This is a genomic window from Leisingera sp. SA215 (assembly GCF_055902035.1).
The window spans coordinates 1-54,319 of the sequence record NZ_JBVVXU010000018.1; the positions used below are offsets into that span (position 1 = coordinate 1).

Genomic DNA, 54,319 nt, shown 5'->3' on the forward strand with positions numbered 1-54,319 from the left:
ATCTCACCTGAGTGGCTCCCGGCGATTTTCCTGCGGAAAACCGCCTGCCGCCACCAGACGGCAAAGCCGTCTTACTCGGTGATTTTCGACACGACGCCGGCGCCGACGGTGCGGCCGCCTTCGCGGATCGCGAAACGCAGGCCGTTTTCCATCGCGATCGGGGCGATCAGTTCAACGTCGAACTTCAGGTTGTCGCCCGGCATCACCATCTCGGTGCCTTCCGGCAGGGTCACGGTGCCGGTCACGTCGGTGGTGCGGAAGTAGAACTGCGGACGGTAGTTCGCAAAGAACGGCGTGTGACGGCCGCCTTCTTCCTTGGTCAGGATATAGGCTTCGGCTTCGAACTTGGTGTGCGGGTTCACCGACTTCGGTGCGCACAGAACCTGGCCGCGCTCAACACCGTCGCGGTCGATGCCGCGCAGCAGGGCGCCGATGTTGTCGCCGGCTTCACCGCGGTCCAGCAGCTTGCGGAACATTTCCACACCGGTGCAGGTGGTGGTCTGGGTGTCGCGGATGCCGACGATTTCGATCGAATCGCCAACGTTGATCACGCCGCGCTCGACACGGCCGGTCACAACGGTGCCGCGGCCGGAGATCGAGAACACGTCTTCAACCGGCATCAGGAACGGCTGGTCAACAGCACGCGCCGGGGTCGGGATGTATTCGTCGACAGCCGCCATCAGCGCCTTGATCTTCTCTTCGCCGATTTCAGGCTTGGTGCCTTCCATTGCGGCCAGAGCCGAACCGGCGATGATCGGGATATCGTCGCCCGGGTAGTCATAGGACGACAGCAGCTCGCGGATTTCCATTTCCACCAGCTCCAGCAGCTCTTCATCGTCGACCTGGTCGACTTTGTTCATGAAGACAACCATGTGCGGGATGCCGACCTGGCGGCCCAGCAGGATGTGCTCGCGGGTCTGCGGCATCGGGCCGTCAGCAGCGTTCACAACCAGGATCGCGCCGTCCATCTGCGCCGCGCCGGTGATCATGTTCTTCACATAGTCAGCGTGGCCGGGGCAGTCGACGTGGGCATAGTGGCGGGTGTCGGTCTCATACTCGACGTGGGCGGTCGAGATGGTGATGCCGCGGGCTTTTTCTTCCGGTGCGCCGTCGATCTGGTCGTAGGCTTTGAAGTCACCGAAGTATTTGGTGATTGCTGCGGTCAGCGTGGTTTTGCCGTGGTCAACGTGGCCGATGGTGCCGATGTTGACGTGCGGTTTTGTACGCTCAAACTTTTCCTTAGCCATTCCTTAGGCGCCCTTTTGAAACAGGGGTCATGCATTGACCCGGTTACCTCTGCGCGGGCGGATTATTTGGTTTGAGCGGAAAAATCAACCCGTTCCTGCTTGACGGAGACGGAATTCGCACGGCTAGCCGGCTGCCGCCGGCGCGGCAGCATCCGCAGCGGCGCCGCTGCCGGGGGCCGCCGCCGGGCGCGGTGCGAACCATCCCTCTTCCTTGTGCTGCTCCGCCATCCATTCCTCGACTTTGTCGGCAATATTGACCGCCAGCCCCTGGATCTGCTGTTCCTTGGTGCGCGCATGGCCGGACCCCAGCAGCGCGCTTTCGCCCGTGGTGCTTTCAAAGATCTCCATCTGGTGCTTCTTGGCCAGGAATTTCTTTTCCGCCACGTCATAGACAAAGACGTTCACCACCACGGCGCTTTTGGGCGAGAACAGCACCGGCACGCCGGGCGGCGCCAGCATGAACCCTTCCAGCGTTACGGCCACATCATATTCCTGCGCGCCCTGATACCGGCGCAGGCGGGTTTCCAAGGCGTTCTTGATCGCCGCATCCCATTCGCTGTGATCCGCATTACGGGACAGCGGCCATTGCAGCGCTTTCTCAGTATAGACATGCGTTACCCGCGCCTGAAACGCGCCGAGGTCCTCGGGCGCTTCGTCGAGCCGGGTTTCACCGCAGGCGGCGAGCAAGCCAAGTGCTGCCAGAATGGAAAGAATGCGGATCATGGACACCCCCAAAGGAAATTCGGTCCCGCCCAGATAGCCGGGTAAAGCGCAGCGGGTAAAGGTCTGGAAACAGCCCCCCCCGCGCAGGTGGCGCGGGGGGCACAGAGTGAAGCGGAACAATGCCGCCCTATTTGAACTTGTAGTCGCGCGGGAAGCCGTGCGGCGGGCGCTTGCCGATCCCGGCCCGCTTGCCCAGCCATTGGCTGAGGTCGGCCTCGTGCCGGGTCTTGCCGCCGCCCATTTCCCACTTAAGGCCGTCATCCCAGTTGAATGTGGTGATGTCGCTGAGACCGCCGTCCAGTTCCAGCGCCCCCTGCTTGCCGCGAGCCATGTTGTATTTCTGCAAGCGCACGCCTTTGCCGCGGGTGAGTTCCGGCATCTCCTCGACCGCGAACACCAGGAACTTGCCATTTTCCGAGACAATGGCGACGTGGTCGCCTTCGACCGGGATACAGATCTTGGCGTGGTCGTCATCCTTGACGTTCAGCACCTGCTTGCCGCTGCGGGTCTGGGCGACGATTTCCTTTTCGGCGCAGATGAAACCGTTGCCCGCATCCGAGGCGACCAGCAATCGGCCCTCGGGGTTGTGGATCAGAAGGTCGACGATCTCAGCTTCGTTGGGCAGATCGACCATCAGACGCAGCGGTTCGCCCATGCCGCGCCCGCCCGGCAGATTCGAGGCTGACAGCGTGTAGAAACGGCCGTTGGAGCCGAACACCAGCAAACGGTCGGTGGTTTCCGCATGGAAAACAAAACGCGGGCCGTCGCCGTCCTTGAACTTCAGTTCGCGGCTGAGGTCGATATGGCCGGTCATGGCCCGGATCCAGCCCATCTGGCTGCACACAACAGTGATCGGTTCGCGGTCGATCATCGCTTCCAGCGGGACATCCTCGACCTCGCCCGCTTCGGCAAAGCGGGTGCGGCGGGCGCCGCCGGCGTAGTCCTTGCCGAACTGCTTCTTGGTCTCTTTCAGCTGCTCGGAAATGCGGGACCACTGCAGCCCCTCCGAGCCCAGCAGTTCGACCAGCCCGGCGCGTTCCGCACGCAGGGCGTCGCGTTCGCGGACCAGTTCGATCTCTTCCAGTTTGCGCAAAGACCGCAGGCGCATGTTGAGGATCGCCTCGGCCTGCACTTCGGTCAGTTCGCCGGCGCCCTGGGCCGGAGTGATGTAATCGGCTTCGGTAAAGGCGCGCGGGTGGTCCGCGCTCCAGTCCTCCCGGATCAGGGCGGCCTTGGGGTCCTCGTCATAGCGGATGATGTCGATCACCCGGTCGAGGTTCAGGAAGGCGATGATGAAACCTTCCAGCACCTCCAGCCGGTGGTCGATCTTTTCCATCCGGTGCTGCGAGCGGCGCTGCAGCACGTCGCGGCGGTGGTCGAGAAAGGCGCGCAGCACCTCTTTCATCGAGCAGACCTTGGGGGTCACCCCGTCGATCAGCACGTTCATGTTGAGGCTGAAGCGGATTTCCAAGTCCGAGTTGCGGAACATCATGTTCATCAGAACCTCGGGGTCCACGTTCTTGGACTTGGGTTCGAGGATGATGCGGATGTCGTCCGCCGATTCGTCGCGCACATCCGCAAGAATCGGCACCTTCTTGGTCTGAATCAGCTCGGCAATCTTCTCAATCAGCTTGGATTTCTGGACCTGATAGGGAATCTCGGTGACCACGATCTGCCACTGGCCGCGGCCCAGGTCCTCGACCTCATGGGTGCAGCGCAGGCGGAAGGAGCCGCGCCCGGTGCTGTAGGCCTTGGCGATGTTTTCCTTGGGCTCGACGATGACGCCGCCGGTCGGGAAGTCCGGCCCTGGCACGTAGTTCAGCAACGTGTCGTCGCGGGCATCCGGGATTTTGATCAGATGGAGACAGGCGTCGATCAGTTCAGCGATGTTGTGCGGCGGGATATTGGTCGCCATGCCGACCGCGATACCCGCGGCACCGTTGGCCAGAATGTTCGGGAAGGTCGCGGGCAGCACCGCCGGTTCGGTCAGGCGGCCGTCATAATTGTCGCGGAAATCAACCGCGTTCTCATTGAGGCCGTCCAGCATTGCCTCGGCAACAAAGGTCATCCGCGCCTCGGTGTAGCGCGAGGCCGCCGGATTGTCGCCGTCGATGTTGCCGAAGTTGCCCTGGCCGTCCACCAGCGGGTAGCGGACGTTGAAATCCTGCGCCAGGCGCGCCATCGCGTCATAGATCGCGGCGTCGCCGTGCGGGTGGAAGTCCCCCATGGTGTCGCCGGAGATCTTGGCCGACTTTAGAAAACCGCCAGAGGAGCTGAGCCGCAGGCGGTTCATCGCATAGAGAATCCGCCTATGCACCGGCTTCAGCCCGTCGCGCGCATCCGGCAGCGCCCGGTGCATAATAGTGCTGAGCGCATAGGTCAGATAGCGCTCGCCAATGGCGCGGCGCAGCGGTTCCAGGATTTCGCCTTGTTCGGGGGCGGACGGCATGTCGGGGTCTTCTACCAGATCGGTCATGGATTGGTGATACTGCCGACGCCGGAATTGGTAAAGCGGGCGCAGGCGAAATTCGCACTGTCCTGCGCCGCTCCAGCTGCGGCAGATGCGGTTTGGGGGAGAAGCCGGCCGACTCTCCCCTGTTTCCGCGGCCTTAACCTGCCCTAGATAAAAAGGAACCAGGCAGCAGCGCCGCGCGTTTTTTCTTGAACAAATGCAATTCTGTGCAGCTGCCCGCGTGGTGGTACTAGGGGGACCGGTTATGTCGCGATTTATTATTGTCTCTTTCGCTTTTCTGGGCTGGGGCTTTTATGAACTCAGCGGGGGGGCTGACTTCGAGCCGCGCAAGGAGCGGCCGGACACCCTGGAAATTGCCAAAGCGGCCTTTGCCGCACCGGGTGAGACCGGGCAGGACAGCCGCAGCAGCCGTGGCGGCGAGAATGCCAAATCGCTGATTCGCAACGTGACTTTTCGCCCGACCGGCAGGGAGCAGGAGGCAGCAGAGCCTGTGCGGCCGGCCGCAGACCCGCAATTGCAGTCGCGCGTGGCGCTGCGGCAGATCACACAAGCCGGTCTTGCGATCAGTGACAGCAGCACCGGGTTTCCGGCGGTTGCGGGGCACGCCGGTCCGGACGGCCCGCTGCAGCTGGCATCGCTGGAAGGCGGAATTTCCGGGATTCAGGCCGCCTCTGCAGGATCTGAGATGCTGGCTGAACCCAGGCCAGAACCGGATAAAGACATCCGCCAGATCAGAGCGTCGCGGGTCAACATGCGCCAGGGGCCGGGCACCAATTATCCGGTGATTGCGCGCCTCCTGGGCGGGGACGAGGTCATCGTGTTTGAGGACAGCGGCACCGGCTGGCTGCACCTGCGAGCACCCGGCAAGGGCAAGGCCGGCTGGATTGCCGCTTCCCTGGTGAGCAAGAAACGCCCATAACTGCGGCGGAGCATTCCCGGGGCAAGAGGCGGCTGCATGAAAAAATCCATCCTGATTACAGGCTGCTCCTCGGGGATCGGCCTGGATGCAGCCCGCGGCATGCGCGAGCGCGGCTGGCGGGTGTTTGCCTCCTGCCGGCAGCAGCGCGACTGCGACCGGATGCGTGCAGAAGGGTTCGAGAGCCCGCGGATCGATTACACCGATCCGGAGAGCATCACCGCAGGCCTTGGCGAAGTGCTGGACGCCACCGGCGGCACCCTTGACGCCTTGTTCAACAACGGGGCCCACGGGCTGCCGGGCGCGGTGGAGGACTTGCCGACCGACGCATTGCGCACCATCTTCGAAGCGAATTTCTTCGGCTGGCACGAGCTGACCCGGCAGGTGATACCGGTGATGCGCCAGCAGGGGCACGGGCGGATCGTGCAGAATTCCTCAATCCTTGGGTTTGTCAGCTTTCCCTGGCGGGGCGCCTATGTAGCGACCAAATACGCGTTGGAGGGGCTGACCGACACCTTGCGGGTGGAATTGAAGGGGACCGGCATCCACATGGTGCTGATCGAGCCCGGTCCGGTCACCTCGAAAATCCGCGAAAAGTCGATCCCGCATTTCGAGCGTTTTATCGACTGGAAGGCCTCGCCATTGCGCGATCTCTACGAATCCCGCCTGCTGAAGCGGCTTTATGAAAGCAAGGGACCGGACCGGTTCGAGCTGCCTGCGTCTGCGGTTACGGCCAAGCTGGCGCACGCCTGCGAATCCCGCCGTCCGCGCGAACGCTATTTCGTCACCACCCCGACCCATATCGCGGGGTTCCTGCGCCGGATCCTCAGCACAAGGGCAATTGACCGCATCCTGGTGAAGCTCGGATAGCGGATTCACGGTCGCCAACGGACCGGACGCAGGGTAGAGGAAGGCACAGAATTGATGCGCCTATGAGGGACAATATGAGCGATCCGCTGTACTATCTGGGACTGGCGGCTGTTGCCGCCGTGGTTGTGGCACTGGTCGTCGGCATCGGCGGCTTTGGCAAAGGCGGCGAGTTCAACCGCAAGAACGCAAACAAGATGATGCGCCTGCGCATCCTGTTTCAATTCATTGCGGTAGTGGTTCTGCTGGCCTACGTCTATCTGCGCAGCAAGGGAGGATAACCTGCAATGGTCGTTCTGAACAAAATCTACACCCGCACCGGCGACAAGGGTGAAACCGCACTGGGCAACGGCGATCGCGTGGCCAAGCATTCGGCGCGGGTCAATGCCTATGGCACCTCGGATGAACTGAATTCTTTTGTCGGCGTGGCACGGCTGGAGGCCGAGGGCGACATGGATGCCGCATTGGCCCGCATTCAAAACGATCTGTTCGATCTGGGCGCCGATCTGTGCCGGCCGGAAATGGAAAAAGACGCCGAGGCTGAATACCCGCCGCTGCGGGTGGCCGTGGCGCAGGTTGAGCGGCTGGAAGCAGAGATCGACGGCATGAACAAGGACCTGGGTGCACTGCGCAGCTTCATCCTGCCGGGCGGTTCGAAACTGGCGGCGCATCTGCACGTCTGCCGCACCGTTGCCCGCCGCGCCGAACGGCTGGCCACCGACCTTAGCACTTCTGAGGAGGTGAACCCGGCTGCGGTCAAATACCTGAACCGGCTGTCGGACTGGTTTTTTGTCGCAGCCCGCGCGGCGAACAACGGCGGCAAGGACGATGTCTTATGGGTTCCGGGCGCCAACCGCTGATTCCCCTGCCTGCGGCCTGATTCGCGATTTCGTGCCGGTTTTCGGCCGATCCCGCGGGCAACGCGTCATTTGCCTGCCCGCGGCGGCGTTAATCCGGCAGGCAATTTTCCCTCCGGAAACATTCTTGCAAAAATGATGTTCCAAATCCGCAAACGCGACGTCGGCGTGCGCTAACGTGACGATTTTGCCCTGTTGCAGGCGCACACCAGCCGGTATCAACGCAGCGAGAGCATGGAGGGGAGTCGCCCAAAGGCGGCTTGCCGTTTGTTAAGGAGAGAACGCAAAATGAAGGTACTTGTGCCTGTCAAGCGCGTGATTGACTACAACGTGAAGGTCCGCGTCAAAGCGGACGGCAGCGGTGTCGATCTCGCCAACGTGAAGATGTCGATGAACCCCTTCGACGAAATCGCCGTCGAAGAAGCCATCCGTCTGAAAGAAGCCGGCAAGGCTGACGAGGTGATTGCGGTTTCGATCGGCGTGAAGCAGGCCCAGGAAACCCTGCGCACCGCGCTGGCGATGGGCGCCGACCGCGCCATCCTGGTTGTTGCTGCCGACGACGTGCATACCGATATCGAGCCGCTGGCGGTTGCCAAGATCCTGGCCAAAGTGGTCGAGGAAGAACAGCCGGGCGTCGTGCTTTGCGGCAAGCAGGCGATCGACAACGACATGAACGCAACCGGCCAGATGCTGTCGGCGCTCTTGGGCTGGTCCCAGGGCACCTTTGCCTCTGAACTGGACATCGAAGGCGACAGCGCCAAGGTGACCCGTGAGGTCGACGGCGGCCTGCAGACCATTTCCGTGAAGATGCCCGCCATCATCACCGTGGACCTGCGCCTGAACGAGCCGCGCTATGCGTCGCTGCCGAACATCATGAAGGCGAAGAAAAAGCCGCTGGCCGAGAAAACCGCCGCCGACTACGGCGTCGACGTCACGCCGCGCCTGGAAATCGTCAAGACCGAAGAGCCGCCGGCACGCGCCGCAGGCATCATGGTCGGTTCCGTCGACGAGCTGGTTGAGAAACTCAAAGAAGCGGGGGCTGTGTAATGGCTGTTCTTCTCCTTGCTGAAGTGACCGACGGCGCGCTGGCGCTGGACGCAACCGCAAAAGCCGTGGCCGCTGCCTCCAAGCTGGGCGACGTGACCGTTCTGGCCGCTGGCGCCTCCGCTGCTGCGGCTGGCGAAGAAGCTGCCAAGATCGCAGGCGTTGCCAAGGTACTGGTTGCCGAGGACGCATCGCTGGGCCACCGCCTGGCGGAGCCGACCGCGGCGCTGATCGCCGGCCTGGCCTCCGACTTTGAGCACATCGTTGCACCGGCCACCACCGACGCCAAGAACGTTCTGCCGCGCGTTGCCGCGCTGCTCGACGTGATGGTGATCTCGGACGTGTCCGGCATTGTCGACGGCAGCACCTTCGAGCGCCCGATCTACGCCGGCAACGCGATCCAGACCGTGAAGTCGAACGACGCCAAGAAAGTCGTCTCGATCCGCACCGCGTCCTTTGATGCAGCCGGCGACGGCGGGTCCGCTTCGGTCGAAACCATCTCGGCCGCGGCAAACCCGGGCCTGTCCGAATGGGTCGAAGACAAGGTTGCCGCAAGCGACCGTCCCGAGCTGACCTCGGCCGGCATCGTTGTTTCCGGCGGCCGCGGCGTTGGCTCCGAGGAAGACTTCAAACTGATCGAAGGCCTGGCCGACAAGCTGGGTGCCGCAGTTGGCGCCTCCCGCGCTGCCGTCGACTCGGGCTACGCCCCGAACGACTGGCAGGTCGGTCAGACCGGCAAGGTTGTTGCCCCGGACCTGTATATCGCTGTCGGCATCTCCGGCGCGATCCAGCATCTGGCCGGCATGAAGGACTCCAAGGTCATCGTGGCGATCAACAAGGACGAAGAAGCACCGATCTTCCAGGTTGCCGACTTCGGCCTGGTTGCCGACCTGTTCGACGCCGTCCCGGCGCTGACCGCGAAACTGGGCTAAGCCCTGTCCGGCAACCGACCAATCAGAAAAGGCCCGCCATCCGGCGGGCCTTTTTGCGTCCCATACCAGCGGTGCGCTTATTTCCGGATCAGCGGCGTAAGACGGTCTGCCAGAGCACCGGCAATCCGCAGGTGTTCCTTCGGGCCGATCATATGGCGGGCGGCAGGCAATTCCATTTGACCAAAGATCATGCCGCCGATGTCCTGTGCAACCGCCGCCGAAGAGGCTCTGAGCTCCAGCACTCCTTGCACCTTGGGGCGCAAGGCATCGGCCATGAACCGGTCGACCAGGACCGGTTCCTCAGGAAAGCCGGCTTCGGCATCCAGCTCATAGCGGAGCCATAGCAGCAGAACACGGCCTTCAAGTGCCTCGACCAAAACACTCATCCGCTCAATCCAGCTGCGCTGCAGCTGTTCCTGCACCTGCGCAAACCGCTGGCCGGAGATGTCCCGCAGGGTGCACAGCAGATGCTTGTTGAAATGAAAATCCGTGAAATCCACTTCCGGGTAAAGCGTCTTGAGGGCCGCGTGGGCCTGCAGAAACCGGTCATTGCGGCGCGGGTGCACCCGGTAATAGGGGTTCGAGATGTTCTGCGCGCCCAGCATCTGCACCACAGATACATCCGCCTGCCTGGCAATCCCGATCAGGGAGTCATCCTGCGCGAAACTGTCCAGCCCGGCATTCACACTGCCCAGGTTGATGCAGTCCAGTCCAAGCTGAGTTTGGAGGGAGTCGACAAAGGGAAATTCAACGAATCGCCCGTAAACTTCGGTTCCACCAAGAAACGCGACATAGGGCTTGTCCAGGGACCGTTGCGGGCCCCGGACCAGCAGCCTGGAACGCCCATATCTGCATGGTTCCCCCGAAAGCGCCCCCGCGCTTTTGAGTTCATAGCTCATTTCACCACCATTTTTCACCCGAGACTCACCTTGCCTTGCAAGGATTTCAAATTCCCTAAAGTGAGAATTTGCCTTAAATCCATCCCGGCTGCCCTTGTGCCTGCCCTTCGCCCGCCAGTAAGGTTGCGGCAGATATTTCAGGAGCCTGTGGCATGGAAATTCAGAAGGTTGGAGTGATTGGCGCCGGGCAAATGGGCAATGGCATAGCCCATGTTCTGGCGCTTGCCGGGTATGAGGTCGTGCTGAACGACGTCAGCCAGCAGGCGCTGGACGGGGCTCAGAGCCTCATTCACAAAAACTTGGCCCGCCAGGCTAGCAAGGGAAAGATCCCCGAGGCCGAGGCGGAAGCTGCGCTGGCGCGTATCACCCTGTCTCTGAAGCTTGCCGATGTTGGCGCAACCGATCTGGTGATCGAAGCCGCCACCGAGCGGGAAACCGTGAAACAGGCCATTTTCGAGGATCTGCTGCCGCATCTGCAGCCGCACACGATCCTGACGTCCAACACGTCGTCGATCTCGATCACCCGGCTGGCCAGCCGCACCGACCGGCCGGAACGCTTCATGGGGTTCCATTTCATGAACCCGGTGCCGGTGATGCAACTGGTTGAATTGATCCGCGGGATTGCCACGGATGAGCCCACCTTCAACGCTTGCCAGGAAGTCGTCGCACGCCTGGGCAAGACGTCTGCCAGTGCGGAAGACTTCCCGGCCTTCATCGTCAACCGGATCTTGATGCCGATGATCAACGAGGCGGTCTATACGCTTTATGAAGGGGTTGGATCGGTCAAATCGATCGACGAATCGATGAAACTGGGGGCGAACCACCCGATGGGGCCGCTGGAGCTGGCGGATTTTATCGGCCTGGATACCTGCCTGGCAATCATGAACGTGCTGCATGACGGGCTGGCGGATACCAAATACCGCCCCTGCCCGCTGCTGACGAAATACGTCGAGGCCGGCTGGCTGGGCCGCAAGACTGAGCGCGGGTTTTATGACTACCGCGGCGAAACCCCGGTCCCGACACGCTGACCTGAACCGGCAGGAGGGGGCCAGCCCCCTTCTTGCCCGCACAGCCAGTTCTCCTCCGGGATTTTATTCGCACGGAGCAGAAGCGGGGCGGTCAGTCCTGTTTGCCCAGGTTAAGCGTGTGCTCGCGCAGCCAGGCCATAAAGCCCCGCGGATCGCTTTGCAGTTGTTCCATCTGCGCGTCCGTCAGCGGCTTGCCCACAACCGGCGCCTGCGGCTTGTTGCAGGAGCGGACAATCTCACGCAGTAGCAGCCCCTGACGCAGGATCGGGGAGATCCGGCAGGCAATCTGGTACCAGCGTGAATTGTGGCCTGGGAAGTATATCGGCACCACCCGGGCCCCGGAGCGGCGGATCAGCTGCGCAGTGAAGACATTCCATTCGCGCTCGACCGCCGGGCCGAACCAGCTGTCGGAGGACATAACCACGCCGGACGGGAACAGCGCCACCGCGCCGCCCTGCTTGAGAAAGGTCATCGTCTTGGCCCGCATGTCGACCATCTTGCGTTGGGCTTCGGGGTCATGCGGGAAGGGCACCGGAATCATGAAGGAGGTTGCCGCCTCGTCCAGGCCGGTCAGAACCGAGCGGGTCAGAATACGGTAGTCCAAGCGGCGGCGGCCAATCAGATCCGCAAAAATCATACCGTCGACCATCCCATGCGGGTGGTTGGCGACAATCACCACAGGCCCGTCTTCGGGGATATTATTGATCTGCTCTTCCGGCGTTTGCAGATCGATGCCCATTATGTTGAGCGCCCCCCGCCAGAACTTCTGGCCGCGGTATTCCGCGTTCTGCTTCTCGAATTTGCTGACCATGCGCAGGATGGTCAGTTTCCCGGTGCACCATTCGATGGTCTTGATTGCCAGCGACGTCCAGCGGTCGTCAAAGGAATTGGCATAGGTCAGCGTGCGGCGGTCATAGACCTCGCCCGTTTGATCAGCGGCTTCCGGCGCGGCGCCGGTATTCCTGTCGTGTGCGGTATCCGCCAATGTGCCTTTTCCCGTTCCGTCGCCTGCGCCGAGCTAGTAGCCCTCGCCGAACTTGCCGGCCACAAGGGCCTCCAGCGCATGCGCCAGCGCATCAGCATCGGGCCCCGAAGTCTCGACGTCAATAGTCGTTCCTTTCGAGGCTGCCAACATCAAAAGGCCCATAATACTGTCGCCCGAGGCGGACAGCCCGTCCCTCAGCACCTCTGCCGTTGCGTCAAACGCTTCGACCACCTCGACCAGTTTGGCGGAGGCGCGGGCGTGCAGCCCCTTTTCATTGATAATTTTCAGCGTCTTCAAAGCCATTTATTATGCCTGCTCCCCGTCAGGGTTTACGTTTTGCGCGTTTATGTACTTGCGCCCGGCCTCCATTGCCTGCCGGACCGCATCAGCCACTGGCAGGTGGCGGGATTTTGCCAGTTTGATCAGCATTGGCAAATTGGCACCGTACAGAATACGGCGATCCGCCGGGGCGCAAGCCTTGAGACTGAGGTTGGACGGAGAGCCGCCGAACAGGTCTGTGACCACGACAACGCCGCCGCCGCTGTCCACCTCATTGGCAGCCTTGCAAATCTCATCCTGCTTGTGGTCCCGGTCATCCTCCGGGCCGATGGCAATGGCCATCAGGCACGGCTGAGGACCCACAACGTGTTCCACAGCGGCAAGATACTCCCTTGCCAGCCCGCCATGCGCTACAATCACAATCCCGATCAACCCGGCCTCTCACTTCTTTTGCTGGCCTTGCAGCTCGCGGTGTCTAATTGACACTTGCAGACCATCTTCCGCAAGAGCTTTGGCCAGGGTTTCCGCCATCGTCACCGACCTGTGCTGTCCGCCGGTGCAACCGAAGGCTATCGAAAAATGCGATTTTCCCTCCGCCCGGTAGGCAGGCAGCAGCAGGCGGGTGAGGTCCAGCACCCGGGAGAAAAATGGGGTGAACCGGCTGTCTGACTTAACATAGTCCTGTACCGCCTTGTCCGTCCCGTTGTGCCGGCGCAATTCGGGCCGCCAATAGGGGTTGGCCAGAAAACGGCAGTCGAACACCATGTCGATGCCATGCGGCATTCCACGTTTGTAAGAGAAACTTTGCACCGAAAGTGCGAGCGCCCGGCCTTCGGGCGCGAACCAGCGTTCAATCTCCGCCTTCAGCTGGTGGACATTCATGTCCGAGGTCTCCAGCAGGATATCCGCCCGGTCCCGGATCGGCGCCATCAGATCAAGCTCGCGGCGCACGCCCTCACCCGGCGATTCCGCAGGCGCCAGCGGGTGGCGGCGGCGGGTCTCCGAATAGCGGCGCAGCAGCACATCAGGCTTCGAATCGAGGTACAGCACGGTCAGCTCCACCTCGCGGCGGCCTGACAGCATGTCGATCACATCCAGCAGCGCCCGTGGCGAAAAATCCCGGTTGCGGCTGTCCAGCCCCAGTGCCATCGGGCGCGGTGCCGCAGCAGCATCGATCAGGCCGGGCAACAGCCGGAGCGGCAGGTTGTCGATCGCTTCAAAACCGAGGTCTTCAAGCACGTTGATCGCCGTTGTCCGCCCCGCCCCGGAGGGTCCAGTGACCAGCACTGCCGGGACCGCCTTTTGTTCCGCTTCACGCATCGGGGTCCAAAGCCCCGCATCTGAGATACTGCATCAGGGCCGGAGCGAAATGCGCACCCTCCACCCGCTTGAGCCGAGGCACCTCCTGCCCCAGCAGAAGCGTGTTGTGCCGCATCGGAAGGCGTTCTGTTTCGGCCTCATCCAGGTCCACCAATGCCGCCACCGGTACAGGGCTGCGGATCTGCGCGCGCAGCAGGCCCATGTACCGCGCCTCGATCAGTCCGCGGATCGGCTCTGGGACGCTGGCGACCACCTGCCCGTCCAAAAGCTGCAGCAACACCCGGTCATCGGCAACCAGCTGGGCGCCAAAGGCCATCAGCTGCAGTGCCAGCGCGGATTTTCCCTGCCCGGAGGTGCCAGTGATCAAAAGCCCCCGCCCCTCCATCGCGACGCAGGAGGCATGCAGGATAAGGCTTTCTGTATCAGACATGGCTACACCGGCAGACCAACCACAAACCGCGCCCCCAGCGGTTCCGATGTCACATCCGCCTCAGTCGGGCGAATGTTTTCGGCCCAAACCACGCCGCCGTGCGCCTCGACAATCTGTTTCGAGATTGCCAGACCGAGTCCTGAATTGTTACCGAAATGCTCCACCGGGCGCTGCGAGTAGAAACGTTTAAAGATCTTCGACAACGCCTGCTCCGGGATGCCAGGGCCAGTATCCTCGACCACGATCAGCACCCGGTTGGCACGGCGTCGCGCCCAAACGCGGATGGCGTCGCCCTCCTCGCAGAAGGAGATCGCATTGGTGATCAGGTTGACAAAAACCTGCGCCAATCGTGCTTCAAGGCCTTGCAGCTGAATGGGCTGGGCGGGCAAGTCCGTGATATAATCGATCCCCTTGGCACGTGCATCTTCCCCCAAGTATTGGTTGAGGTTGCCCAGCATGGCCAGCAGATCAAAGTCCTCTTCCTCTTCCTTGACCAGCTCGGCATCCAGCCGCGAGGCGTTGGAAATATCGCTGACCAGCCGGTCCAGGCGGCGGACATCGTGTTCGATCACATCCATCAGCTTTTCGCGCTGGTCATCACGGTGGACCATGCGCAGCGTGCCGACGGCCGATTGCAGGCTGGCCAGGGGGTTCTTGATTTCATGCGCCACATCGGCAGCGAATTGCTCATTGCTGTCGATCCGGGAGTACAACGCTTTGACCATTCCGCGCAGAGCCCGGCTCAGCCGTCCGATTTCGTCCGGCCGGGCAGACAGATCGGGAATCCGGATCCGGCCAGGATTGGACTGGCGGCTGCCGCGCTCTCGGCCAAGCTCGGCTGCCTCGGCGAGATCGGCCAGCGGGTTGGCGATGGTCGAGGCCAGCACCAAGCTTAGCCCGACCGAGACCAGCAGGGCGACGACAAACATCTGCAGCACCCGCTCCTGCTCGCCTCGCACCAGAGCATCCACTTCGCCAGTGGGGGAGGTCAGCGCGATGACGCCGGCTGCCTTGTCATTGTGCATGATCGGCGTTGCCGCGGAGATCACCCAGCTGCCGGTGGTGTCAACCACAGTTTCAATGCCGGTGCCGCCGTTCATGGCCCGGTCGACCAAACCGCCCAGCCGTTCCTCTAAGGCCGGCCCTAACGCGGCGGAATTGGCAGCAGCCGCACCGCCGCCATCAGCGATGCCCCACAAGGCCGAAAGCGCATCGCTGATCAGCGTGCGGCTTTGGCCGCTGTCGTTCAACACGTTCAGGGCATCGCTGCGGTCGACACCCTTGATGCTGGAAATCAGATTGCCGGTGGTGTCGAACACAAAGGCCTCGACGCCGCTGCGCAGGCTGAGCCGCGCCAGGGTGTCCTCCACCTGGATGCCATCACCTGCGGCAAAGCTGACCGCGCCTGCGGCCGGCATTTCGGCCTCAAATACATCCGCTGCCAGCATCGCCTCCGACACCAATGTGCCCGCCCGCTGTTGCACCAGGCTTTGACGCGAGGAATTCAGATACAGGATTCCGGTGACCAGGATGATCAAGGCGATCAGGTTGAAGGTGATGATCTTCCGGGTCAGCGGCGACCCCTTGAGCGAAAAAAGCCCCCGGCGCGCGCGCTTAACCTGCATTTCCCGCGTGACGGATTGCTCAGGGGTGACCCAGTCTTCCCCTAGAACAACATCGCCGTCCTGCTGGCGTTGCGTAATGCTGGTATCGCGCATGCGCGCCCACTCCTTCGGCCCGGAGGCAAACTGCCCCGCTGAAACGTGCCGTTTATTCTTCGTTATAACGGTAACCGATTCCATAAAGGGTTTCGATGGCCGCAAAATCCGAATCTGCGCTGCGCATTTTCTTGCGCAAGCGCTTGATGTGGCTGTCGATTGTGCGGTCGTCGACATAGACTTGATCATCATAGGCCACATCCATCAGCTGGTCGCGGCTTTTTACAAAACCCGGCCGCTGGGCCAGCGCTTGCAGCAGCAGGAATTCGGTGACCGTCAGGGACACGTCCCTGCCCTTCCAGGCGACCGCGTGGCGCAGCGGGTCCATGCGGAGGTTGCCGCGCTCCATGACCTTGGCTTCCGGACTGGCCGTACCTGCCTCATCATTGCCAAGCGCCTCCTGACGGCGCAAAAGCGCCCGGATCCGTTCAACCAGCAGCCGCTGGGAAAACGGCTTTTTCACATAATCATCCGCGCCCATGCGCAGTCCCAAGACCTCGTCGATCTCATCGTCCTTGGAGGTGAGGAAGATCACCGGCATCTGAGATTTCTGGCGCAGCCGCTGCAACAGGTCCATGCCATCCATGCGCGGCATTTTGATATCCAGCACCGCCATGTCCGGCAGCTTCTTATTGAATGCGTCCAGCGCCGCCTGGCCGTCGTTATAGGTTTCCACCTCAAAGCCTTCGGCCTCAAGCGTCATGGAAACGGATGTCAGGATGTTCCTGTCATCATCTACCAATGCAATCTTTGACATCGGAATTGCCCCTAATCTGCTCTGTTATGTTTTGTTTTTTACCACTTTCATCGCCGTTATGGTGCCCCGAATCAATCCCATTTGAAGAATCGGGGCGATCTTTGGTCCCGATTAGGGCAAAAATACCTTAGCGTCTGCTGAACAAGCGGCCACCGGCACCGGCCTAAACTGATGGTTGCGCTAAACATTGCCTTGGTGGCGCTAACTGGGGAGGACCGGCCTGTTCACTGCCCAAAACGACGTGTTAAGACCCAGCCACCGGCAGCGATGCCGTTTTCTATTGCCCCACTGGCGCAGCCGCGCAGCCTGCGTGCCGCCCGCGCCGCCACAGGAGAAAAAACGCATGACATCTGGACGGGTTAACCCGCAATTCCGCCTCGAGGATCAGGGCATCGAGGGTCTGGGGAATGTCTACTACAACTTCATGGAGCCAGCGCTGATCGAAGCTGCTCTGAAACGCGGCGAGGGCACGCTCGGCAATGGCGGCGCATTCCTGGTGACCACCGGCAAATTTACCGGCCGCTCCCCCAAAGACAAGCACGTCGTCAAATCCGACAGCGTCCGCGACTCCATCTGGTGGGACAACAACGCAGCGATGAGCACGGAAGGCTTTGACGCGCTTTATGCCGACATGCTGGAGCATATGAAGGGCAAGGACTACTACGTCCAGGACTTGGTGGGCGGCGCTGACCCGGCCCATGCGATCAATGTCCGCATGGTGACCGAGCTGGCCTGGCACAACCTGTTCATCCGCACCATGCTGCGCCGTCCCGACCGCGAGGACCTGGATGATTTCATCGCTGATTTCACCGTCATCAACTGCCCTGGCTTCCAGGCCGATCCCAAGAAGCATGATTGCCGCTCTGAAACCGTCATCGCGATGAATTTCGACCGCAAGATGATCCTGATCGGCGGCACCGAATACGCAGGCGAGAACAAGAAATCCGTGTTCACTCTGCTGAACTACCTGCTGCCGGAAAAGGGCATCATGCCGATGCACTGTTCCGCCAACCACGCCAAGGGCAACCCGGTCGACACCGCCGTGTTCTTCGGCCTCAGCGGCACCGGCAAGACCACCCTGTCCGCCGACCCCGACCGCGTCCTGATCGGCGATGACGAGCATGGCTGGGCGTCCAACGGCACCTTCAATTTTGAGGGCGGCTGCTACGCCAAGACCATCAATCTGAACGCTGAAGCCGAGCCGGAGATCTATGCCACCACGTCGAAGTTCGGCACCGTGATCGAGAACATGGTTTTTGATCCGGAAACCAAGGCGCTGGATTTCAATGACGACAGCCTGACTGCGAACATGCGCTGCGCCTACCCGCTGCATTACATTTCCAATGCCTCAAAAAGCGCCCGTGGCGGCCACCCGAAGAACATCATCATGCTGACCTGTGATGCCTTCGGCGTGCTGCCTCCGATCTCACGGCTGACCCCGGCGCAGGCGATGTACCACTTCCTGTCGGGCTTCACCTCCAAGGTGGCCGGCACCGAGCGCGGCGTGACCGAGCCGGAGCCGACTTTCTCCACCTGCTTCGGCGCACCCTTCATGCCCCGCCGCCCCGAAGTCTACGGCAACCTGCTGCGTGAAAAGATCGCCCAGCACGGCGCGACCTGCTGGCTGGTCAACACCGGCTGGACCGGCGGCGCCTATGGCGTTGGCAGCCGGATGCCGATCAAGGCGACCCGCGCGCTGCTGACCGCCGCACTGGACGGCTCGCTGGCCGAGGCTGAGTTCCGCAAGGACAGCAACTTTGGCTTTGACGTACCGGTCACGGTGCCCGGCGTGCCGGAAGTGCTGCTGGACCCGCGCCGCACCTGGGACGACCAGGAAGCCTATGACCGCCAGGCGGCCAAGCTGGTTCAGATGTTCTCCGACAACTTCGGCCAGTACCTGCCCTATATCGACGAGGATGTGAAAGCAGCCGCCATCGGCTGATCCCCTTTTCAACATCCCTCCGACTCCTGAAAACCCCGGCCCCGCGCCGGGGTTTTTCATTCCAGGAAATAATTTTTCTAGTAAACGCTTCCTTAACCCCTCCAGCGCAATTCTTCCGCAAAGGCAGCTTTACGGCAGCTGTGCAAAATTTTTCGCCAATTCCGGGGAGAGGTCAGAATGGACAAAGAGGCTTTAACGGTTTTCAACAGCATTTTCAGTTCCGGCAGCGCCTTTGTGTACCGCTGTGCCAATGACGAGAATTTCACGATGAAATTCATGGCCGGGCAAATCGAAAAGCTTTGCGGCTGCCCCAAATCGGACATCCTAGGAAATGCAAAGGTATCCTACGTCAGCTTGACGCACCCCGAGGACATCGACCGCGTCTTTGCCAATGTGGACGCCGCCATCGAAGCGCGGGAGAACTGGGACGTCGCCTACCGGCTGAGCCGGCCGGACGGCACAGCCGCCTGGGTGCGCGAGCGCGGCAATGCGGTCTATGATGACAGTGGCGAAATGGTATACCTTGAGGGGCTGGTGGTGGATGCCTCGGCCGAAGTCAACCTGCGCAAGGAACTCGAGAACACCTTGCGGAAGACCGAAGCGGACAATGCCGAAATCCTCAAGCTGGCAGAGAATATCCTGCGGTCGGTTCAGAAACTTTCGATCCTGGCCATCAATGCGGGTATCGAGGCCGCCCGGGCCGGAAAGGCCGGACAGGGCTTTGCGTTTCTGGCGCGTGAAATCAAGGCGCTGGCCGACGAGAACAACGCTTGGGCAAACCGGATCACGGATCAGATGGCGGGCCGGGACAGCTCAGCCCGCGACAAGATCATGCGCGCACGGGCACCGGATCAGACCTGAAGCGAGCCTGTGACCATGTCCCGGACCTTGACCGCATAGCGGTCAGTCGTGCCGGAGACAAAGTCTGCAAGCGAGTGCATGGCCGTATACGGGTCTTCCACCCCGCGCAAATCCAGATCCACGGCGCGGATCAGCTGCTTCCAGTGGGGGTGTTTCTTGGCCAGCCGTTCCTGATCCCACGCACAGGCAGCGAGATCGGCATAAAGACCCTGAAAGTGATCGAGAAGGCGATGCAGCACCTGGCGGCCGGCAACTTCCAGCTGTGTCTTGCGGCGCGCTGCAAAGATCCGCTCCACCGACAAACGCTGCAGTTCGGAGAAGGAGTCTGCCTTGGCAGAGGCGCCGATCAGATCGCCGTCGAACTCGCCGCTCATAATAGCGTCATAATTATCCATGAACGCCTGCACTGCCGCGCTGGTGGCAGCCCCGATTGATAAGGCACGCAGCAGGGCGACCCGGTCATTCAGCGGCATGGCCGCGTCTTCCTCACGGTTGCGTTTGCCGGTGATGTCCTCCAGTACCGCTGCCACGTCGGAGCGGTCCAGATCGCCGACCGCGCCTGCATCTTCGATGTCCATGATCCGGTAACAGATATCGTCCGCCGCCTCGACCAGAAATGCAAGCGGATGCCGGCGGTACCAGCCTGCACCTTCGCGCAGCATGCCAGTGGCTTCGCATATTTCGTCGAGCAGTCCGGTGTCAGAGGCAAAGACGCCGAATTTCTTGAGGCCTGTATAGGGCGCCGGACCGTCACCGCAGACGGCATCACGCACCAGCCGGGTGCAGGGGTATTTCAGGAAGGCGCCCAGTGTTGCATAGCTAAGCCGCATACCGCCCTCGCGCCGCGCCATTTCCAGCCGCCCGGCGATCCGCAGCCCTTGGGCGTTGCCTTCGAAATGGGCAAACTCAGCCTGCTGGTCCGCCGGGATCCGGGCAGCCAACCCGTTTCCGGACTGAAATTGCGCTGCAAACCAGCCGCCGATGCTGTCCTCGCCTGAGTGCCCGAAGGGCGGGTTGCCGATATCATGCAGCAGGCAGGCAGCCTGCACGTGGCCTGCAATGCGCAAAACCTGATCTGGAGAGATGCGGCCTTCCTGCAGCAGAGCATGGCCGGCACTGGTGCCGAGCGACCGGCCGACGCTGCAGGTCTCCATGCTGTGAATCATCCGGTGATGCACATGGTCGTGGCTGTACAGCGGATGCACCTGGGTCTTCTGCGCCAGACGGCGGAAGGGTTCGGAGAACAGGATGCGGTCATAGTCCTGCAAATAGGCCTCGCGGCCCGGAGCCTCGGGATAGTCTGGACGGCACAGCCGCCCCGGATTCAGCAGCCTGTTCCACTCCATCGCCATTTGCCTGCTCCTTTGCCTGTTTGAAGGCGGTTAAACGGGAGGCCGGGCGGAAATGCAATCGCTTCAGCGCGGCCTGATCCCGGCGGGTTCCAGCTTATGCTCGGGCTCCACGTGAATCACCGGCTGCGCGTCGGGGATGGAGGCCGTCAGCGCGGCCTCGACCCGGTCGCAGATGTCGTGAGCAGCCCGGACAGACATGGCGCCGTCGACCACCATGTGGAACTCGACAAACAGGGCGCGGCCGGCGCGGCGGGTCTTCAGCCCATGCACCTGCATCGCCCCATTGGCGGTAGTATGAATGATCTCCTCGATCCGGGCGCGCTCGCCTTCGGGGGCAGCTGTGTCCATCAAGCCGTTCACCGATGCCGCAATCACCAGCCAGCCTTCGCGCAGGATATTGATCGCAACCAGGATTGCCAGCAGCGGGTCAAGCACTGCCCAGCCGGTGGCCAGCGCCAGCACCAAGCCGGCCAATACCCCGGCCGAGGTCCAGACATCGCTCATCAGATGCCGCCCGCCCGCAGACAGCGCCGGTGAATGCAACCGGCGTCCGGCCTGCAGCAGCATCCGCGCCCAAGCTAGGTTCACCCCCATTGCCACCGCATTGACCACCATTCCCGCTGCGCCCCATTCGGCTGCGGCCGGGCGGCTCAATGCATTCACGGCTTCATGCACAATCACCAAAGCGGCGATGACAATCATGGTGCCTTCAGCCACAGCAGAGAAATATTCAGCCTTGTGATGGCCATAGGGATGGCCCGCATCCGGCGGCCGCTGGGCGTAGCGCACGGCAAACCAGGCCATTACGGCGCCGCCGATATTCACCAGCGACTCCATTGCATCCGACAGCAGCGCGACCGACCCGGTCATCATCCAGGCTGCCGCCTTCAACCCCATGACCGCCAGCGCGATCAAGATCGAGCCTGTTGCAAGCTGCTCCGCGCTCAGCCTTTGGTGCATGGTCCGTTCCTCCAGCCCCTGATCACATCAGCAAGCCGCGGCGCAGCAGATTCACCCCTGCAATCAGCAGAACCACCAGCGTTGCACGGCGGAACAGCACTTGGTCGATCCGGTCATGCAGCTGCCCGCCCACCCACATGCCTGCCACGGCCGGCACAATCAGTGCCAGCGAGAACGGTGCAGTATCCGCCCGCATCACACCTGAGCCGATATGCGCCGCCAGCAACGCCACGGCTCCAAGGCCGTAGATCACTCCCTGAACGCGGATTTGCTCTGTCTTTTCAGTGCCGAGCGCAGTCAGGTAGGCAACCGTCGGCGGCCCCCAAATCCCGGAAACCCCGCCAATAAGCCCGGCGACCCCGCCCACGGCAGCTTCGCTGCGGCGGGTTGGCTTGCGGATAGAGAATGTCTTTCCCATCAGCTGGAGCAAGGCAAATCCCGTGACCGGCACCCCGATTGCCAGCAGCAGTGCTTGCTGCGGCAACAGGCGCACGGACTGAGCGCTCAGCAGCATGCACAACAGCCCCGTCAGCAGAAACACCCGGAATTTCCGGATCGAGCCTATCGCGGCCCGCGGTCCTTGACGCAGCGCCTGCATCCCGTTGGCCACCAGTGTCGGAAGAATCAGCCCAGCCAACGCCAGGTCAGGCTGCAGAAACACGCTGAGACCGGAGATGAAGATCATAGGCATGGCAAAACCGATCAGGCCTTTGACCGTGCCCGCCAGCAATGCAATGCCAAAGGCCGCTGCCAGCTCTGCCGGGGAAATGAGAAAAAAGAATGCTGTCATATACCCGATCTACCACATCCGCAGCGTGCTGCACTGGCAAAATGTACGCGCAAGATTTGATCCAAATGCCGCAGCAAGGAGTATTTTTGTTGCGCTGCACCTGCAAAATGATTTACCACCGAGCGACCGGAAAAGGATCTGATTCATGGCCCACGACGGACAGGACTTGCATATGAAACCGACACTCATCCCCGACCTGCTGGCGCTGACCGCCGCATCCCTGGAACCTCTGAACCAGCTGCTTGAGGCCGCCCGCGCCTCGGTCAGAGACATGGTGAGCGAAGATGGCCGTGTCTCCGGCCGCCTGGTCGAGGAGAACCAGGTGGCTGCACACGGGCTGTCATGGCTTGCAACCTATGTCTACAGCCTGCGGCAGATGCAGAAATGGGCCGAGAAGCTGCTAGGTGAAGGCAAGTTCGGCGAAATGGAACAACTGATCCATCAAATCGGCTTTGGCGAATACCTGTCGCAGGTCTATGGCGGCATCCAGATGAACCAAGGCGAGATTATCCGCCTGCAGGATCTGGGCCTTTCCCAGGACGCCCAGAGCGGGCTGATGGTGCCCGCAGTGATGGTGCTCTGCGAGCAGGGCAACAGCCAGGCCGCACGCACCCGTCTGGTAGAGCTGATGGAGGCGCAGGCAGGAGCCACCATGTTCGGCACTTCCGGGCTGGAAGAAGAACTGGAAATGATCCGCGACCAGTTCCGCCGCTATGCGGTTGAAAAGGTCGAACCGCACGCCCATGACTGGCATCTAAAGGATGAGCTGATTCCGCTGTCGGTGATCGAAGAGCTGGCGGAGATGGGCGTATTCGGCCTGACTATCCCCGAGGAATACGGCGGTTTCGGCCTGTCCAAAGCCTCAATGGTGGTGGTATCCGAAGAACTGTCGCGCGGCTATATCGGTGTTGGCTCGCTGGGCACCCGTTCGGAAATCGCGGCCGAGTTGATCCTCTGCGGCGGTACTGACGAACAGAAGGCAAACTGGCTGCCGAAGCTGGCCAGCGCCGAGATCCTGCCCACTGCTGTCTTCACCGAGCCGAATACCGGTTCCGACCTCGGATCTTTGCGCACCCGCGCGGTGAAGGACGAGAACGGCGACTACAAAGTGACTGGCAACAAGACCTGGATCACCCACGCTGCCCGAACCCATGTGATGACCCTGCTGGCGCGCACCGATCCGGATACAACCGACCACCGCGGGTTGTCGATGTTCCTGGCGGAAAAGACACCCGGCACCGATGAGGCCCCGTTCCCGACCGAAGGCATGACCGGCGGTGAGATCGAAGTGCTCGGTTACCGCGGCATGAAGGAATACGAACTGGGCTTCGACAACTTCCACGTAAAGGGTGAAAACCTCTTGGGCGGCGAGGAGAACAGGGGCTTCAAGCAGCTGATGGAGACCTTTGAATCCGCCCGGATCCAGACGGCGGCCCGTGCCATTGGCGTGGCCCAGTCGGCGCTGGATATCGCCATGCAATACGCGCAGGACCGCAAGCAGTTCGGAAAATCTCTGATTAACTTCCCGCGGGTCTCGGGAAAGCTGGCGATGATGGCGGTGGAGATCATGATCGCCCGCCAGCTGACCTATTTCTCGGCCTGGGAAAAGGACCACGGCCACCGCTGCGACCTGGAGGCCGGAATGGCCAAGCTGCTGGGTGCGCGCGTTGCTTGGGCTGCTGCGGACAACGGACTGCAGATCCACGGCGGCAATGGCTTTGCGCTGGAATACAAGATCTCACGCGTTCTTTGTGACGCCCGGATCCTCAATATTTTTGAAGGGGCTGCGGAAATTCAGGCTCAGGTCATCGCCCGCCGCCTGCTGGGTTAACCTGCTTCAGTCCCCAGCTGCGAACGTACCCCTTCTGGCCCGGCGCTTGCGCCGGGCTTTCCCATTTCCCTAAAATGCCCCTCGGAATGCGGCCTGTTTGCAATGAACGCCCGGAACTGGACTATTTCCAATCCGGGTTGTTCGCACCTTCACGATTCTTGGTTAATAAGAGGACATGACACGTTTGCGCCTCTTCCTGTTCCCGCTGCTCCTGCTGATTTCCGCCTGTGCTTCTGCCGTTCCGTCGGAGCACGCCCCCCGCATCCTGGCAATCGGGGATTCGCTGCTGGCCTGGCACAGCCTGGCCGGGAAATCCATCTCCGACACCGTGGCGCGGGAACTGCAGGAACCGGTGGTCGACCGCTCCGTTTCTGCCGCGCGCATCATCTACAAGCTGCCGGTTTCCGGTGCGGCCGGCATGCAGATCCGCAAACAGTACCAGCCCGGCAATTGGGACTGGGTGATTGTGAACGGCGGCGGCAATGACCTATGGCTCGGCTGCGGCTGTTTTGCCTGCAACCGCAAACTGGACAAACTGGTCTCTAAGGACGGGCGCGCGGGCGCGATTCCCGGAATGCTGTCGGAATTGCGTGCGACCGGCGCCAAGGTGATCTATCTTGGCTATCTGCGCAGCCCCGGAACCGGCTCGCTGATTGAACACTGCCGCGACGAGGGAAACGAGCTGGAAGCCCGCATCGAACGGTTGGCGGAGCTGGACGAGGGCATTCACTTCCTGTCGCTCAGGGACATGGTGCCCTTTGGCGACCGGTCTTATCATGCGCTGGACATGATCCACCCATCGGTCAAGGCCAGCAACGAAATCGGCCGAAGAGTGGCCCAAATCATTCAGGCAAATTAAATGGCGGCTCCCGCCCCTTCAGACGCATTCAAGGAATGCACCTTCTGCATTGGGCCGGGCACCGTACTGCGCACGGCGCAACAGCGTTTTCCTGCTCGGTCCGGCCCGCGCCGCGCATTGCGCGGCGCTATGCCCAACGGGCGCAAGGCATTCACAATGCCGCCGCGGCGGGCGGGAGACGTCACTTTCCATTTCCGGGCGCAGCCTGTCCTGACCTTGCAGCCGAAACCGCATTCCGGCAAGCCCTGCGGGATATGACGCTGGCCGAGGTTTCCGGTGACGTGCTGATCCCCAGCAACGACCAGGGACACGAGATGCTGTTCACGGCCGGCGGCTGAGCAGATGCATCAGCCTTCCGCGCGCCTCGGGCAGCGGCCGGTTGCCCAGCGACGGCGCAAGATGGGACTCCAGAAAATAGCCGGTGGTGCGCAGCGCCTGCAGGATTTCCGCATCTCCGGCATCGCCTTCCCCCAGCATCACCGGGGGCAAGGGCAGCAGCCGGTCTGCCCACTCCCCGGCGCCTTCACGTGAAACAGCCCGGCCCGATTTGGGGGAGACAAATTCCAGCCTGTTCCGCGCCCCGGTGACCGCACAGGCTGTCAGATCAAGCCCAAAGCCCATTTCCTCCAGCAGCCCCAACTCCCAGCGAAGAAAGGCAAGCGGCCAAAGCTCTTCATTGCCCAACAGATCCAGCAACTGTTCACTGCGGGTATAGAGCTCAGGATGCGGTTCGCGTTCAGGCAGGCAGAAGGACAGCAGCGCTGTCACCGTATTCAGCCCTGCCAGCGCCAGCCGCCCTGACATCGCAGCTGCGGCCCGGCTGCGCAAAAGTTCTGCATGATAGCTGCCTAGGTGGTCCTCCAGCCGCGCCCGCCAAGCCACATCCAGCTGGGCTCCGGGCTGCAGTACCGGAGCAAGCTTGCGGCTGGCACCGCCGCGCACCATGCCCGCGTGGCGGCCATGCGCTTTGGTGAAGACATCGATGATAGCTGAATTTTCGCCATGCCGGCGCATCGAAAGCAATATGCCATGATCACGCCATTCCAACAGCGGGCCTCCCAGTCATCCAGACCGCCGCAGCAGAGCGCATTGCAGCGGAACCTGCAAGCGGCGGAATCACTCCAGCCCTGGTTCGTTCAGCAGATGGCGGCCGGCACGGTCTTCGACCTCGATCACCCAAAGGTCCGGGTCGAACCCGCGCTGGCGCTGGATGGAAGTGTCGACCTCAGTTTCTGCGCCTGCAGCCAGTTCATCCCATTTGCGCACACCGTTCATCAGATCATAAGTCCGGTGAAAGGCACGCGCCTGACCATCCAGCGTGTTGAGTTTGACCAGCACTGCACCAGCTGTGTCATCCCCATGCGAGGTAACAAAGGCAGGAATGTCCATCAGCCGCAGCCGGGCCAAATAGGCCTGCACCCAGAATTCGGCAGCAAGGCGGGTCATGCTGCGCGTCTTCCGGCGATGCCGCCGGTTGCAACCACGGGAGCCTCCGGCGGGAGTATTTTTACAAAGGTGAAACGCATAAACAGCTTCAGTTGCCGTCTTTGAAGTCGAGGCCCATTTCGGAATAACGCTCGGATTCTTCCAGCCAGTTGGGACGGACCTTCACTTGCAGGAACAGATGCACTTTGCGGTCCAGGAATTCTTCCAGCTCGGCGCGGGCCGCCTGAGAGACCGCTTTGATCGTCTCGCCCCGCTTGCCCAGGACAATGCCCTTATGCCCGTCGCGCACCACATAGATCAGTTGATCCACCCGGGCAGATCCATCTTTGCGTTCTTCCCAATTCTCGGTTTCAACCGTCAGCTGGTAGGGCAGTTCCTGGTGCAGGCGCAACGTCAGTTTTTCACGGGTCATTTCCGCTGCGATCATCCGCATCGGCAAGTCGGCTATCTGATCCTCGGGGTAAAGCCAGGGGCTTTCCGGCAGCTTGCCGGCCAGCCACTGACGCAGGTCGTCGACGCCATGGCCGCGTTCCGCAGAGATCATGAAAGTTTCGGCAAAACCGTAGCGGCTGTTCAAGTCCTCGGCGAGGCCCAGCAGTGTTTCTGCCGGCACTTTGTCGATTTTGTTAATGGCAAGTGCCACTGTCCGGCCGCTGCCGATTTCCACAAGCCCCTCTAGAATGGTTTCCACGCCTTCGGTGATGCCCCGGTGCGCCTCGACCATCAGCACCACCACGTCGGCATCTGCCGCCCCGCCCCAGGCTGCCGCGACCATTGCCCGATCCAGGCGGCGGCGTGGGCGGAACAAGCCGGGGGTGTCGACAAAAACAATCTGCGCTTCGCCCTCCATTGCCACGCCGCGGATCCGTGTGCGCGTGGTCTGAACCTTATGGGTCACGATCGAGACCTTCGCCCCGACCATACGATTCAGAAGGGTCGATTTGCCCGCGTTGGGCTCTCCGATCAGGGCAACGAATCCGGCGCGTGTGGTCATCAATACAGGTCCTGTTTGCAGAGCAGACCCCCTACAGGATTTTACCCACAGGGGCCAGAGGCGTTTTCAAGCGGGCTTTGCCTACCTTCACATAACCTTGCCGAATGTCAAAGACCTGCGGCAGATCCCATGTGACAAGCGCGGCGCCAAGCCAGTCCGCGTGCCAGGCAGTTCACGGCAATTGCGCTTTGGAAAGGTTTCCAGCGAAACACGGTGATCTTCGGCTGGGATCGGCCGCAACCGCAGAAGTGATGGGTGCCGCCTCTTTGGGCACTGCATCCGCTGCCGCGCAACAGCTCACCATTCAGACTGCCCGCTTAGCCTTGCGCGGGAACCCCGCCGAAGGGCTGGCGAGTTTGCCGCCAGACGCCCCGCCACCGGCTCTTTACGGCATGCAAGGCAAGCCGATGCACCAACGGATCGCAGCGGCGCCATGGTGCGGGATGGCAGGCCTGGAAGAGCTGACGGCATATCGGCGGTTTGGCTTTCTCCTGCGGGCATTGGCACCGCAAAATCCACCTTCTGACCTGGGCCGGGGACGCCGCCAGGGGCACCGGGCTGATGGCCCTGGCGGAACGCAGTGAGTGCCATGTTCAGCGGCTTAGGAATGGGGCGCCAAACCTGCATTTGGTCCACCTTCCCGGACTGGGCTTTACCCCGATCCGTTCAAACCTGCGCAGGTTTCCGCCGCTGGTGGCCGATTTCCATGCTGCCGTTGAACAACAAGTAGCCGAGATCGCGATGGTGGCTGGCAATCCGCGCGGTCTGACGGTCCACTGCCATGTGACCGAACATTAGACAACAGGTCACGCGGGCTGTATCCGCGTGACCTGAGAGCTTATCCGAGCCGCGTCAGCAGCGCCTTTGCAGCGGCCTGTTCGGCCTGCCGCTTGGAACCGGCAGTGGCCTGTGCTTGGGTCCCGTCCTGAAGCCGCGCTGCGATGGTGAAGACCGGTGCGTGATCCGGGCCGCTGCGGGACAGTTCGACATAGGCCGGCGGGTTCTGACCGCGCGCCTGCGCCCATTCCTGCAGCGAAGTCTTGGCGTCGCGTGCGTCGCTTTCGACCTGATGAACACGGGAGCCCCACAGCCGCAGGATCATCTCAGCCGCGGCCTCAAAGCCTGCGTCCTTGTAAACCGCGGCAATCACCGCTTCCATCGCATCCCCCAGCAGCGCCTGCTTGCGCCGGCCGCCAGACATCATTTCCGACCGGCCCAGTTTCAGAACCGCACCCAAGTCGATTTCCGCAGCAACATCAGCGCAGGCCTCCTTGCGCACCAGCGCATTAAAGCGCGGCGCCAGCTGGCCCTCGGTGGCGGTCATGTCATGCTCCAGCAAAGCGGTGGCCATCACCAGCCCCAGAACCCGGTCACCCAGAAACTCCAGCCGCTGGTTGTCCTTGCGGTTCGGCGACGACACAGATGCATGTGTCACAGCGCGTTGCAACAATTCGGGCCGGGCAAACTGATGCCCGATCCGGTCTTCAAACGCGCGCAATTCCTTGGACAGTTTCACTTGATCCCCTTGAAGAAACGGTCGCTCCGCCAGGTCCAGAAATAGAGCATTGAGCGCCCGGCGGAAGAGAACATGATACGGTCGGCACGCCCGATCAAGTTTTCAAACGGGACGAAACCCACGCCGCCGGCAGACTGCGGCAAACGGCTGTCTGAGGAATTATCCCTGTTGTCGCCCATAAAAAAGTAGTGACCTTCCGGCACTTGATAAACGCCGGTGTGATCCATGCCCTGATTGGTGATGTTGAGAACAATATGTTCATTGCCGCCGGGCAGGGTTTCCAGTTTGCGCGACTTATTGCAGACAGCACCCTGGCCCACCGGCGCGTTTTCACAACGCGGGAAGGACCCCTGCGGACCCTGACGCTCCATCACTTCCTCGAATTGACCGGCATCTTGCAGCTTTACCGGTTCGCCATTAATGAAAAGAACGCCATTCTTCATCTGGATCTTGTCACCCGGCAGACCGATCAGCCGCTTGATGAAGTCGTTGCTGTTCACTGGATGGCGGAACACCACCACATCGCCGCGCTCCGGCTGGCTGCCCATCAGGCGGGTATTGTCGCCGTCCAGAAAGCCGCAGATGTTTTTAGCATCTATGTTCAAACCAACAGCGGGGATGCGCACGCTGGGGCAGGAAGCATAGGAATAGCCATAGGCCATCTTGTTCACGAACAGGAAGTCCCCGATCAGCAGGGTCTCCTTCATCGATCCTGACGGTATCCAAAAGGGCTGAAAAAAGAGGGTGCGGAAAACACCGGCGATCAGCAGCGCATAGACGATGGTTTTCACCGTCTCAATGATCGAACTGCCGGTCTTTGCTTTGGCCGTCATCAGGCTCTCCGGTTTGGAAACAGGGTCCGGCGCTACATGCGGGCCTGAAGGGGCCAAGTCAAGTTCCGGCGGGCAATTCCGCCAGGTTCGCTATCATGGGACGCGCCTCAATCACCACAAAGGCCTGCGCCCAGGGGTGGTCATCCGTCAAAGTCACATGGATCACCGCTTCATGGGCCGGCGGGGTCATTTCGCGAAGGCGTTCGGCGGCCCAGCCTGTCACATGCATCACCGGCTGACCCGTACGCAGGTTGGTAACCGCCATGTCCTTCCAGGCGATCCCCATGCGCAGCCCGGTGCCCAGTGCCTTGGAACAGGCTTCCTTGGCGGCCCAGCGCTTGGCATAGGTGCCCGCCACGTCGCGGCGGCGTTCGGCCTTGCGCTGTTCAGTTTCGGTGAAAACCCGGTTGCGGAACCTGTCGCCGAAGCGGTCCAGCGTGCGCTGGATACGCTCGATATTGGCCAGATCGGTTCCCACGCCCAGGATCATTCTTCCAGCCGTTTCAACCCCAGTTTGATGCCATGCGCCAGAAACAGACGGTTGACCATCAGAATGACCGCCAGCAGCAATACAAAAAGGCCTGCGAGATACAGGGCAGGAATGGTCACTCGCGCTTCAGCGATCACCGGGTTGTTCCAGTAGAGCGGCAGTTGAACGATGGTCAGCAGCGCAACGACCCCGGTCATCGCCGCTGCATTGACCCAGGCCGACTTTCCGTCCAGCGGTACCCGGATTGTCCGCGCGATGCGCATTCCTTCAAGAACTGCGGCAAACATCGGCGGCAGAACCGTTGCCAGCCCGGCCGGCATGCCGACCCCGAACTGCGCCAGCATCAGCCCCACAAGCATCATGCCGATTGAGGCAGCCATCCAGAGTAGGCCGTAGCGGATCAAATTAGCGTGCATGGCCTTATTTTTCCCGTGCTTGATCCATCATCCGCCGCATTTCCTGCACTGCCGGGGTCAGACCCCGGAAGACTGCCTCGCCAATCAGGAAATGGCCGATATTCAGCTCTTTGACCTCCGGGAAGGCCGCAACCGGTTTTACGGTATCATAGGTGAGGCCATGGCCGGCATGCACTTCAAGCCCTAACGAATGAGCATAGGCCGACATCTCGCGCAATGCATCCAATTCGCGGTCACGGTCCTTAAACCTGGCCTCGGCGTGATAGTCGCAATAGGCGCCGGTGTGCAGTTCGATCACCTCGGCGCCGATCCGGTGCGCGGCTTCGATCTGCTTTCTATCGGCGGCAATGAAGATCGACACCCGGCAGCCTGCGTCGCGCAGGGGTGCGATGTAATGGGCCAGGCGGTTTTCCTCACGGGCGACCTCCAGCCCGCCTTCGGTGGTGCGTTCCTCGCGTTTCTCCGGCACGATGCAAACCGCGTGCGGCTTGTGGCGCAGGGCAATTTTTTGCATTTCCTCCGTCGCCGCCATCTCAAAATTCAGTGGCACCGTAAGCGCCTCCATCAGCCCGTCGATATCGGCATCTGTGATATGGCGGCGGTCTTCGCGCAGATGCGCGGTGATACCGTCGGCGCCTGCCTCCTCGGCCAGTTTTGCCGCGCGGATCGGGTCCGGATAGGCGCCACCGCGGGCGTTGCGCACTGTGGCGACATGGTCGATATTCACGCCCAAGCGCAATTTGTTCTGTGTCATGGCAGCTGTCTCATCCGTCTGAAGTCAAAGCTTTTACGCAAAGACTAGACAGCCTGCGGGCAAGAGCAACCCTGCTGGCGATAATGGTACAATCCGGCGCCACGGCTCAGGAGCCGGTGTCGACTTCGGCGCGCTGCTTGATGGCCTCGAACTTGGCCTTGATCTTGGCCCGGCGGCGCTGCTGGTAGACCCGGATCACCGGCAGGCTGAGCATATAGCAGACGGACGCGGAAATGATCCCCGGAATGATGCCGCCGATCATGTAGGGGTAGAAAACCTCGTTATAGAACAGGTGCAGCCCCTGCCAGTCGGCGGGCTGGTCCAGGAACAGCGCAAACAGGTTGTCCTTCAGGTCGCCCCCCGCGTCCAGAAACTTGCCCATCAGGGATTTGTCGACTTCCCCGTCGAACTCGGTTCCAAGAATCCAGTGCCCGGTCTGCAGCGAGGCCACCCCGATCGGCACATAGGTCAGCGGATTGCCAAAGAAGGTGGCGCTGAGCGAGGCAAGAATATTGCCATTCATCAGCCGGGAAATGATCGCCGCGACAAGGAAGTGCAGCCCGTAAAAGGGCGTGAAGGTGGTGAACACCCCGGCCCAGATGCCGCGGGCGATGCGTTCAGGCGAATCGGGCAACCGCCGCACCCGGTGCTTCACATACAGGAACGCCCTTCCCCAGCCGCCACGCGGCCAGAGAAAATCCGCCAGCGCCCGGAGGGGCGGACGTCTGTCCCGGCGCCTGAATACCAAAGCTGTGCGTCCTTCCCAGTTCCCGGCTCAAAATTTCATCGGCTTATCACGGAAAATGGCGCTCTTCCGGTTTGTCACGGAACCGCGCCACCGCGGCAACATCGCTTTCGGCTTCAAGCGTCAGCATCAGCGAGTGCAGCTGCTCCACATCCCGCAGTTCCACATTGATCATAAGCCGGTAAAAGTCTGGTTTCCTGTCGACAAATTCTAGGTCCGAGATATTGGCCTTTTTCTCACCAATCAATGTGCAAATGCGTCCCAGCACACCGGCGTCATTGCCGATGGTCAGCTCCAATGTTGTGCCATAAGCCGCCGGATGGGTTCCGCTGTGCCACTGCACATCCATCCAACGCTCCGGCTGGTCCTCAAACTCGCCCAGCTTGTCGCAATCCGCGGAATGCACCACCACCCCGCGGCCGCGGTAGGTGATGCCGATGATGCGTTCGCCCGGCAGCGGCTGGCAGCAAGGCGCACGCTCAAAGCTCTGCCCCGGCTCCAGGCCGACCACGGCCCGGCGCGGAGAGATTTCGTCGCCATCGCCAGTAGTGGTCAATTCCGGATAAACCGATTGCACCACGTCATGCGCGGTGATCTCTGCCGCCCCTAACCGTGCCAGCAGCTCATTCACCCCGCCCGCTCGCAGGGCACGTGCAGCAGTTTCGAGCGCCTTGTCGGTGGCCTTTTTGCCGACATGCTCAAAAGCCGAGCGTGCCAGTTCATGACCCAGCTTCACAAACCGCGCCCGGTCCGCCTCGCGCAGAGCGCGGCGGATCGCGGTGCGGGCCTTGCCGGTGGTGGCAATCTCCAGCCAGCTTAACTGCGGGGTCTGGCCCTCGGCGGTGATCACATCCACAGACTGGCCGTTGCGCAGCCGGGTCCACAGCGGCACCCGGATCCCGTCCACCTTGGCGCCGACGCAGGCATGGCCGATGCGGGTATGGATGGCATAGGCAAAGTCGATCGGCGTCGCGCCCTTGGGCAGTTTGATCACATCGCCCTTGGGCGTGAAGCAGAACACCTGGTCGGAATACATCTCGAGCTTCACTGCCTCGAGGAATTCGTCGTGATCATCCTCGGCGTCGAATTGCTCGGTCAGCGAGGCAATCCATTTGGCCGGGTCAACCGCAAAGGGGTTTTCCGAGCGCACGCCGTCGCGATAGGACCAGTGGGCCGCCACCCCGGTTTCGGCCACGTCATGCATCTGCCGGGTGCGGATCTGCACCTCCACCCGCTTGCCGTCCCGGCCTGAAACCGTGGTATGGATCGAGCGGTAACCGTTGGATTTCGGCTGGCTGATGTAATCCTTGAACCGGCCCGGAACCGCCCGCCAGCGCTGGTGAATCGCCCCAAGCGCGCGGTAGGCGTCCTCTTCGGAGGTGGTGATAACGCGGAAGCCGTAGATGTCCGAGAGCCGCGAAAAGCCCTGATCCTTGGCCTGCATCTTGCGCCAGATCGAATAGGGTTTCTTGGCGCGGCCAAAGACCTCCGCCTCGATCCCGGCCTTTTCCAGCTCCAGCCGCATGTCGCCGGTGATCCGGTGAATTACATCGCCTGTTTCGCGCTGCAGGGTCACGAAACGGCGGATGATCGACTGGCGGCCTTCGGCATTAAGCACGCGGAACGCCAGATCCTCCAGCTCCTCGCGCATCCACTGCATCCCCATGCGGCCCGCCAGAGGCGCATAGATATCCATTGTCTCGCGCGCCTTCTGGGCCTGCTTTTCCGGGCGCATCGCCTTGATTGTGCGCATGTTGTGCAGCCGGTCGGCAAGCTTGACCAGGATCACCCGCAGATCTTTGGACATCGCCATGAACAGCTTGCGGAAGTTTTCCGCCTGCTTGGTCTCGCGGCTGCTGAGCTGCAAGTTGGTCAATTTGGTAACGCCGTCGACCAGCATCGCCACCTCATTGCCAAAGCGGCGGGTGACTTCCTCGTAGGAGGCCTTGGTGTCTTCGATGGTGTCATGCAACAGCGCGGTGATGATCGTCGCATCATCCAGGCGCTGTTCGGTTAGAATGGCTGCGACGGCAACCGGATGCGTGAAATAGGGTTCGCCGGAATGGCGGAATTGCCCTTCATGCATCTGCTCGCCGAATGCATAGGCCTCGGCAATTCTATCCGCATTTGTCTTCGGGTTGTAGTTGCGGACCAGAGCAAGCAGATCTCCAGCGGAAATATCGGGGGAGTTCATGTCCGGTCCGCAGCCTCAAATTCGTCAGCGCACGCCTCAGCCCTGGCCCTGGGCCTCCATCAGCGCGCGCAGCAGTTTCTCTTCAGACATATCGTCATCGGCGGGCTTGTCGTTGTCCGCGCCCATCAGCAAAGCCATCGAATCTTCTTCCGGCTCATCGACCTCAATCTGGGTCTGATTGCCTTCGATCAGGCGCTCGCGCAGATCGTCTGCGCTTTGTGTCTCATCAGCGATTTCACGCAAGGAAACGACCGGGTTTTTGTCGTTATCACGGTCCACGGTGATTGGAGCACCTGCCGAAATTTCGCGGGCGCGATGCGCTGCCAGCATCACCAGCTCAAAGCGGTTGGGCACCTTGTCTACGCAATCTTCAACCGTCACGCGGGCCATCAGCGACTCTCCAATTCATTCCGGGTCCAGAAGGCAGACATTTACGCCCAAACCTTTCCCTTGACAAGAGCGGAAAACGCCGCATTGCGCGGCTTACAGCGGCGTGACCTCCGCCACATCTGCCGGCGGCAATTCCGCCAGCAGCCCAGCAGCGGTTTTCTGCAGAACCGGGTGGCGCCAGCGCGGGGCAATATCGCAAAGCGGCACCAGCACAAAGGCGCGGTCCTGAAGGCGCGGATGCGGCAGGATCAGCTGCCCGGGGGCCTCCTTCATCTGGGTCTCCAGCGGCAGCCTCTGCCAGCGGGCAAATCCGTCCGCATCCGGCAGTACTGCACCGCCGTGGTCAATCAAATCCAGATCAAGCGTACGCATCCCCCAGCGTTGTTCCCGCACCCGGGCAAACTGTTCTTCAATCTCATGCAAACGCGCCAGAAGCGCGGGCGCGGACAAAGATGTCTCAACCGCAACTGCAGCATTCACATAATCCGGTCCGGCGCCTGCTGGAAAACAAGGCGTCTGAAAGAACCGTGAGACGCGGCGCAGGACAACATCATCGGATTGCAAAGCGGCAACAGCCTTTGACAAAGTGGCTTGCGGCGCATCAGCGTCCACAGGCAGGTTACCGCCGAGCGCGATGAGGGACGTTTTCAGATTTCCGGCCATTTTTGACCCTATTTCAGAATGGCAGTATACTTGCGGCAGATGACAAATAACTTACATTAAGTCCACCCGTCTCGCTGATTTCTGGCACTCACTCACGGATCACCCGGCCGGGACGGTTATACCGGAAGGAACATTTTATGTTTTACAAAGACGAACGGCTTGCGCTGTTCATAGACGGGTCGAACCTGTACGCCGCAGCTAAGGCGCTTGGGTTCGACATCGACTATAAGCTTTTGCGGCAAGAATTCATGCGCCGCGGCAAGCTTCTGCGGGCCTTTTATTACACTGCCCTGCTGGAGAATGACGAGTATTCACCGATCCGCCCGCTGGTCGACTGGCTGCATTACAACGGCTTCACCATGGTCACCAAACCGGCCAAAGAATACACCGACAGCATGGGCCGCCGCAAAGTCAAAGGCAACATGGATATTGAGCTTACCGTCGATGCCATGGAATTGGCCCCGCGGGTAGACCATATCGTGCTGTTTTCCGGTGATGGCGACTTCCGTCCGCTGATCGCCAGCCTGCAGCGCCAGGGTGTACGCGTCTCGGTGGTTTCGACCATCCGCAGCCAGCCGCCGATGATCTCTGACGATCTGCGCCGCCAGGCCGACAATTTCATCGAGCTGGAAGAATTGCGCGACGTCATCGGGCGCCCGCCGCGCGAGCAAAGCGAACCGCGTTCGGCTACAGTTGCACACGGCTGAGCAAACCCACCGGAACAAGGTGCCCGATGGGGCGGCGCCTTATTCCGGACAGCGCTTTTTTCCGCATGATTATTGATCCGGTTGCGGCGGGAAGCCAGTTTGCCCTGTGTGAATTGGCGGGAGTGACGCCATCAGCAGGCCGGCAGTGTTCTGGATGGAAAGATCATCCAGCTGCATTTAAGCTATGCGCCTGAACATGACCGCCTGAACGGCTGCGGCAACTTCCGCCTCACAGAGACACCAATTGTCTTTTTCACACATTTGCTACTGCCAGTGCGGCTTTTCCGGCCTCTATGCTGGCGCCGCCGCGGCAAGTTTCCGACGCATGGGCAGGGACTCCGCCGGCACTGGACCTTGCCGCGTGAACCGCTTACCTCTGGCCGCAAGGAGACGCCAATGACCAAGCCAGCCCTGACCCTCTACCTTGCTGCGCCGCGCGGTTTTTGCGCCGGTGTGGACCGCGCCATCAAGATTGTCGAAATGGCGATCGCGAAATGGGGGGCGCCGGTCTATGTGCGCCACGAAATCGTGCACAACAAATTCGTGGTCGACTCGTTGCGCGACAAAGGCGCGGTGTTTGTCGAGGAGCTGGATGAATGCCCAAACGACCGCCCGGTAATCTTTTCCGCCCACGGGGTCCCAAAATCAGTTCCGGCTGAGGCCAGCCGCCGCGAGATGGTCTATGTCGATGCCACCTGCCCGCTGGTCTCCAAGGTGCATATCGAAGCCCAGCGCCACGCTGAAGCCGGCCTGCAAATGATCATGATCGGCCACAAGGGCCACCCGGAAACCATCGGCACCATGGGGCAGCTGCCCGACGGCGAGGTGCTGCTGGTGGAAACCGTCGAGGACGTCGCCACGGTAGACGTGCGCGACCCTGATCAACTGGCCTATGTCACCCAGACCACCCTGTCGGTCGACGACACCAAGGGCATCGTGACAGCGCTGCACCAGCGGTTCCCGAACATCACCGGCCCGCACAAAGAAGACATCTGTTACGCCACCACCAACCGCCAGGAAGCAGTGAAATCGGTGGCGCCCAAAGCCGACGCGCTTCTGGTGGTCGGCGCGCCGAACTCCTCGAATTCCCGCCGCCTTGTCGAGGTTGGCGCCAAGAACGGCTGCGACTACGCCCAGCTGGTGCAGCGCGCAGACAACATCGACTGGCGCGCGCTGGAAGGCATCGGATCGGTTGCCATCACTGCTGGCGCCTCCGCCCCGGAACTGTTGGTCAACGAAGTGATCGACGCCTTTCGCGCCCGCTATGAGGTGACCGTCGAAGTGGTGGAAACCGCTGTGGAAACCGTGGAGTTCAAAGTACCCCGGGTATTGCGGCAGCCCGCATAATCCTTCTGCCGGAGCAATCCAGGCGACAGAAAACGCACCCGGCGCGGGCGAACCGTGTTATGCCTGCTCCCGGGCATACTTCTGGAGCCGCATTCATGATTTCGCTGCACATTTTGATTACCGCATTTGTTGTCGTTCTCGCACCCGGCACCGGTGTCATCTATACGCTGGCGCTAGGTCTCGGCCAAGGCCGCACTCACCTGCTGAACAGCGAGCGGGTGCTGAAGTGGATGAGCCACGGTTTTGCCGCCGTCTTTGCAGGCCTTGCCGCCCGGCTGGCCGCAAGAACGCACCTGAGCGCGGCTAAGGAGACATCCGGATGAGCGATGACAGAACAATCAGCGTCTATGACGAACGCGCCGCGGAATACGCCGAACTGGTTGCCGGCAGCTCCGCAAACGGGGAACAGGCGGATTTCCTGGCCTTCACTACCCGCCTGCCCGAAAACGGCACGGTGCTGGATCTCGGATGCGGCCCCGGCCACTGGGCGGCACATTTTCGGGACGCGGGTTACCGCGTGGCTGCCCTTGATGCCTCGCAGGAAATGGCAGACGCCGCCCGCACCGCGCATGGAATAGAGGTCACCGTCGCCGGGTTTGAAGCCTTGGATGCCGAGGCGGTGTTTGACGGCATCTGGGCATATTTCAGCCTGCTGCATGTTCCGCGGGCCGAGCTTGCCATCCATCTGTCCGCTATCCACCGGGCACTGACCCAAGGCGGAACAGTGTGCCTGGCGATGAAACTGGGCGAGAACGAAGGCCGCGATGAACTGGGCCGGTTCTATGCCTATTACAGCGAGGCCGAATTGCGCAGCCAGCTCGAAGGTGCCGGTTTCACCCTCCTTGGCAGCCGCCGCGGCGCTGGCAAAGGACTGGCTGGCACACAGGAGGAGTTCGTAGTACTGACCGCGCATGCCTGAATTATTTGCTTATACCGACGGCGCCTGTTCTGGAAATCCCGGCCCCGGCGGCTGGGGCGTCCTGCTGCGCGCCATGGACGGTGACACTATCGTCAAAGAAAAAGAACTCCAGGGCGGCGAGGCCGAGACCACCAACAACCGGATGGAGTTGCTGGCGGCGATCAATGCGCTTGAAAGCTTGGCGCGGCCGTCCACGATTACCGTGGTCACCGACTCCGCCTATGTGAAGAACGGCGTCACTGGCTGGATCTTCGGCTGGAAAAAGAACGGTTGGAAAACCTCCAGCAAGAAACCGGTGAAGAATGTCGAATTGTGGCAGCGCCTCGACGAGGCCCAGCGCCGCCACAAGGTGACTTGGGAATGGGTCAAAGGCCACGCAGGCCACCCCGAGAACGAACACGCGGATGAACTGGCGCGTGCAGGCATGGCGCCCTTCAAGAAAAAGAGACGCGCCGGATGAACAGGGCCGCTGGATGACGTTTCTGGCGCTGCTGGATTACGCGTCGGTGCTGGTCTTTGCCCTGACCGGTGCACTGGTCGCCAGCCGGGCGCAGCTGGATATCGTCGGCTTTGCTTTTGTTGCCTGCTTGACCGCGCTTGGCGGCGGCACTTTGCGCGACCTGCTCTTGGACCGCAATCCGGTGTTCTGGATCGGCAATCCGAATTACATCCTGCTTGCGGCCTTCGGTGCGGTGGCAGTATTCCTCTGTGCGCATCTGCTGGAGAGCCGGTTGCGCTGGGTCGTATGGCTGGACAGCTTTGCATTGGCTGTGGCTGTCCCCGCTGGGACAGGCGCTGCAATTGCGCTGGACAGCCCGCCGGTGATCACCGTGCTGATGGGCATGGCCACCGGAACCATGGGCGGGCTTATGCGCGACGTGGTCTGCAACGAGGTGCCCTTGGTGCTGAAACAGGGTGAGCTCTACATCTCCTGCGCCATGGCGGGTGCAATCACCGCTGTTTTGATGATTTGGATGGGACTGGAGGTGCGGTTTGCCCTGCTGGCCTGCGCCGGTGTGTGCTGGACCCTGCGGGCAGGGTCCATCCTGTTCGGCTGGCACCTGCCAGTCTACAAAGGCCGCCCGCCGCGCAGTTAAGGCAACTTTACGACGCACACAGCCTCGCGGCAGATTTCCACAGACGCACTGGCAAGCGGCCCATCCGGCACACCAGGCTGGGCGGCCGGAACAATCCGCACCTCTCGCAGCCTATCTGCGAAAGCCATAGGTACGAGTTTGCCGTAATGACATGTCTGCGGGTTTGACGGCTGAAAGGACAACGGCGTGCAGGCGGCGCCTTTGCCGGCTCAGGCCCCGGCCATTTCATAAGAATGTGCGGTCGGTGCAACCGCTGGACCCAGCTCCGCTTGGCTTGCTTGCCGAGGCACAATGGCCCTGACCGGTTCGAGGACCTGTCACCCCCAGCGAAGGTGCCGCAATCAGGCCATTTTGCGGGTCTCGCCCAAGGATTTCAGAAGTTCCTGGCCGTCTTTGCTGATCCTGGCCTTACGGCCCCGTCGACGGTGCCAGACCTGCGCCATTTCATGGTATTCCCGCAGATTGGCATCCTGTAGAAGCTCTTCCTTGATTCGCAGCGCGGCTGAGAAATTGTCCGCCAGCCGCCGGTCTTCTTCTTCATTCCTGTCAAACTTGTGCCAGTAGCTTGGTTCGATGGAGGAGGTGAAATGGTTCGCCCGGCCGCGCGCTTTCTTGTTGAGGAACCCGTCGCGAGAGCGCAGTGCATAGTGGTTAAGCTGCGCGGCGGAATAGCCGTAGTTGCCGCGCACGTACAGTGCGCCTTCCACCTCATCCTCCGGCAGGCGTGTGCCATCGGCAAGCTGCCAGTTCACCCCGCCCCCCGTTTCCGCAAGATAAGGGCGGTGCACCCCCATGCGGGTGAATTTGCCATTCTTGCGGAACGCAGTCTTGAAGAACCGGTGTTCATCCGGACGCCCCACCGCAGGTTCAGCCAGCACAAATGCCTGAGGCACCGGGGGATGGTCCACAGTCGCGACCCCGGAATTGCCGAAGATGCGCCAAACAAAGGATACCGCATCGGCATCCGCCCGCTCTGCCAACAGCCCCGGCAGTGTGCCGTCGCCGGAGTTGATCTGCAGATACTCATCTACGTCGATCACCAGAACCCAGTCGGCATTGTTCACCTTGGGCTCGTACTCCGCCCACATCAGCGCGCTTTTGTGCGGGCCGCGGCGCACCACCCGGCTGAACCGGTGTTCGATAACATCCATCCGGTGCAGGCAGCGCAGGATATGGTCCGTAGGGTCGGAACATTCGTTGGTGAAGATGACAAAATCACTGACACCAATCGATTTATAGTGGCTGATCCAGTCGAGAATATAGGCGCCTTCATCCTTCATAGTGGTCACAACCACCACATTCGGCGCTCCGGGGTGGCCGCTGTCCTGTATCATCTGCAAATGCTCTCTGTCTCGATTTCCCGCTGCGTTGCACAGCGGTTGAGATATCGTATTCATTCAGCCCGCGGTAAATCAGAAATCGCGCGTTCTCCCCCCGGCTGTGGCCTGCGTGCCTCAGCCGGGACTACTTGCGCAGGAAGCGCTGCCAAAGCCAGATCAGCACCAATGCCCCCAAAACCGCACCGGCAAAGCCGGCCATGAACCCCATGACCGCCAGCAAAGCACGCAGCACCAGCCCGCCGATCAAGGCACCAGCCATGCCAATCACAACAGTGGTGATGATATCAGTTTCAAGCCGCATCAACCGGGTCGCCAGAAAACCTGCGGCCGCGCCAATGATGATGAGGGCAATTATCGGCATCCCGGCCTCCCTATCTGCGCCAATGGGTCGGCACGATCACCAAAGCCCCTATGGAGGAGGCAATCGCATTCCAGCCCGGCGCGCTGAACCCGATGCCGAACATCAGCCGCACAAAATAAAACAGGAACGCCCCGCCAGTGCAAATGATGATTGAAGGCACGTAACCGTTGCTGGTGAAGCCGCTGCGTTCAGACGCGCAGCCGACCATACCGGCAATCACCACGGTGCCCAAAAGGGTCAGAATCATGCCGGGCCCCCGGTTACAGGCAGCAGCCCTTCGAAACAGGGTAGCCGCGCAAGAAAACTTCAGGATCCTGCGCACTTTTGCCTGCCCGTTGCAAGCGCAACAGCTGGACCGCGCCGGACCCGCAAGCAATCGTCAGATTGTCATCCAAAACTTCGCCGGGCGCCCCTTGGCCCTTTGCCCGTCGCGAGGCCAGCAATTTGACCCGCTGCCCCTTGATGCCGCACCAGGCGCCGGGGAACGGCGACAATCCGCGGATTTGACGGTCCACCTCAGCCGCCGGACGGGTCCAGTCTATCTGCGCCTCGCTCTTGTCGATCTTTTCGGCATAGGTAACGCCAGCCTCCGGCTGCTCCTCGGGTGTCAGTTCCGGCAGGCGGCTTAGCGCGCCCACAATCAGCGCAGCCCCCATCTGTGAAAGCCGGTCATGCAGCCGGGCAGTGGTTTCTTCCGCTCCGATTTCAGTAGCCTCCCGCAGCAGAACCGGGCCGGTGTCGAGCCCTGCCTCCATTTGCATGATGCAAACGCCGGTTTCTGCATCACCAGCCATGATCGCGCGGTGGATCGGCGCCGCACCGCGCCAGCGCGGCAGCAGGCTCGCATGGATGTTGAGACAGCCGTGTTTCGGCGAATCCAGGATCACCTGCGGCAGGATCAACCCGTAGGCCACAACCACAGCGACGTCCGCCTGCAGCGCAGCAATTGCGTCCTGCACCTCCCCGCCTCTAAGCGAGACCGGGTGACGCACGTTCAGCCCCAGAGCCGCGGCGCGGGCATGAACGGGCGCGGGGCGGTCTTTCTTGCCGCGGCCCGCCGGCCGCGGCGGCTGGCAGTAAACGGCAGCAATTTCGTGCCCTGCATCGACCAGCGCATCCAGCACCGGCACCGAAAATTCAGGCGTTCCCATAAAGACAATGCGCATCAGTCAATCCGTCCGTACCCCGGTTGCCATGCCGCGCCTGCCGTGGGGGCCGTTCCGGACGCGCATCGGGCCGCATTTGGCCCGGTAGTAGAAATCAGTGTCAGCCGTTAAGCTTTTTCGCCTTACGGATCAGCATATCGCGTTTCACCTTGCTTAGATGGTCGAAATACATCTTGCCGTTCAGATGGTCGATCTGGTGCTGCACCGAGGTCGCCTCGATCCCGACGAAATCCTTGCGGTCGACCATGCCCTGCTCGTTGGTGAAACGAACGGTCACGGCGCGCGGGCGTTTGATCCTGGCCGAAACACCCGGCAGGTTAGGACTCGCCTCGTCATGTTCGCGCAACTCGATCGAGGAATGCAGGATCTCCGGGTTAGCCAGCTTCACCGCGCGGCCGCGCTCGGCAGAGCCGTCCACCACAGCCAGCCGCAGCATCACACCGATCTGATTGGCAGCAAGGCCAACACCGGGCATCGCGTCCATGGTGTCGATCATGTCGCCCCAGATTTCCCGGATTTCGTCAGTTATTTCGCTTACTTCTTCGGCCTTGGTGCGCAGGCGTTTGTCAGGCCAAGGCAGGCAGGTGCGGACGGTCATGTCGGATATTTCCTCAGGCGCGGGCGCGTTCGCGCTTCAGCTTCTGCATCTTGCGCGTGATCATCTGGCGCTTCAGCGGCTTCAGGTAATCAATGAACAGCTTGCCGTTCAGATGGTCGATCTCATGCTGCACGCAGGTCGCCCACAGCCCGTCAAACGTCTCAGCTCTCGCGTTGCCGTCGCGATCCATCCATTCGACTTCAACCACCTTGGGCCGGGTGACTTCGGCGTATTGATCCGGGATCGACAGGCAGCCTTCCTCATAAACGTTGGTGTCGTCGGAGGCGGACAGGATTTGCGGATTAAACATCACCAGCGGACGCGCATCACCGTCTTCTTCCTTGACGCAGTCCAGCACGATCAACCGTTGCAGAATTCCGATCTGCGGCGCCGCCAGCCCGATGCCGGGGGCCGCGTACATAGTTTCCAGCATATCATCCGCCAGGACGCGCAAATCGTCGCTCAGGTCCGGCACAGGCACGCAGAGCTTCTTCAGGCGGGGGTCGGGATGGATCAGTATCTGTCGTTTCATAAAGTCCATTTATGCGATCAGCGGTTCCATCGCAACGCCCCCCTTGCTTATGCCGCTGCAGCGATTAGCTTCGCCTACAATGATACGGGAGTTCACCATATGAATTTTGACAAGATCACCGACCGCCGCGGCACCCATAGCTCAAAATGGGACAAGATGGAGGCATTGTACGGTCTCTCCCCGCAGGACGGTCTGGCGATGTGGACAGCCGATTCCGACTACGAAACCGCCCCTAGCGTGATTGAAGCAGTCAAAGCCGCCGCCGAGCACGGCGTGTTCGGCTATTCCTGGCAGCACCCGGAGTATCTGCAGGCAGTTCAATGGTGGATGAAGACCCGCCACAGCTGGGACATTGAGACCGATTGGGTGCTGACCTCGCAGGGGCTGGGCAATGCCATTGCCCTCTGCCTGGATGTCTGGAGCCAGCCCGGCGACGGCGCAGTTATCTTCTCGCCCGTTTATCATGAATTTGCACACAAGGTGAACAAGACGGGGCGCAAGGTTACCGAATGCCAGCTGGCGCGCGACGGCGACACCTACAATCTGGATCTGGATGATGCGCAATCGCGCCTGAACGGAACCGAAAAACTGCTGTTGTGGTGCTCGCCGCAGAACCCGTCAGGCCGGGTCTGGACAGTGGAAGAACTGCGTGCGGTAGCCGATTTTGCCAAGCGCAATGGGCTGATCCTAATCTCCGACGAAATTCACCACGATCTGGTCTATCCCGGCAGCACCTTTGTCCCAATGGACGTGGCGGCCCCCGACGCACGCGCCTGGACTGTCACGCTGACCGCCCCCTCCAAAACCTTCAACATTGCCGGCCAGCGGACCGGCAACATGATCATTCCGGATCCGGATCTGCGCACCGCGATGCGGCACAGACAGAACACGCTGGACTATGACCCCAGTGCACTTGGCGTTGCCATGATCACCGCCGCCTATTCCCCGGAAGGCGCTGAATGGGCCGATGCGCAGATCGCCCATTTGGAGGGCAACAGAAAACTGTTTGATGAGACCGTGAACGCATTACCCGGTCTTAAATCCCTGCCGTTGCAATCAACCTATCTGGCCTGGGTGGATTTTTCCGGCACTGGCATGAGCCGCGCGGAGTTTATCAGACGGTTGCGTGAAGACGCCAAAATCGCCACCTCGCCCGGTGATGGCTTCGGCGCCGGCGGTGAGTTCATGGAGCGTTTCAACCTCGCCACCCAGCGCTCGCGCGTTGAGGACGCGTGCCGCCGCCTGACTGCGGCGTTCTCGGACCTGCAGTAATCATGAAGCGCCTGCTGCGCCTCGTGGCGCTGGTTGTTTGGACCGGCGCCGCCTGGATTGCGTGGCAGACCTTTGCGCCGCTCCCCGCGCCGCCGCCATCCGCAGCAACGGACCAAATCGACCGCATCCTGATCGAAAAATCCGCCCGCCGCCTGACCGCCAGCCGCGACGGGGAGACGGTGCTGGAATTCCCTATCGCGCTAGGGTTCGCGCCGGCCGGCGACAAATTTCAGCAAGGCGACGGCAAAACGCCTGAGGGCATTTTTCTGATCGACCGGCGCAACCCGAACAGCGCCTATCATCTATCGCTGGGGATCAACTATCCGCTCCCCGAGGACATGGCGCAGGCCAAGGCCGCAGGTGTCAGTCCCGGCGGCGACATCTTTATCCATGGGCAACCGAATTCCATTGGCGGCCTTGCCACCCTGTTAAGCGATTGGACGGCGGGCTGCATCGCAATCAGCAATGACCAGATGAAAACGCTTTGGCGGCTTGCCAGGATCGGGACGGAAGTGGAAATCCGCCCCTGACACCCCGTGCATCCGGTGTCAGATCTTGCCTTGCGACTGATCGAACGGGATCAGTCCGGCAGGTCCACCTGGTGATTCATAAAAATCCAGCGGCGCCTTGTCCGCAGCCGGCGTCGAGCGCTTGAACTCATAGCGCATCTCTCCGCCCTCTTCCTCACTGGCGACGATCAGGCATTGCGACAGGTGCCGCGCGCCATCGTAAAGATCCACCAGACCGCGCAGCATCGGTGCGGTTTCTGCTTCAACCGAAAAGCCCGTCTTCCACATCCGCAAAACCGGAACCAGTTCATTGTCCGCCATCACCCGCAGACGGTTCCTCTTGCGCATCCCCTGAAGGCGGGCAGTGTCCAGCGCTTCCTGCACGGCTTTGGGCACATATGTGTTCATCATTCAGGCCTTCCAAATGCATAGGTTCTCTTGGAACCTTCTATTCAACGGTGCGTCACAAACAGATAAAATCAAGTGAACATTTTCGAAAATTTGACGGTCGCGCAATTTTGTTGCTCTTGTGCAGTAGCGCAGATGGCTTGCGCGCTGCGTTGCGTAGGCGCGAAGCCGGAGGAGGCTTATGTTTGGTCCGGCACAGCAGCAGGAGCAGACACGATGGGCCTTTTGATTGACGGGAAATGGCACGACCAATGGTATGATACCGATTCAACTGGTGGTGCCTTTAAACGCAGCGAATCGCAGTTCCGCAACTGGATCACAGCGGATGGCAGCGCCGGTCCTTCGGGCGAAGGCGGGTTCCGAGCAGAAAGCGGACGGTATCATCTATATGTGTCGCTCGCCTGCCCCTGGGCTCATCGCACGCTGATCTTCCGCAAGCTGAAGGGGCTGGAGGACCACATCTCCGTTTCCGTGGTGCATCCCCATATGCTGGGCGAAGGCTGGGCCTTTGAAACGGACGATCATGGCGCAACCGGAGACACTTTGTTCGGCAATTCGCACATGCATCAGATCTACACCCGCGCCGATTCAGGCTATACCGGCCGGGTGACCGTCCCGGTGCTGTGGGACAAGGCACAGGATACCATCGTTTCCAACGAAAGTGCCGAGATCATCCGGATGTTCAACGCGGCCTTCAACGGGATCACCGGCAACACCGAGGACTACTGGCCGGAGGAGCTGCGCGAACCGATCGAGGCTGTCAACGCCCGCATCTACAGCACCATCAACAATGGCGTCTACAAATGCGGCTTCGCCACCTCACAGGAGGCTTATGACACAGCAGTCGAGCCGCTGTTTGAAAGCCTGGACTGGCTGGAGGACCTGCTGTCGCAACACCGCTACCTGCTGGGGGAACGCCTGACCGAGGCCGACTGGCGGCTGTTCACCACCCTCCTGCGGTTTGATCCGGTCTATCACGTGCATTTCAAATGCAACCGCAAGCGGCTGGCAGACTACCCTAACCTCTGGGCCTACACCCGCGAGCTGTATCAATGGCCGGGCGTGGCGGGGACAGTCGGCATGCAGCATATCGTGCGCCACTATTACTACAGCCATGAGACCATCAACCCGCACCGGATCATCCCGGTCAACCCGGATATCGACTGGCAAGAACCGCATCGGCGCGGCTGATCCGCCGCGCGCAGCCACCAAACAGGCCTTTTCGGTTGATACCGCTATAATTAAGGAGTTCACGCCTCGCCCTGGTTGCTTTATGAACCGCTGTGTCTGATTTAAAGTCCGACCCGTTCGGAGCAACACTCAACCGGTGGCGACCGCGATGCTTGAACTTCCGCTCGAGAATGCAGCCCCATCCAGGGACCACGGCGGCAACCTGAGCGTTGCCAGGGCAGAGTTCGGTGGTAACCGCGGCGATTGGATGGATCTGTCCACCGGTATCAACCCGCACCCCTATCCGCTGCCGGACTTTACAGCCGGAGACTGGAACGCCCTGCCGGACGCCGATGCGCTGGCCGTTCTCGAACGCGCCGCGCGGTCGTTCTGGAACATCCCGGAACAGGCCGCGGTCCTCGCCGCCCCCGGCGCATCAGCCCTGATCGCGGCCTTGCCTGCACTGGCCGCGCCGCGCTGGGTGCAGATCACCAAACCGACCTACAACGAACACGCCGCCGCTTTTGAAGCCCGTGGCTGGAAGATTCGCGTGGATGGCCCTGCTGAGGCCCGCGTGGCGGTGCACCCAAACAATCCCGATGGCCGCCTGTGGCGTGAAGAACAGCTCGCTGCACCGCTGACTATTATCGACGAGAGCTTTTGCGACGTCTGCCCGACGGAGAGCCTTATTCGCATGGCCGCCCGGCCCGGTGTCATTGTCCTGAAAAGCTTTGGCAAATTCTGGGGCCTCGCCGGCCTGCGGCTGGGCTTTGCGATTGGCGATCCGAAATTGATCGCTGCTCTGTCAACCTGGCAGGGCCCATGGGCGGTTTCGGGCCCGGCCCTGCGCACTGGCGCGCTGGCCCTGCAGGACCGAAGCTGGGCCGACGCCACCCGCATCCGGCTCAGGGCGGATGCCGCGCGGTTGGATGGGATGGTGCTTGCCAAGGGTGCCAGCCTGGCCGGCGGCACTGACCTGTTCCGGCTCTACACTGTTGAAGACGCCGCGGCCTGGCAGGAAAAGCTGGCCCGCGCCCATATCTGGAGCCGCATCTTCCCCTATTCCAAAACCTACCTGCGCCTGGGCCTGCCGCCCGCGGACGGCTGGGACCAGCTGGAGGCTGCGCTATGACCACTGCGGCCATGCTGTCGGTTGCCCTTGTGCTGGATGCCGTCATCGGCGAGCCGAAATGGCTGTGGACGCGTGTCCCCCATCCTGCCGTTCTTATGGGAAAACTGGTCGGTATGCTCGACCGCAAGCTCAATACCGGGCCCAACCGCCGCGGAAAGGGCGTGCTGGCCGCTCTGGCGCTGGTACTTTGCGGTTTCACCGCGGGCAAGCTGCTGTCGCTGCCGGGGGGACTGATCGAAATCCTGGTGGCTGCCATCCTGATCGCGCAGCGTTCGCTGACTGAACATGTCACTGCCGTTGCCAATGGCCTGCGCAGCAGCCTGCAGGACGGCCGCGCGGCCGTGGCAATGATCGTCAGCCGCGACACCACAGCTATGACAGCCCCGCAAGCCGCCCGTTCCGCCATCGAAAGCGGCGCCGAGAACTTGTCGGACGGTGTCATAGCGCCCGCCTTCTGGTTCCTGATTGCCGGACTGCCCGGGCTGATCATCTACAAGATGGTCAACACTGCCGACAGCATGATCGGCTACCAAAACGACCGCTATCAGGACTTCGGCTGGGCTGCCGCCCGGCTGGACGACCTGCTGAACCTGGTCCCCGCCCGGCTGACCGGACTGTTGATTGCCCTGGCCGGGGGGCAGCTGCGGCATTGGAGGGCCATCGCCACAGACGCGAAGAAACACCGGTCCCCCAACGCCGGCTGGCCCGAAGCCGCCATGGCCCGGGCGCTGAACAGCGCGCTGGCCGGCCCAAGATCCTACGACGGACAGATGCGCGACTTCTCCTGGATCCATGCGGATGGGGCCAAAAGCACCAGCGCCGAAACCATCACCCGCTCAGTCGCCTTGCTTTGGCGGACTTGGGCAATTGCCTTGGCTCTGACGGTTGCCATCGCTGCCGTTTTCTAGCACATAAGACCCTATGGGAGCGGTAAGACCAAGGAACGCCAGAATTATGCGCCTATTACCCTTCGTCCTTGCAGCGGGGTTGCTGCCTGCGGCAGCAACTGCCCAGTGCGGCGGCGGCTTTCAGAATTTCGTAAAGCTGATGAAAGATGAGGCGGTGCAGGCCGGCTTTGACACTGCCACTGTCCACGCTTTCTTCTCCGGTACCCGCCAGGATGCCGCCGTGCTCAAGGCCGACCGGGCCCAAGGTGTGTTCCAGAAGCCCTTCATCGAATTCACCCGCCACCTGATCTCGCAATCCCGGATCAAGCGCGGGCGCCAGATGGCCCAGAAACATGATGCCACTTTCCAGCGGATTGAGAACACCTATGGCATTGACCGCGGTGTGCTGCTGGCGTTCTGGGCCTTCGAGACCGACTACGGCGGCTATCAGGGTGATTTCAACACCCGCGATGCGCTTGTCACGCTGGCCCATGATTGCCGCCGCCCGGAGCTGTTCCGCCCGCAAGTCTTCTCGGCGCTGGAACTGTTCAGCCAAGGTAATTTCGACCCCAAACGCACCACAGGCGCATGGGCGGGCGAGATCGGCATGGTGCAGATGCTGCCTGGAGACATTCTGAAATATGGCGTCGATGCCGACGGCGATGGCCAGGTCAGCCTGAAGACGTCTGCCGCCGATGCACTGATGTCGGGCGCGCGAATGCTCTCGCATCTGGGTTGGCAGCCTGGGCAGCCCTGGTTGCAGGAAGTCAGCATCCCCGAGGATCTCGACTTGACGCTGACGGGCACTGCACGCAAGAAATCCATTGCCCAGTGGCGCAGTCTGGGAGTCTCGGCGCGGGACGGCAAACTGCCCGATCCGTCCTTGCGCGCTTCGCTGCTGCTGCCGCAGGGCCACAAGGGGCCGGCCTTCCTCGCTTATCCCAACTTTGAAGTCTACTTTAAGTGGAACCAGAGCTTTACCTATGTCCTCACCGCGGCCTATTTTGCCAACCGGCTGGAAGGCGCAGAGGTCTATAGCGCCGGGCAACCCGAGAACGGATTAAGCGGCCCTCAGATGAAGCAGCTGCAGCATAAACTACAGGCCCGCGGCCATAACGTTGGCGATATCGACGGCATTCTTGGCGCCCGCACCCGGGTTGCCGTGCAAAAAGAGCAGGCCCGCCTCGGGCTGCCCGCCGATGCCTGGCCGACTCCGGTTTTGCTGCAGAAGCTTTAGCGCACCGGGAACCGCTCGCCTCTCTCCGAAATCAGAATAACCCTGCTGCCATTGCGCACATACAGATCGCAACGGTCAAACCCGTTGGCGAACTCCACGCAGATGCTACCGTCCCCGGCAACCCGGTAGCTCCCCCAGGCAGTACCACCGCCATTCTCCGCCGAGTAAGTATAAGCATAGGCGCCATCGCTGCCGTACAGCGATTCGCCGCCGTCATAAAAGCGAAAAGACTGCCCCGCCAGCGCCTCAAGTTCGTCTTGCACCAAGGGGATGTCGCCGGGACGCAGCGGCCAATCGCCGGCTAAGGCGCTGCCTGCCATCAGAGATAAGAAAAGGGGCATGATCTGTTTCATGCCCCGACTTTAGCGGTTCACTTGTTAAGTCCGGGTCACAATCCAGTGACAGGTGGATTTACCAGTCGATGAAGGCTTCAAAATCCTGCATTGCGCGGTTCCAGATCCCCACGGCCTGGGCAAAATCATCCGGACTCATCCCATTGCTGCCCAGCAACACATCCATCTCGATCCGGGCTGAACCCTCTTCCGAGACATAACCGCGGGCAAAACGGTTTTCATTGTTCCACTCGTTTATCTTGGACAGGCGCACGCTGCCATCTGTCTGATAGCCGGAAAAGAACTGGATGGCCTCGCAATTGAGGTTGTTATCGCAACCGTAGTAATAGACCGAGAAATCGTTCCCGTAGTACTCAACTTTCAGGTTAGGGTCGCCAACGCTATCGGTGGTTACTTCAACCTCGGCTCCCTCATCCTTGAAGAAGTTGGCAACACTATCGCCGGTCTTGGCCACCACATTCTGGGCCGTCGCGGCAACCGGCATCATCAGGACCGCGGATGCGGCAATTGCTTTGAGTATATTCATTCGTCACCCCACTGGGAAATTTCACAACCAAGAGCACCAATTCCATGAGTGCCTCTGCGTCAGGCCACCATCGCCTCTGCTTTCTTCAGGTCAACCGAAACCAGCTGGCTGACGCCCTTTTCCTGCATGGTGACCCCAAACAGCCGGTCCATTCGCGCCATCGTCACCGCGTGGTGAGTGATGATCAGGAAACGGGTGTCAGTCTGGCGGCACATCTCGTCCAGCAGATCGCAGAAGCGGGTCACATTGGCATCATCCAGCGGCGCGTCAACCTCGTCCAGCACGCAGATCGGCGCCGGATTTGACAAAAACACCGCAAAGATAAGCGCCATTGCCGTCAGCGTCTGCTCGCCGCCTGACAGCAGCGACAGGGTCGACAGCTTCTTGCCCGGTGGCTGGCACATGATCTCAAGGCCAGCATCCAGCGGGTCATCGCTTTCGACCATCACCAAATTGGCTTCGCCGCCGCCAAACAGATGGGTGAACAGCATGGCAAAGCTATTGTTCACCTGCTCAAACGCGGTCAGCAGCCGTTCGCGCCCCTCGCGGTTGAGGCTGGCAATGCCGTCGCGCAGGGTCTTCACCGCGCCTTCCAGATCCAGCTTTTCCGCAACCAGCGTGTCATGCTCATTCTGCACGCCGCGAGCGTCGTCCTCGGCGCGCAGGTTGACCGCTCCCAAGGCATCGCGCTGGCGCTTATAGCGGTCGACGTCGTGTTCCAGACCTTCCGAGGCAGGCATCTCATCCGGCGCTACACCCAGTTTCTCCAACAGCGCCTGCGGGGTGATCTGCTGCGCTTCGATGATCCGACCCGCAGCTTGGGTGACGGCTTCCCTGGCCGCTTCACAGCGCGCCTCGGATCGCGCCCGCGCCTCGCGCGCTTCGGAGGCCAGCCGCTCGCACTCGCGCTCTTTGTGGACCGCCTCGCGCAGCTCGGCCTCGGCTGCGACCAGCGCCTCTGTTGCAGCCGATTTGCGGGCCTCGGCCTCGGAAATCGCCTCGTTCAGCTCTGCGCGTTTCCCGGCAATCTCGGCTGGAACCGCATTAGCCTCTTCCAGCTCCTCCTGCGAGGCCTCGCGGCGGTCGGCCAATTCTTCGATCCGTGCCTCAGCGCTCTCCAGGCGGTGGCGCCAGCCGGACAGTTCCTTGGTCACCTCCTGCGCACGTTTGGTGCGGGCTTCACCCTCGCGGCGCAGCTCGTCATGGCTGGAGCGGTGGGTCAGCATGGTGATCCGCGCCGCCTCGACCGACTGTTTGATGTCCTCTACTACCGTGCGCGCTTGATCAAGATCGCCAAGCTCACCCAGAGCCTTTTCAGCCTCTTTCAGCTGCAGACTGGCATTCAGCGCATCTTCTTCATGGCGCGAAACAGCGATACCAAGCGTTTCAAGCTTGCCTTCTGCAAGATTCCTGTCGGCCTCAGCCCGGCTCAGCGCGCGGGCCGCGTCCGCCACCCGCTGGTCCGCCACGCGGCGAGCCTGGCGGGCGTTATGATCGGCCAATGTCACCTCTTCCAGTTTGCGCAAGAGCATTTCATGCGCTGCGCGGGCGCCATCCGCCCTGGCGCTGACGCGCTCCATCTCCTGCTTCAGCGCTTCCAGCTTGTTCAATTGCTCCAGCCGCATTGCTGCTGCACTTGGCGCATCCTCAGCCCAGGCACGGTAACCGTCCCAGCGCCACAGATCTCCTTCTACGGTCACCAGGCGCTGCCCTGGCTTCAGTTGCGCCTGCAGCCCTGCTGCGGCATCGCCATCCACCAGTCCGATCTGCGCCACCCGGCGGGACAGGGCATCAGGACCGGAGACAAACAGCGCCAGCGGCTGCACGCCGGCGGGCAGGGCGGCATCCTGATCATAACCGGACAGCGCCACCCAGCCAGTCGGCCCGTCCGCCTCCGCCAGCGGCGCGCGCAGGTCATCAGCCAAGGCTGCACCCAGGGCCTTTTCATAGCCCGGGGTCACGGTCAGCTCATCCAGGATCTGGCCGCCCTCGGCTGTATCCCGCTCCACCAGTTTCGCCAGCGCTGTAACTTCGGCACGCAACGCGCCCAGCCCGCCTTCGGCTTCCGAGCGCTGCGAACGTGCTTCACCTTCCCGGCTCTGTGTCTCCGTGCGGGTCCTATCCGCATCGGCCAGTGCTTCTTCAGCCATTTCCGAGGCCTCACGCGCCTCTTCCTCAGCCGTGACTGCAGCTTCGAATTTGTCCGCCGCCAGTTCCAGCGCGTTCCTGGCCTCCCGCTGTGCGGCACGGGCTTTCTCTGCCTCTTCCCCGGACCGGCCAAACGCGCGCTGGCAGTCTTCCACCCCTCGGCGTGCTGATTGATGGCGAGCTGCTAAGCGGGCGACATCCTCGGTCACCTGCGCCAGATGGTCCTCGCGAGCCTGCAGCACCGAACCGGCGTCGCGTGCCAGCTCCGCCGCCTCGGCCATTTTACCGTCGTGCCCGTCACCAGCCTTGGACAGCTCGCGCTGCTCCCATTCCAGCCGTTCGATGGTTTCGCCAGCATCCTTGTTCAGCCCGGTCTCGCGCTCAATATCATTGCCCAGCTGCACAACCCTGCTGCTAAGCCGTTCGATCGTCTGGCGCGCTTGCGCCTCCTGATCGCCCAGCGAGTCCCGCTGCACCACCAGACGCTGCAGAATCGCGGCTGCGATGGCCTCTTCCTCGCGCAGCGGCGGCAGCATCGCCTCTTGAGATCCTCGCTGCGCTACCGCTGCACGGACCAGTGCTTCGGCCTTGGCAGCCTGCTCAACCCGCACCCTCAACTCATTTTCTGATTCCAGCCGCGCCTCATCCGCTTCGCGCCAGCGGCGGTACAGCAGCATGCCTTCGGCCAGCCGCAGCTTCTCGCCGATCTCGCGGTAACGCTGCGCCTGCCGCGCCTGCTTTGCCAGTTGTGCCAGCTGCGCGGCCAGCTGTTCGATCACGTCATCGACGCGCAGCAGGTTGGCTTCGGTGTTCTTAAGCTTCAGCTCTGCCTCGTGGCGCCGCTGATAGAGGCCGGAAATGCCCGCTGCCTCTTCCAGGATGCGTCGCCGCGCCTTGGGTTTGGCGTTGATCAGCTCGGCAATCTGCCCTTGCCGCACCAGCGCCGGCGAATGCGCACCTGTCGAAGCATCGGCAAACAGCATCTGCACATCACGCGCCCGCACGTCCTTGCTGTTCGACTTGTAGGCACTGCCCACATCGCGCGTGATGCGGCGCACGATCTCCAGCCCATCGGCCTCATTGAACCCCGAGGGCGCCA

At 61.5% G+C, this 54,319-nt stretch carries 60 protein-coding genes and 1 pseudogene (1 of these 61 cut by a window edge); 25 read left to right on the forward strand and 36 right to left on the reverse strand.

What is annotated here, in order from left to right:
- Positions 1-71: 71 nt before the first annotated feature.
- The 3 genes from tuf to parC all read right to left on the reverse strand — a co-directional run bounded on the left by tuf (position 72) and on the right by parC (position 4,446).
- A complete protein-coding gene (tuf, locus tag AC0KW6_RS16310) occupies positions 72-1,247 on the reverse strand; it encodes an elongation factor Tu (RefSeq protein ID WP_323776164.1) in 1,176 nt (391 codons plus the stop codon).
- A 123-nt stretch (positions 1,248-1,370) separates the two neighbouring features.
- A complete protein-coding gene (locus tag AC0KW6_RS16315; RefSeq protein ID WP_323776165.1) occupies positions 1,371-1,970 on the reverse strand; it encodes a hypothetical protein in 600 nt (199 codons plus the stop codon).
- A 127-nt stretch (positions 1,971-2,097) separates the two neighbouring features.
- Positions 2,098-4,446 carry a DNA topoisomerase IV subunit A gene (gene parC / locus AC0KW6_RS16320; RefSeq protein ID WP_323776166.1) on the reverse strand — a complete coding sequence of 783 codons (2,349 nt, stop codon included), beginning with the start codon at positions 4,444-4,446 and terminating at the stop codon, positions 2,098-2,100.
- Between the two features lie 241 nt (positions 4,447-4,687).
- Here parC and AC0KW6_RS16325 point away from each other — a divergent pair, with 241 nt between their 5' ends.
- From AC0KW6_RS16325 to AC0KW6_RS16350, 6 genes are all read left to right on the forward strand, one after another.
- Positions 4,688-5,362, forward strand: coding sequence for an SH3 domain-containing protein (locus tag AC0KW6_RS16325; RefSeq protein WP_474035418.1), 675 nt, complete (start codon positions 4,688-4,690; stop codon positions 5,360-5,362).
- Between the two features lie 36 nt (positions 5,363-5,398).
- Positions 5,399-6,229: an SDR family NAD(P)-dependent oxidoreductase gene (locus tag AC0KW6_RS16330; RefSeq protein ID WP_474035419.1), complete on the forward strand. Its 831-nt coding sequence runs from the start codon at positions 5,399-5,401 to the stop codon at positions 6,227-6,229.
- Between the two features lie 74 nt (positions 6,230-6,303).
- Positions 6,304-6,507 (forward strand): twin transmembrane helix small protein, encoded by a 204-nt coding sequence (locus AC0KW6_RS16335; RefSeq protein WP_323776169.1) that lies wholly within the window; start codon positions 6,304-6,306, stop codon positions 6,505-6,507.
- 6 nt (positions 6,508-6,513) lie between these two features.
- Positions 6,514-7,086: a cob(I)yrinic acid a,c-diamide adenosyltransferase gene (locus AC0KW6_RS16340; RefSeq protein ID WP_474035420.1), complete on the forward strand. Its 573-nt coding sequence runs from the start codon at positions 6,514-6,516 to the stop codon at positions 7,084-7,086.
- Between the two features lie 285 nt (positions 7,087-7,371).
- Positions 7,372-8,130 (forward strand): electron transfer flavoprotein subunit beta/FixA family protein, encoded by a 759-nt coding sequence (locus AC0KW6_RS16345; RefSeq protein ID WP_323776171.1) that lies wholly within the window; start codon positions 7,372-7,374, stop codon positions 8,128-8,130.
- Positions 8,130-9,059 (forward strand): electron transfer flavoprotein subunit alpha/FixB family protein, encoded by a 930-nt coding sequence (locus tag AC0KW6_RS16350; RefSeq protein ID WP_323776172.1) that lies wholly within the window; start codon positions 8,130-8,132, stop codon positions 9,057-9,059. Before AC0KW6_RS16345 ends, AC0KW6_RS16350 begins: the two co-directional genes overlap by 1 nt.
- Before the next feature lie 77 nt (positions 9,060-9,136).
- On the opposite strand, the gene AC0KW6_RS16355 is transcribed toward AC0KW6_RS16350, so the two are convergent.
- Positions 9,137-9,958, reverse strand: a complete 822-nt coding sequence (locus AC0KW6_RS16355) for a DUF6473 family protein (protein ID WP_323776173.1) — start codon at positions 9,956-9,958, stop codon at positions 9,137-9,139.
- Positions 9,959-10,110: 152 nt separating this feature from the next.
- Between AC0KW6_RS16355 and AC0KW6_RS16360 the strand changes: the two genes are divergently transcribed.
- Entirely contained in the window at positions 10,111-10,986 is an 876-nt protein-coding gene (locus AC0KW6_RS16360) for a 3-hydroxybutyryl-CoA dehydrogenase (RefSeq protein WP_323776174.1), read from the forward strand.
- Positions 10,987-11,077: 91 nt separating this feature from the next.
- Here the strand turns inward: AC0KW6_RS16360 and AC0KW6_RS16365 are convergent, their stop codons facing one another.
- From AC0KW6_RS16365 to AC0KW6_RS16395, 7 genes are read right to left on the reverse strand one after another with little or no spacing between them, the layout of a single operon-like run.
- Positions 11,078-11,971 (reverse strand): lysophospholipid acyltransferase family protein, encoded by an 894-nt coding sequence (locus AC0KW6_RS16365; protein WP_323776175.1) that lies wholly within the window; start codon positions 11,969-11,971, stop codon positions 11,078-11,080.
- A gap of 33 nt (positions 11,972-12,004) precedes the next feature.
- Positions 12,005-12,274, reverse strand: a complete 270-nt coding sequence (locus AC0KW6_RS16370) for an HPr family phosphocarrier protein (RefSeq protein WP_024088502.1) — start codon at positions 12,272-12,274, stop codon at positions 12,005-12,007.
- A gap of 3 nt (positions 12,275-12,277) precedes the next feature.
- Positions 12,278-12,682, reverse strand: a complete 405-nt coding sequence (locus tag AC0KW6_RS16375; RefSeq protein ID WP_323776176.1) for a PTS sugar transporter subunit IIA — start codon at positions 12,680-12,682, stop codon at positions 12,278-12,280.
- Between the two features lie 9 nt (positions 12,683-12,691).
- A complete protein-coding gene (gene rapZ, locus AC0KW6_RS16380; protein ID WP_323776177.1) occupies positions 12,692-13,570 on the reverse strand; it encodes an RNase adapter RapZ in 879 nt (292 codons plus the stop codon).
- A complete protein-coding gene (locus AC0KW6_RS16385) occupies positions 13,563-14,000 on the reverse strand; it encodes an HPr kinase/phosphorylase (protein WP_323776178.1) in 438 nt (145 codons plus the stop codon). The genes rapZ and AC0KW6_RS16385 overlap by 8 nt, the downstream gene beginning before the upstream one ends.
- Before the next feature lie 2 nt (positions 14,001-14,002).
- A complete protein-coding gene (locus AC0KW6_RS16390) occupies positions 14,003-15,718 on the reverse strand; it encodes a sensor histidine kinase (protein ID WP_474035421.1) in 1,716 nt (571 codons plus the stop codon).
- Positions 15,719-15,770: 52 nt separating this feature from the next.
- Positions 15,771-16,475: a response regulator transcription factor gene (locus tag AC0KW6_RS16395; protein WP_323776180.1), complete on the reverse strand. Its 705-nt coding sequence runs from the start codon at positions 16,473-16,475 to the stop codon at positions 15,771-15,773.
- A 343-nt stretch (positions 16,476-16,818) separates the two neighbouring features.
- Here AC0KW6_RS16395 and AC0KW6_RS16400 point away from each other — a divergent pair, with 343 nt between their 5' ends.
- Both AC0KW6_RS16400 and AC0KW6_RS16405 read left to right on the forward strand, forming a co-directional pair.
- Positions 16,819-18,417 (forward strand): phosphoenolpyruvate carboxykinase, encoded by a 1,599-nt coding sequence (locus tag AC0KW6_RS16400; protein ID WP_474035422.1) that lies wholly within the window; start codon positions 16,819-16,821, stop codon positions 18,415-18,417.
- A 177-nt stretch (positions 18,418-18,594) separates the two neighbouring features.
- Positions 18,595-19,278, forward strand: coding sequence for a methyl-accepting chemotaxis protein (locus tag AC0KW6_RS16405; RefSeq protein WP_323776182.1), 684 nt, complete (start codon positions 18,595-18,597; stop codon positions 19,276-19,278).
- Here the strand turns inward: AC0KW6_RS16405 and dgt are convergent.
- The 3 genes from dgt to AC0KW6_RS16420 form a co-directional block, all read right to left on the reverse strand.
- Positions 19,269-20,630, reverse strand: coding sequence for a dGTP triphosphohydrolase (gene dgt, locus AC0KW6_RS16410; RefSeq protein WP_323776183.1), 1,362 nt, complete (start codon positions 20,628-20,630; stop codon positions 19,269-19,271). The genes AC0KW6_RS16405 and dgt overlap by 10 nt on opposite strands.
- A 63-nt stretch (positions 20,631-20,693) precedes the next feature.
- Positions 20,694-21,590, reverse strand: a complete 897-nt coding sequence (locus tag AC0KW6_RS16415) for a cation diffusion facilitator family transporter (RefSeq protein WP_323776184.1) — start codon at positions 21,588-21,590, stop codon at positions 20,694-20,696.
- A gap of 22 nt (positions 21,591-21,612) precedes the next feature.
- Positions 21,613-22,380 carry a TSUP family transporter gene (locus AC0KW6_RS16420; RefSeq protein WP_474035423.1) on the reverse strand — a complete coding sequence of 256 codons (768 nt, stop codon included), beginning with the start codon at positions 22,378-22,380 and terminating at the stop codon, positions 21,613-21,615.
- On the opposite strand from AC0KW6_RS16420, the gene AC0KW6_RS16425 reads away from it, so the two are divergent.
- From AC0KW6_RS16425 to AC0KW6_RS16435, 3 genes are all read left to right on the forward strand, one after another.
- Positions 22,280-22,522, forward strand: coding sequence for a hypothetical protein (locus tag AC0KW6_RS16425; protein WP_474035453.1), 243 nt, complete (start codon positions 22,280-22,282; stop codon positions 22,520-22,522). The two genes, AC0KW6_RS16420 and AC0KW6_RS16425, sit on opposite strands and share 101 nt — an antisense overlap.
- 3 nt (positions 22,523-22,525) lie before the next feature.
- Positions 22,526-24,211 carry an acyl-CoA dehydrogenase family protein gene (locus tag AC0KW6_RS16430; RefSeq protein WP_323776186.1) on the forward strand — a complete coding sequence of 562 codons (1,686 nt, stop codon included), beginning with the start codon at positions 22,526-22,528 and terminating at the stop codon, positions 24,209-24,211.
- A gap of 184 nt (positions 24,212-24,395) precedes the next feature.
- Positions 24,396-25,070 (forward strand): SGNH/GDSL hydrolase family protein, encoded by a 675-nt coding sequence (locus tag AC0KW6_RS16435; RefSeq protein ID WP_474035451.1) that lies wholly within the window; start codon positions 24,396-24,398, stop codon positions 25,068-25,070.
- Between the two features lie 321 nt (positions 25,071-25,391).
- On the opposite strand, the gene recO is transcribed toward AC0KW6_RS16435, so the two are convergent.
- The 3 genes from recO to era all read right to left on the reverse strand — a co-directional run bounded on the left by recO (position 25,392) and on the right by era (position 27,510).
- Positions 25,392-26,117, reverse strand: a complete 726-nt coding sequence (recO, locus tag AC0KW6_RS16440; RefSeq protein ID WP_474035424.1) for a DNA repair protein RecO — start codon at positions 26,115-26,117, stop codon at positions 25,392-25,394.
- Between the two features lie 69 nt (positions 26,118-26,186).
- Positions 26,187-26,516, reverse strand: coding sequence for a DUF1491 family protein (locus AC0KW6_RS16445; protein WP_323776188.1), 330 nt, complete (start codon positions 26,514-26,516; stop codon positions 26,187-26,189).
- An 88-nt stretch (positions 26,517-26,604) separates the two neighbouring features.
- On the reverse strand, positions 26,605-27,510 hold the full coding sequence (era, locus tag AC0KW6_RS16450; protein WP_323776189.1) for a GTPase Era: 906 nt from the start codon (positions 27,508-27,510) through the stop codon (positions 26,605-26,607).
- A gap of 480 nt (positions 27,511-27,990) precedes the next feature.
- Here era and AC0KW6_RS16455 point away from each other — a divergent pair, with 480 nt between their 5' ends.
- Positions 27,991-28,308, forward strand: coding sequence for a cupredoxin domain-containing protein (locus tag AC0KW6_RS16455; protein WP_474035425.1), 318 nt, complete (start codon positions 27,991-27,993; stop codon positions 28,306-28,308).
- A 40-nt stretch (positions 28,309-28,348) separates the two neighbouring features.
- Here AC0KW6_RS16455 and rnc read toward each other — a convergent pair whose 3' ends face one another.
- The 9 genes from rnc to folK form a co-directional block, all read right to left on the reverse strand.
- Complete coding sequence (gene rnc / locus AC0KW6_RS16460) at positions 28,349-29,026, reverse strand: ribonuclease III (RefSeq protein ID WP_323776191.1); 678 nt, start codon at positions 29,024-29,026, stop codon at positions 28,349-28,351.
- On the reverse strand, positions 29,023-29,859 hold the full coding sequence (lepB, locus tag AC0KW6_RS16465) for a signal peptidase I (RefSeq protein WP_323776192.1): 837 nt from the start codon (positions 29,857-29,859) through the stop codon (positions 29,023-29,025). Before lepB ends, rnc begins: the two co-directional genes overlap by 4 nt.
- Before the next feature lie 58 nt (positions 29,860-29,917).
- The gene (gene acpS / locus AC0KW6_RS16470) at positions 29,918-30,349 is read right to left on the reverse strand and encodes a holo-ACP synthase (RefSeq protein ID WP_323776193.1); all 432 of its coding nucleotides are present in this window, start codon (positions 30,347-30,349) and stop codon (positions 29,918-29,920) included.
- Positions 30,346-30,765, reverse strand: a complete 420-nt coding sequence (locus tag AC0KW6_RS16475; RefSeq protein ID WP_323776194.1) for an ABZJ_00895 family protein — start codon at positions 30,763-30,765, stop codon at positions 30,346-30,348. Before AC0KW6_RS16475 ends, acpS begins: the two co-directional genes overlap by 4 nt.
- A 4-nt stretch (positions 30,766-30,769) precedes the next feature.
- The gene (locus AC0KW6_RS16480; RefSeq protein WP_323776195.1) at positions 30,770-31,519 is read right to left on the reverse strand and encodes a pyridoxine 5'-phosphate synthase; all 750 of its coding nucleotides are present in this window, start codon (positions 31,517-31,519) and stop codon (positions 30,770-30,772) included.
- Between the two features lie 106 nt (positions 31,520-31,625).
- Positions 31,626-32,267 carry a DUF2062 domain-containing protein gene (locus AC0KW6_RS16485; protein WP_323776196.1) on the reverse strand — a complete coding sequence of 214 codons (642 nt, stop codon included), beginning with the start codon at positions 32,265-32,267 and terminating at the stop codon, positions 31,626-31,628.
- Positions 32,268-32,313: 46 nt separating this feature from the next.
- A complete protein-coding gene (locus AC0KW6_RS16490) occupies positions 32,314-34,458 on the reverse strand; it encodes a RelA/SpoT family protein (RefSeq protein ID WP_323776197.1) in 2,145 nt (714 codons plus the stop codon).
- Between the two features lie 36 nt (positions 34,459-34,494).
- Positions 34,495-34,848 (reverse strand): DNA-directed RNA polymerase subunit omega, encoded by a 354-nt coding sequence (gene rpoZ / locus AC0KW6_RS16495; protein WP_024088478.1) that lies wholly within the window; start codon positions 34,846-34,848, stop codon positions 34,495-34,497.
- A gap of 93 nt (positions 34,849-34,941) precedes the next feature.
- Positions 34,942-35,511 carry a 2-amino-4-hydroxy-6-hydroxymethyldihydropteridine diphosphokinase gene (gene folK, locus AC0KW6_RS16500; RefSeq protein WP_323776198.1) on the reverse strand — a complete coding sequence of 190 codons (570 nt, stop codon included), beginning with the start codon at positions 35,509-35,511 and terminating at the stop codon, positions 34,942-34,944.
- 137 nt (positions 35,512-35,648) lie between these two features.
- Between folK and AC0KW6_RS16505 the strand changes: the two genes are divergently transcribed.
- From AC0KW6_RS16505 to AC0KW6_RS16530, 6 genes and pseudogenes are all read left to right on the forward strand, one after another.
- Positions 35,649-36,218, forward strand: a complete 570-nt coding sequence (locus AC0KW6_RS16505; RefSeq protein ID WP_474035426.1) for a LabA-like NYN domain-containing protein — start codon at positions 35,649-35,651, stop codon at positions 36,216-36,218.
- 396 nt (positions 36,219-36,614) lie between these two features.
- A complete protein-coding gene (ispH, locus tag AC0KW6_RS16510) occupies positions 36,615-37,565 on the forward strand; it encodes a 4-hydroxy-3-methylbut-2-enyl diphosphate reductase (RefSeq protein ID WP_323782784.1) in 951 nt (316 codons plus the stop codon).
- 95 nt (positions 37,566-37,660) lie between these two features.
- A pseudogene (locus AC0KW6_RS16515) lies at positions 37,661-37,870 on the forward strand (LysE family translocator); the annotation flags it as partial.
- Between the two features lie 14 nt (positions 37,871-37,884).
- Entirely contained in the window at positions 37,885-38,484 is a 600-nt protein-coding gene (locus tag AC0KW6_RS16520; protein ID WP_323782787.1) for a class I SAM-dependent DNA methyltransferase, read from the forward strand.
- Positions 38,477-38,944 carry a ribonuclease HI gene (gene rnhA / locus AC0KW6_RS16525; protein ID WP_323782790.1) on the forward strand — a complete coding sequence of 156 codons (468 nt, stop codon included), beginning with the start codon at positions 38,477-38,479 and terminating at the stop codon, positions 38,942-38,944. Before AC0KW6_RS16520 ends, rnhA begins: the two co-directional genes overlap by 8 nt.
- 13 nt (positions 38,945-38,957) lie before the next feature.
- The gene (locus tag AC0KW6_RS16530) at positions 38,958-39,581 is read left to right on the forward strand and encodes a trimeric intracellular cation channel family protein (RefSeq protein WP_323782794.1); all 624 of its coding nucleotides are present in this window, start codon (positions 38,958-38,960) and stop codon (positions 39,579-39,581) included.
- Between the two features lie 341 nt (positions 39,582-39,922).
- Here AC0KW6_RS16530 and AC0KW6_RS16535 read toward each other — a convergent pair whose 3' ends face one another.
- From AC0KW6_RS16535 to def (AC0KW6_RS16560), 6 genes are all read right to left on the reverse strand, one after another.
- On the reverse strand, positions 39,923-40,915 hold the full coding sequence (locus tag AC0KW6_RS16535) for a glycosyltransferase family 2 protein (protein WP_474035427.1): 993 nt from the start codon (positions 40,913-40,915) through the stop codon (positions 39,923-39,925).
- Positions 40,916-41,045: 130 nt separating this feature from the next.
- Positions 41,046-41,282: a GlsB/YeaQ/YmgE family stress response membrane protein gene (locus tag AC0KW6_RS16540; protein WP_323782799.1), complete on the reverse strand. Its 237-nt coding sequence runs from the start codon at positions 41,280-41,282 to the stop codon at positions 41,046-41,048.
- Between the two features lie 10 nt (positions 41,283-41,292).
- The gene (locus tag AC0KW6_RS16545; RefSeq protein ID WP_474035428.1) at positions 41,293-41,529 is read right to left on the reverse strand and encodes a hypothetical protein; all 237 of its coding nucleotides are present in this window, start codon (positions 41,527-41,529) and stop codon (positions 41,293-41,295) included.
- Between the two features lie 13 nt (positions 41,530-41,542).
- On the reverse strand, positions 41,543-42,448 hold the full coding sequence (gene fmt / locus AC0KW6_RS16550) for a methionyl-tRNA formyltransferase (protein WP_474035429.1): 906 nt from the start codon (positions 42,446-42,448) through the stop codon (positions 41,543-41,545).
- A gap of 100 nt (positions 42,449-42,548) precedes the next feature.
- The gene (gene def, locus AC0KW6_RS16555) at positions 42,549-43,046 is read right to left on the reverse strand and encodes a peptide deformylase (RefSeq protein WP_024088465.1); all 498 of its coding nucleotides are present in this window, start codon (positions 43,044-43,046) and stop codon (positions 42,549-42,551) included.
- Positions 43,047-43,059: 13 nt separating this feature from the next.
- Entirely contained in the window at positions 43,060-43,578 is a 519-nt protein-coding gene (gene def, locus AC0KW6_RS16560; protein ID WP_323782314.1) for a peptide deformylase, read from the reverse strand.
- A gap of 99 nt (positions 43,579-43,677) precedes the next feature.
- On the opposite strand from def (AC0KW6_RS16560), the gene AC0KW6_RS16565 reads away from it, so the two are divergent.
- Positions 43,678-44,850, forward strand: a complete 1,173-nt coding sequence (locus AC0KW6_RS16565) for a MalY/PatB family protein (RefSeq protein WP_323782317.1) — start codon at positions 43,678-43,680, stop codon at positions 44,848-44,850.
- A gap of 2 nt (positions 44,851-44,852) precedes the next feature.
- A complete protein-coding gene (locus AC0KW6_RS16570) occupies positions 44,853-45,380 on the forward strand; it encodes a L,D-transpeptidase family protein (RefSeq protein WP_323782320.1) in 528 nt (175 codons plus the stop codon).
- A gap of 18 nt (positions 45,381-45,398) precedes the next feature.
- On the opposite strand, the gene AC0KW6_RS16575 is transcribed toward AC0KW6_RS16570, so the two are convergent.
- Complete coding sequence (locus tag AC0KW6_RS16575; RefSeq protein ID WP_323782341.1) at positions 45,399-45,767, reverse strand: hypothetical protein; 369 nt, start codon at positions 45,765-45,767, stop codon at positions 45,399-45,401.
- 216 nt (positions 45,768-45,983) lie between these two features.
- Between AC0KW6_RS16575 and AC0KW6_RS16580 the strand changes: the two genes are divergently transcribed.
- The 4 genes from AC0KW6_RS16580 to AC0KW6_RS16595 all read left to right on the forward strand — a co-directional run bounded on the left by AC0KW6_RS16580 (position 45,984) and on the right by AC0KW6_RS16595 (position 50,193).
- On the forward strand, positions 45,984-46,958 hold the full coding sequence (locus AC0KW6_RS16580) for a glutathione S-transferase family protein (protein ID WP_323782323.1): 975 nt from the start codon (positions 45,984-45,986) through the stop codon (positions 46,956-46,958).
- Positions 46,959-47,106: 148 nt separating this feature from the next.
- Positions 47,107-48,069, forward strand: a complete 963-nt coding sequence (locus AC0KW6_RS16585) for a threonine-phosphate decarboxylase (protein WP_323782326.1) — start codon at positions 47,107-47,109, stop codon at positions 48,067-48,069.
- Entirely contained in the window at positions 48,066-48,977 is a 912-nt protein-coding gene (gene cbiB, locus AC0KW6_RS16590) for an adenosylcobinamide-phosphate synthase CbiB (RefSeq protein ID WP_323782329.1), read from the forward strand. Before AC0KW6_RS16585 ends, cbiB begins: the two co-directional genes overlap by 4 nt.
- A 46-nt stretch (positions 48,978-49,023) precedes the next feature.
- Positions 49,024-50,193, forward strand: coding sequence for a lytic murein transglycosylase (locus AC0KW6_RS16595; protein ID WP_474035430.1), 1,170 nt, complete (start codon positions 49,024-49,026; stop codon positions 50,191-50,193).
- Here AC0KW6_RS16595 and AC0KW6_RS16600 read toward each other — a convergent pair.
- The 3 genes in view from AC0KW6_RS16600 to AC0KW6_RS16610 are tightly spaced (at most 59 nt apart) and all read right to left on the reverse strand, a layout consistent with a single transcriptional unit that may run on beyond the window.
- The gene (locus AC0KW6_RS16600; protein ID WP_474035431.1) at positions 50,190-50,546 is read right to left on the reverse strand and encodes a hypothetical protein; all 357 of its coding nucleotides are present in this window, start codon (positions 50,544-50,546) and stop codon (positions 50,190-50,192) included. The genes AC0KW6_RS16595 and AC0KW6_RS16600 overlap by 4 nt on opposite strands.
- Before the next feature lie 58 nt (positions 50,547-50,604).
- A complete protein-coding gene (locus AC0KW6_RS16605; RefSeq protein WP_323782338.1) occupies positions 50,605-51,072 on the reverse strand; it encodes a YbjN domain-containing protein in 468 nt (155 codons plus the stop codon).
- Between the two features lie 59 nt (positions 51,073-51,131).
- On the reverse strand, positions 51,132-54,319 hold the 3' portion of the coding sequence (locus AC0KW6_RS16610) for a chromosome segregation SMC family protein (protein ID WP_474035432.1). 268 nt of this gene lie beyond the right edge of the window; the window shows 3,188 of its 3,456 coding nt (coding positions 269-3,456); its start codon lies beyond the right edge, outside the window; its stop codon occupies positions 51,132-51,134.

What these genes read in the sequence shown, in the direction of transcription:
- AC0KW6_RS16390 (WP_474035421.1), bottom strand. Translation starts at nt 15,718, where the DNA reads ATGCGCGATACCAGCATTACGCAACGCCAGCAGGACGGCGATGTTGTT.
- AC0KW6_RS16425 (WP_474035453.1), top strand. Translation starts at nt 22,280, where the DNA reads ATGGCAAAACCGATCAGGCCTTTGACCGTGCCCGCCAGCAATGCAATG.
- def (WP_323782314.1), bottom strand. Translation starts at nt 43,578, where the DNA reads ATGAAACGACAGATACTGATCCATCCCGACCCCCGCCTGAAGAAGCTC.
- AC0KW6_RS16430 (WP_323776186.1), top strand. Translation starts at nt 22,526, where the DNA reads ATGGCCCACGACGGACAGGACTTGCATATGAAACCGACACTCATCCCC.
- AC0KW6_RS16360 (WP_323776174.1), top strand. Translation starts at nt 10,111, where the DNA reads ATGGAAATTCAGAAGGTTGGAGTGATTGGCGCCGGGCAAATGGGCAAT.
- AC0KW6_RS16505 (WP_474035426.1), top strand. Translation starts at nt 35,649, where the DNA reads ATGTTTTACAAAGACGAACGGCTTGCGCTGTTCATAGACGGGTCGAAC.
- AC0KW6_RS16565 (WP_323782317.1), top strand. Translation starts at nt 43,678, where the DNA reads ATGAATTTTGACAAGATCACCGACCGCCGCGGCACCCATAGCTCAAAA.
- AC0KW6_RS16605 (WP_323782338.1), bottom strand. Translation starts at nt 51,072, where the DNA reads ATGAATATACTCAAAGCAATTGCCGCATCCGCGGTCCTGATGATGCCG.
- AC0KW6_RS16475 (WP_323776194.1), bottom strand. Translation starts at nt 30,765, where the DNA reads ATGCACGCTAATTTGATCCGCTACGGCCTACTCTGGATGGCTGCCTCA.
- AC0KW6_RS16370 (WP_024088502.1), bottom strand. Translation starts at nt 12,274, where the DNA reads ATGGCTTTGAAGACGCTGAAAATTATCAATGAAAAGGGGCTGCACGCC.
- fmt (WP_474035429.1), bottom strand. Translation starts at nt 42,448, where the DNA reads ATGCGCATTGTCTTTATGGGAACGCCTGAATTTTCGGTGCCGGTGCTG.
- AC0KW6_RS16315 (WP_323776165.1), bottom strand. Translation starts at nt 1,970, where the DNA reads ATGATCCGCATTCTTTCCATTCTGGCAGCACTTGGCTTGCTCGCCGCC.
- def (WP_024088465.1), bottom strand. Translation starts at nt 43,046, where the DNA reads ATGACCGTCCGCACCTGCCTGCCTTGGCCTGACAAACGCCTGCGCACC.
- tuf (WP_323776164.1), bottom strand. Translation starts at nt 1,247, where the DNA reads ATGGCTAAGGAAAAGTTTGAGCGTACAAAACCGCACGTCAACATCGGC.
- AC0KW6_RS16350 (WP_323776172.1), top strand. Translation starts at nt 8,130, where the DNA reads ATGGCTGTTCTTCTCCTTGCTGAAGTGACCGACGGCGCGCTGGCGCTG.
- AC0KW6_RS16585 (WP_323782326.1), top strand. Translation starts at nt 47,107, where the DNA reads ATGCTTGAACTTCCGCTCGAGAATGCAGCCCCATCCAGGGACCACGGC.
- AC0KW6_RS16530 (WP_323782794.1), top strand. Translation starts at nt 38,958, where the DNA reads ATGACGTTTCTGGCGCTGCTGGATTACGCGTCGGTGCTGGTCTTTGCC.
- parC (WP_323776166.1), bottom strand. Translation starts at nt 4,446, where the DNA reads ATGACCGATCTGGTAGAAGACCCCGACATGCCGTCCGCCCCCGAACAA.
- AC0KW6_RS16575 (WP_323782341.1), bottom strand. Translation starts at nt 45,767, where the DNA reads ATGAACACATATGTGCCCAAAGCCGTGCAGGAAGCGCTGGACACTGCC.
- AC0KW6_RS16535 (WP_474035427.1), bottom strand. Translation starts at nt 40,915, where the DNA reads ATGATACAGGACAGCGGCCACCCCGGAGCGCCGAATGTGGTGGTTGTG.
- AC0KW6_RS16330 (WP_474035419.1), top strand. Translation starts at nt 5,399, where the DNA reads ATGAAAAAATCCATCCTGATTACAGGCTGCTCCTCGGGGATCGGCCTG.
- rpoZ (WP_024088478.1), bottom strand. Translation starts at nt 34,848, where the DNA reads ATGGCCCGCGTGACGGTTGAAGATTGCGTAGACAAGGTGCCCAACCGC.
- AC0KW6_RS16445 (WP_323776188.1), bottom strand. Translation starts at nt 26,516, where the DNA reads ATGACCCGCCTTGCTGCCGAATTCTGGGTGCAGGCCTATTTGGCCCGG.
- AC0KW6_RS16570 (WP_323782320.1), top strand. Translation starts at nt 44,853, where the DNA reads ATGAAGCGCCTGCTGCGCCTCGTGGCGCTGGTTGTTTGGACCGGCGCC.
- AC0KW6_RS16340 (WP_474035420.1), top strand. Translation starts at nt 6,514, where the DNA reads ATGGTCGTTCTGAACAAAATCTACACCCGCACCGGCGACAAGGGTGAA.
- folK (WP_323776198.1), bottom strand. Translation starts at nt 35,511, where the DNA reads ATGGCCGGAAATCTGAAAACGTCCCTCATCGCGCTCGGCGGTAACCTG.
- AC0KW6_RS16325 (WP_474035418.1), top strand. Translation starts at nt 4,688, where the DNA reads ATGTCGCGATTTATTATTGTCTCTTTCGCTTTTCTGGGCTGGGGCTTT.
- dgt (WP_323776183.1), bottom strand. Translation starts at nt 20,630, where the DNA reads ATGGCGATGGAGTGGAACAGGCTGCTGAATCCGGGGCGGCTGTGCCGT.
- rapZ (WP_323776177.1), bottom strand. Translation starts at nt 13,570, where the DNA reads ATGCGTGAAGCGGAACAAAAGGCGGTCCCGGCAGTGCTGGTCACTGGA.
- AC0KW6_RS16355 (WP_323776173.1), bottom strand. Translation starts at nt 9,958, where the DNA reads ATGAGCTATGAACTCAAAAGCGCGGGGGCGCTTTCGGGGGAACCATGC.
- AC0KW6_RS16395 (WP_323776180.1), bottom strand. Translation starts at nt 16,475, where the DNA reads ATGTCAAAGATTGCATTGGTAGATGATGACAGGAACATCCTGACATCC.
- rnhA (WP_323782790.1), top strand. Translation starts at nt 38,477, where the DNA reads ATGCCTGAATTATTTGCTTATACCGACGGCGCCTGTTCTGGAAATCCC.
- AC0KW6_RS16420 (WP_474035423.1), bottom strand. Translation starts at nt 22,380, where the DNA reads ATGACAGCATTCTTTTTTCTCATTTCCCCGGCAGAGCTGGCAGCGGCC.
- ispH (WP_323782784.1), top strand. Translation starts at nt 36,615, where the DNA reads ATGACCAAGCCAGCCCTGACCCTCTACCTTGCTGCGCCGCGCGGTTTT.
- AC0KW6_RS16415 (WP_323776184.1), bottom strand. Translation starts at nt 21,590, where the DNA reads ATGCACCAAAGGCTGAGCGCGGAGCAGCTTGCAACAGGCTCGATCTTG.
- AC0KW6_RS16540 (WP_323782799.1), bottom strand. Translation starts at nt 41,282, where the DNA reads ATGCCGATAATTGCCCTCATCATCATTGGCGCGGCCGCAGGTTTTCTG.
- AC0KW6_RS16335 (WP_323776169.1), top strand. Translation starts at nt 6,304, where the DNA reads ATGAGCGATCCGCTGTACTATCTGGGACTGGCGGCTGTTGCCGCCGTG.
- AC0KW6_RS16600 (WP_474035431.1), bottom strand. Translation starts at nt 50,546, where the DNA reads ATGAAACAGATCATGCCCCTTTTCTTATCTCTGATGGCAGGCAGCGCC.
- AC0KW6_RS16400 (WP_474035422.1), top strand. Translation starts at nt 16,819, where the DNA reads ATGACATCTGGACGGGTTAACCCGCAATTCCGCCTCGAGGATCAGGGC.
- AC0KW6_RS16545 (WP_474035428.1), bottom strand. Translation starts at nt 41,529, where the DNA reads ATGATTCTGACCCTTTTGGGCACCGTGGTGATTGCCGGTATGGTCGGC.
- AC0KW6_RS16595 (WP_474035430.1), top strand. Translation starts at nt 49,024, where the DNA reads ATGCGCCTATTACCCTTCGTCCTTGCAGCGGGGTTGCTGCCTGCGGCA.
- AC0KW6_RS16385 (WP_323776178.1), bottom strand. Translation starts at nt 14,000, where the DNA reads ATGTCTGATACAGAAAGCCTTATCCTGCATGCCTCCTGCGTCGCGATG.
- cbiB (WP_323782329.1), top strand. Translation starts at nt 48,066, where the DNA reads ATGACCACTGCGGCCATGCTGTCGGTTGCCCTTGTGCTGGATGCCGTC.
- AC0KW6_RS16405 (WP_323776182.1), top strand. Translation starts at nt 18,595, where the DNA reads ATGGACAAAGAGGCTTTAACGGTTTTCAACAGCATTTTCAGTTCCGGC.
- era (WP_323776189.1), bottom strand. Translation starts at nt 27,510, where the DNA reads ATGACCACACGCGCCGGATTCGTTGCCCTGATCGGAGAGCCCAACGCG.
- AC0KW6_RS16480 (WP_323776195.1), bottom strand. Translation starts at nt 31,519, where the DNA reads ATGACACAGAACAAATTGCGCTTGGGCGTGAATATCGACCATGTCGCC.
- acpS (WP_323776193.1), bottom strand. Translation starts at nt 30,349, where the DNA reads ATGATCCTGGGCGTGGGAACCGATCTGGCCAATATCGAGCGTATCCAG.
- AC0KW6_RS16580 (WP_323782323.1), top strand. Translation starts at nt 45,984, where the DNA reads ATGGGCCTTTTGATTGACGGGAAATGGCACGACCAATGGTATGATACC.
- AC0KW6_RS16490 (WP_323776197.1), bottom strand. Translation starts at nt 34,458, where the DNA reads ATGAACTCCCCCGATATTTCCGCTGGAGATCTGCTTGCTCTGGTCCGC.
- AC0KW6_RS16520 (WP_323782787.1), top strand. Translation starts at nt 37,885, where the DNA reads ATGAGCGATGACAGAACAATCAGCGTCTATGACGAACGCGCCGCGGAA.
- AC0KW6_RS16345 (WP_323776171.1), top strand. Translation starts at nt 7,372, where the DNA reads ATGAAGGTACTTGTGCCTGTCAAGCGCGTGATTGACTACAACGTGAAG.
- lepB (WP_323776192.1), bottom strand. Translation starts at nt 29,859, where the DNA reads ATGACGGCCAAAGCAAAGACCGGCAGTTCGATCATTGAGACGGTGAAA.